53 protein-coding genes (1 of these 53 cut by a window edge) are annotated in these 55,743 nt (G+C 59.1%); 28 read left to right on the top strand and 25 right to left on the bottom strand.

Going from position 1 to position 55,743, the window contains the following annotated elements:
- The 6 genes in view from QRN33_RS11070 to QRN33_RS11045 are tightly spaced (at most 12 nt apart) and all read right to left on the bottom strand, a layout consistent with a single transcriptional unit that may run on beyond the window.
- Positions 1 to 897 carry the 5' portion of a glycosyltransferase family 4 protein gene (locus QRN33_RS11070; RefSeq protein ID WP_285408567.1) on the bottom strand. Its footprint begins 138 nt before the window's first position, so only the first 897 of its 1,035 coding nucleotides appear in the window; the start codon lies at positions 895 to 897; its stop codon lies off the left edge, out of view.
- On the bottom strand, positions 897 to 2,000 hold the full coding sequence (locus QRN33_RS11065) for a DegT/DnrJ/EryC1/StrS family aminotransferase (RefSeq protein WP_281923345.1): 1,104 nt from the start codon (positions 1,998 to 2,000) through the stop codon (positions 897 to 899). Before QRN33_RS11065 ends, QRN33_RS11070 begins: the two co-directional genes overlap by 1 nt.
- 10 nt (positions 2,001 to 2,010) lie before the next feature.
- Positions 2,011 to 2,640 carry an acetyltransferase gene (locus tag QRN33_RS11060; protein WP_285408566.1) on the bottom strand — a complete coding sequence of 210 codons (630 nt, stop codon included), beginning with the start codon at positions 2,638 to 2,640 and terminating at the stop codon, positions 2,011 to 2,013.
- Entirely contained in the window at positions 2,637 to 4,049 is a 1,413-nt protein-coding gene (locus QRN33_RS11055; RefSeq protein WP_285408565.1) for an FkbM family methyltransferase, read from the bottom strand. Before QRN33_RS11055 ends, QRN33_RS11060 begins: the two co-directional genes overlap by 4 nt.
- Before the next feature lie 5 nt (positions 4,050 to 4,054).
- Positions 4,055 to 4,798, bottom strand: coding sequence for an ABC transporter ATP-binding protein (locus tag QRN33_RS11050; protein WP_281923351.1), 744 nt, complete (start codon positions 4,796 to 4,798; stop codon positions 4,055 to 4,057).
- Positions 4,799 to 4,810: 12 nt separating this feature from the next.
- On the bottom strand, positions 4,811 to 5,635 hold the full coding sequence (locus QRN33_RS11045; protein ID WP_285408564.1) for an ABC transporter permease: 825 nt from the start codon (positions 5,633 to 5,635) through the stop codon (positions 4,811 to 4,813).
- Between the two features lie 366 nt (positions 5,636 to 6,001).
- On the opposite strand from QRN33_RS11045, the gene gmd reads away from it, so the two are divergent.
- Genes gmd through QRN33_RS11025 form a run of 4 tightly spaced genes read left to right on the top strand, consistent with a single transcriptional unit; the run spans position 6,002 to position 10,187 of the window.
- Complete coding sequence (gmd, locus tag QRN33_RS11040; RefSeq protein WP_285408563.1) at positions 6,002 to 7,033, top strand: GDP-mannose 4,6-dehydratase; 1,032 nt, start codon at positions 6,002 to 6,004, stop codon at positions 7,031 to 7,033.
- Positions 7,033 to 7,929 carry a GDP-mannose 4,6-dehydratase gene (locus QRN33_RS11035; RefSeq protein ID WP_064361513.1) on the top strand — a complete coding sequence of 299 codons (897 nt, stop codon included), beginning with the start codon at positions 7,033 to 7,035 and terminating at the stop codon, positions 7,927 to 7,929. Before gmd ends, QRN33_RS11035 begins: the two co-directional genes overlap by 1 nt.
- Complete coding sequence (locus QRN33_RS11030) at positions 7,930 to 9,075, top strand: glycosyltransferase family 4 protein (RefSeq protein WP_285408562.1); 1,146 nt, start codon at positions 7,930 to 7,932, stop codon at positions 9,073 to 9,075.
- Positions 9,072 to 10,187: a glycosyltransferase family 4 protein gene (locus QRN33_RS11025; RefSeq protein ID WP_285408561.1), complete on the top strand. Its 1,116-nt coding sequence runs from the start codon at positions 9,072 to 9,074 to the stop codon at positions 10,185 to 10,187. Before QRN33_RS11030 ends, QRN33_RS11025 begins: the two co-directional genes overlap by 4 nt.
- Positions 10,188 to 10,258: 71 nt before the next feature.
- Here the strand turns inward: QRN33_RS11025 and QRN33_RS11020 are convergent, their stop codons facing one another.
- The 6 genes from QRN33_RS11020 to QRN33_RS10995 form a co-directional block, all read right to left on the bottom strand.
- Entirely contained in the window at positions 10,259 to 12,013 is a 1,755-nt protein-coding gene (locus QRN33_RS11020; protein ID WP_285408560.1) for a glycosyltransferase family protein, read from the bottom strand.
- Between the two features lie 192 nt (positions 12,014 to 12,205).
- Positions 12,206 to 14,389, bottom strand: a complete 2,184-nt coding sequence (locus QRN33_RS11015; protein ID WP_285408558.1) for a hypothetical protein — start codon at positions 14,387 to 14,389, stop codon at positions 12,206 to 12,208.
- A gap of 10 nt (positions 14,390 to 14,399) precedes the next feature.
- Positions 14,400 to 14,810: a GtrA family protein gene (locus QRN33_RS11010; protein WP_285408557.1), complete on the bottom strand. Its 411-nt coding sequence runs from the start codon at positions 14,808 to 14,810 to the stop codon at positions 14,400 to 14,402.
- Positions 14,807 to 15,763: a WxcM-like domain-containing protein gene (locus tag QRN33_RS11005; RefSeq protein WP_285408556.1), complete on the bottom strand. Its 957-nt coding sequence runs from the start codon at positions 15,761 to 15,763 to the stop codon at positions 14,807 to 14,809. Before QRN33_RS11005 ends, QRN33_RS11010 begins: the two co-directional genes overlap by 4 nt.
- Positions 15,756 to 16,700: a glycosyltransferase family 2 protein gene (locus tag QRN33_RS11000; RefSeq protein WP_123419028.1), complete on the bottom strand. Its 945-nt coding sequence runs from the start codon at positions 16,698 to 16,700 to the stop codon at positions 15,756 to 15,758. Before QRN33_RS11000 ends, QRN33_RS11005 begins: the two co-directional genes overlap by 8 nt.
- Entirely contained in the window at positions 16,697 to 17,794 is a 1,098-nt protein-coding gene (locus QRN33_RS10995) for a DegT/DnrJ/EryC1/StrS family aminotransferase (RefSeq protein ID WP_285408553.1), read from the bottom strand. Before QRN33_RS10995 ends, QRN33_RS11000 begins: the two co-directional genes overlap by 4 nt.
- A gap of 378 nt (positions 17,795 to 18,172) precedes the next feature.
- Between QRN33_RS10995 and QRN33_RS10990 the strand changes: the two genes are divergently transcribed.
- The 5 genes from QRN33_RS10990 to fabF all read left to right on the top strand — a co-directional run bounded on the left by QRN33_RS10990 (position 18,173) and on the right by fabF (position 24,240).
- Positions 18,173 to 19,144 (top strand): UDP-glucose 4-epimerase family protein, encoded by a 972-nt coding sequence (locus QRN33_RS10990; protein WP_285408551.1) that lies wholly within the window; start codon positions 18,173 to 18,175, stop codon positions 19,142 to 19,144.
- Positions 19,141 to 20,172, top strand: coding sequence for an MraY family glycosyltransferase (locus tag QRN33_RS10985; protein ID WP_285408549.1), 1,032 nt, complete (start codon positions 19,141 to 19,143; stop codon positions 20,170 to 20,172). Before QRN33_RS10990 ends, QRN33_RS10985 begins: the two co-directional genes overlap by 4 nt.
- 96 nt (positions 20,173 to 20,268) lie before the next feature.
- Positions 20,269 to 22,263 (top strand): polysaccharide biosynthesis protein, encoded by a 1,995-nt coding sequence (locus tag QRN33_RS10980; RefSeq protein WP_123419100.1) that lies wholly within the window; start codon positions 20,269 to 20,271, stop codon positions 22,261 to 22,263.
- Positions 22,264 to 22,373: 110 nt separating this feature from the next.
- Positions 22,374 to 22,709 carry a ComEA family DNA-binding protein gene (locus QRN33_RS10975; RefSeq protein WP_285408547.1) on the top strand — a complete coding sequence of 112 codons (336 nt, stop codon included), beginning with the start codon at positions 22,374 to 22,376 and terminating at the stop codon, positions 22,707 to 22,709.
- Between the two features lie 256 nt (positions 22,710 to 22,965).
- Positions 22,966 to 24,240, top strand: coding sequence for a beta-ketoacyl-ACP synthase II (gene fabF / locus QRN33_RS10970; protein WP_285408545.1), 1,275 nt, complete (start codon positions 22,966 to 22,968; stop codon positions 24,238 to 24,240).
- On the opposite strand, the gene QRN33_RS10965 is transcribed toward fabF, so the two are convergent.
- The 3 genes from QRN33_RS10965 to eat all read right to left on the bottom strand — a co-directional run bounded on the left by QRN33_RS10965 (position 24,237) and on the right by eat (position 26,610).
- The gene (locus tag QRN33_RS10965) at positions 24,237 to 24,794 is read right to left on the bottom strand and encodes a TetR/AcrR family transcriptional regulator (protein ID WP_285408543.1); all 558 of its coding nucleotides are present in this window, start codon (positions 24,792 to 24,794) and stop codon (positions 24,237 to 24,239) included. The genes fabF and QRN33_RS10965 overlap by 4 nt on opposite strands.
- A gap of 138 nt (positions 24,795 to 24,932) precedes the next feature.
- Positions 24,933 to 25,100 (bottom strand): DUF2897 family protein, encoded by a 168-nt coding sequence (locus QRN33_RS10960; protein ID WP_016770901.1) that lies wholly within the window; start codon positions 25,098 to 25,100, stop codon positions 24,933 to 24,935.
- Between the two features lie 145 nt (positions 25,101 to 25,245).
- A complete protein-coding gene (eat, locus tag QRN33_RS10955; RefSeq protein ID WP_252880596.1) occupies positions 25,246 to 26,610 on the bottom strand; it encodes an ethanolamine permease in 1,365 nt (454 codons plus the stop codon).
- Positions 26,611 to 27,006: 396 nt separating this feature from the next.
- On the opposite strand from eat, the gene kdpF reads away from it, so the two are divergent.
- The 6 genes from kdpF to QRN33_RS10925 all read left to right on the top strand — a co-directional run bounded on the left by kdpF (position 27,007) and on the right by QRN33_RS10925 (position 35,160).
- Complete coding sequence (gene kdpF, locus QRN33_RS10950; RefSeq protein ID WP_007899818.1) at positions 27,007 to 27,096, top strand: K(+)-transporting ATPase subunit F; 90 nt, start codon at positions 27,007 to 27,009, stop codon at positions 27,094 to 27,096.
- An 8-nt stretch (positions 27,097 to 27,104) separates the two neighbouring features.
- Entirely contained in the window at positions 27,105 to 28,799 is a 1,695-nt protein-coding gene (gene kdpA, locus QRN33_RS10945) for a potassium-transporting ATPase subunit KdpA (protein WP_285408525.1), read from the top strand.
- A gap of 11 nt (positions 28,800 to 28,810) precedes the next feature.
- Complete coding sequence (kdpB, locus tag QRN33_RS10940; RefSeq protein WP_285408523.1) at positions 28,811 to 30,868, top strand: potassium-transporting ATPase subunit KdpB; 2,058 nt, start codon at positions 28,811 to 28,813, stop codon at positions 30,866 to 30,868.
- Between the two features lie 230 nt (positions 30,869 to 31,098).
- Entirely contained in the window at positions 31,099 to 31,644 is a 546-nt protein-coding gene (gene kdpC / locus QRN33_RS10935; protein WP_285408521.1) for a potassium-transporting ATPase subunit KdpC, read from the top strand.
- A 120-nt stretch (positions 31,645 to 31,764) separates the two neighbouring features.
- On the top strand, positions 31,765 to 34,416 hold the full coding sequence (locus tag QRN33_RS10930) for a DUF4118 domain-containing protein (RefSeq protein WP_285408519.1): 2,652 nt from the start codon (positions 31,765 to 31,767) through the stop codon (positions 34,414 to 34,416).
- A gap of 48 nt (positions 34,417 to 34,464) precedes the next feature.
- The gene (locus tag QRN33_RS10925) at positions 34,465 to 35,160 is read left to right on the top strand and encodes a response regulator (RefSeq protein WP_064361526.1); all 696 of its coding nucleotides are present in this window, start codon (positions 34,465 to 34,467) and stop codon (positions 35,158 to 35,160) included.
- A 109-nt stretch (positions 35,161 to 35,269) separates the two neighbouring features.
- Here QRN33_RS10925 and QRN33_RS10920 read toward each other — a convergent pair whose 3' ends face one another.
- On the bottom strand, positions 35,270 to 36,307 hold the full coding sequence (locus tag QRN33_RS10920; protein WP_042607907.1) for a patatin-like phospholipase family protein: 1,038 nt from the start codon (positions 36,305 to 36,307) through the stop codon (positions 35,270 to 35,272).
- Between the two features lie 214 nt (positions 36,308 to 36,521).
- Between QRN33_RS10920 and QRN33_RS10915 the strand changes: the two genes are divergently transcribed.
- The 3 genes from QRN33_RS10915 (at position 36,522) to QRN33_RS10905 (ending at position 38,692) form a co-directional block, all read left to right on the top strand.
- Complete coding sequence (locus tag QRN33_RS10915; RefSeq protein ID WP_042607906.1) at positions 36,522 to 36,800, top strand: lipoprotein; 279 nt, start codon at positions 36,522 to 36,524, stop codon at positions 36,798 to 36,800.
- 105 nt (positions 36,801 to 36,905) lie between these two features.
- A complete protein-coding gene (locus tag QRN33_RS10910; RefSeq protein ID WP_285408514.1) occupies positions 36,906 to 37,664 on the top strand; it encodes a CHAD domain-containing protein in 759 nt (252 codons plus the stop codon).
- Positions 37,665 to 37,897: 233 nt separating this feature from the next.
- Positions 37,898 to 38,692: an acyl-CoA thioesterase gene (locus QRN33_RS10905; protein ID WP_064361529.1), complete on the top strand. Its 795-nt coding sequence runs from the start codon at positions 37,898 to 37,900 to the stop codon at positions 38,690 to 38,692.
- Position 38,693: 1 nt separating this feature from the next.
- On the opposite strand, the gene QRN33_RS10900 is transcribed toward QRN33_RS10905, so the two are convergent.
- From QRN33_RS10900 to QRN33_RS10890, 3 genes are all read right to left on the bottom strand, one after another.
- On the bottom strand, positions 38,694 to 39,059 hold the full coding sequence (locus QRN33_RS10900) for a DUF962 domain-containing protein (protein ID WP_285408512.1): 366 nt from the start codon (positions 39,057 to 39,059) through the stop codon (positions 38,694 to 38,696).
- A gap of 224 nt (positions 39,060 to 39,283) precedes the next feature.
- Positions 39,284 to 40,765, bottom strand: coding sequence for a methyl-accepting chemotaxis protein (locus QRN33_RS10895; protein WP_285408510.1), 1,482 nt, complete (start codon positions 40,763 to 40,765; stop codon positions 39,284 to 39,286).
- A 216-nt stretch (positions 40,766 to 40,981) separates the two neighbouring features.
- The gene (locus QRN33_RS10890) at positions 40,982 to 41,788 is read right to left on the bottom strand and encodes a TatD family hydrolase (RefSeq protein ID WP_285408508.1); all 807 of its coding nucleotides are present in this window, start codon (positions 41,786 to 41,788) and stop codon (positions 40,982 to 40,984) included.
- A 235-nt stretch (positions 41,789 to 42,023) separates the two neighbouring features.
- On the opposite strand from QRN33_RS10890, the gene QRN33_RS10885 reads away from it, so the two are divergent.
- The 3 genes from QRN33_RS10885 to QRN33_RS10875 all read left to right on the top strand — a co-directional run bounded on the left by QRN33_RS10885 (position 42,024) and on the right by QRN33_RS10875 (position 44,551).
- Positions 42,024 to 43,445: an MltF family protein gene (locus tag QRN33_RS10885; protein ID WP_285408506.1), complete on the top strand. Its 1,422-nt coding sequence runs from the start codon at positions 42,024 to 42,026 to the stop codon at positions 43,443 to 43,445.
- A 113-nt stretch (positions 43,446 to 43,558) separates the two neighbouring features.
- Positions 43,559 to 43,993, top strand: coding sequence for a DoxX family protein (locus tag QRN33_RS10880; protein ID WP_016770887.1), 435 nt, complete (start codon positions 43,559 to 43,561; stop codon positions 43,991 to 43,993).
- A 249-nt stretch (positions 43,994 to 44,242) separates the two neighbouring features.
- On the top strand, positions 44,243 to 44,551 hold the full coding sequence (locus QRN33_RS10875; protein ID WP_042607899.1) for a hypothetical protein: 309 nt from the start codon (positions 44,243 to 44,245) through the stop codon (positions 44,549 to 44,551).
- Between the two features lie 6 nt (positions 44,552 to 44,557).
- Here the strand turns inward: QRN33_RS10875 and greB are convergent, their stop codons facing one another.
- Genes greB through QRN33_RS10860 form a run of 3 tightly spaced genes read right to left on the bottom strand, consistent with a single transcriptional unit; the run spans position 44,558 to position 48,277 of the window.
- On the bottom strand, positions 44,558 to 45,055 hold the full coding sequence (gene greB / locus QRN33_RS10870; RefSeq protein WP_285408504.1) for a transcription elongation factor GreB: 498 nt from the start codon (positions 45,053 to 45,055) through the stop codon (positions 44,558 to 44,560).
- Between the two features lie 34 nt (positions 45,056 to 45,089).
- The gene (locus tag QRN33_RS10865; protein WP_285408502.1) at positions 45,090 to 47,594 is read right to left on the bottom strand and encodes an ABC transporter permease; all 2,505 of its coding nucleotides are present in this window, start codon (positions 47,592 to 47,594) and stop codon (positions 45,090 to 45,092) included.
- A complete protein-coding gene (locus QRN33_RS10860; RefSeq protein ID WP_016770883.1) occupies positions 47,594 to 48,277 on the bottom strand; it encodes an ABC transporter ATP-binding protein in 684 nt (227 codons plus the stop codon). The genes QRN33_RS10865 and QRN33_RS10860 overlap by 1 nt, the downstream gene beginning before the upstream one ends.
- Before the next feature lie 10 nt (positions 48,278 to 48,287).
- Between QRN33_RS10860 and QRN33_RS10855 the strand changes: the two genes are divergently transcribed.
- The 3 genes from QRN33_RS10855 (at position 48,288) to QRN33_RS10845 (ending at position 50,427) form a co-directional block, all read left to right on the top strand.
- Positions 48,288 to 48,893, top strand: a complete 606-nt coding sequence (locus tag QRN33_RS10855) for an arylesterase (protein ID WP_042607895.1) — start codon at positions 48,288 to 48,290, stop codon at positions 48,891 to 48,893.
- Positions 48,894 to 48,950: 57 nt separating this feature from the next.
- Complete coding sequence (locus QRN33_RS10850; protein WP_016770881.1) at positions 48,951 to 49,244, top strand: hypothetical protein; 294 nt, start codon at positions 48,951 to 48,953, stop codon at positions 49,242 to 49,244.
- 211 nt (positions 49,245 to 49,455) lie between these two features.
- Positions 49,456 to 50,427: a L,D-transpeptidase family protein gene (locus QRN33_RS10845; RefSeq protein WP_042607894.1), complete on the top strand. Its 972-nt coding sequence runs from the start codon at positions 49,456 to 49,458 to the stop codon at positions 50,425 to 50,427.
- A 123-nt stretch (positions 50,428 to 50,550) separates the two neighbouring features.
- Here the strand turns inward: QRN33_RS10845 and oprI are convergent, their stop codons facing one another.
- Positions 50,551 to 50,802 carry an outer membrane lipoprotei OprI gene (gene oprI, locus QRN33_RS10840; protein WP_003183784.1) on the bottom strand — a complete coding sequence of 84 codons (252 nt, stop codon included), beginning with the start codon at positions 50,800 to 50,802 and terminating at the stop codon, positions 50,551 to 50,553.
- A gap of 638 nt (positions 50,803 to 51,440) precedes the next feature.
- Here oprI and QRN33_RS10835 point away from each other — a divergent pair.
- Entirely contained in the window at positions 51,441 to 51,722 is a 282-nt protein-coding gene (locus QRN33_RS10835; RefSeq protein ID WP_016770879.1) for a GNAT family N-acetyltransferase, read from the top strand.
- Between the two features lie 60 nt (positions 51,723 to 51,782).
- Here QRN33_RS10835 and QRN33_RS10830 read toward each other — a convergent pair whose 3' ends face one another.
- Both QRN33_RS10830 and QRN33_RS10825 read right to left on the bottom strand, forming a co-directional pair.
- Positions 51,783 to 52,859: a 3-deoxy-7-phosphoheptulonate synthase gene (locus QRN33_RS10830; RefSeq protein ID WP_016770878.1), complete on the bottom strand. Its 1,077-nt coding sequence runs from the start codon at positions 52,857 to 52,859 to the stop codon at positions 51,783 to 51,785.
- A gap of 129 nt (positions 52,860 to 52,988) precedes the next feature.
- Positions 52,989 to 53,432 carry a PilZ domain-containing protein gene (locus tag QRN33_RS10825; RefSeq protein ID WP_041478403.1) on the bottom strand — a complete coding sequence of 148 codons (444 nt, stop codon included), beginning with the start codon at positions 53,430 to 53,432 and terminating at the stop codon, positions 52,989 to 52,991.
- Between QRN33_RS10825 and QRN33_RS10820 the strand changes: the two genes are divergently transcribed.
- The 3 genes from QRN33_RS10820 to QRN33_RS10810 are packed head-to-tail and all read left to right on the top strand — an operon-like array spanning position 53,431 to position 55,698.
- Entirely contained in the window at positions 53,431 to 53,817 is a 387-nt protein-coding gene (locus QRN33_RS10820; protein ID WP_285408494.1) for a thioredoxin family protein, read from the top strand. The two genes, QRN33_RS10825 and QRN33_RS10820, sit on opposite strands and share 2 nt — an antisense overlap.
- A complete protein-coding gene (locus QRN33_RS10815) occupies positions 53,814 to 54,770 on the top strand; it encodes a putative 2-dehydropantoate 2-reductase (RefSeq protein ID WP_252874889.1) in 957 nt (318 codons plus the stop codon). The genes QRN33_RS10820 and QRN33_RS10815 overlap by 4 nt, the downstream gene beginning before the upstream one ends.
- 22 nt (positions 54,771 to 54,792) lie before the next feature.
- The gene (locus QRN33_RS10810; protein ID WP_024013777.1) at positions 54,793 to 55,698 is read left to right on the top strand and encodes a 5'-nucleotidase; all 906 of its coding nucleotides are present in this window, start codon (positions 54,793 to 54,795) and stop codon (positions 55,696 to 55,698) included.
- Positions 55,699 to 55,743 lie beyond the last annotated feature (45 nt).

Below are 55,743 nucleotides of genomic sequence, written 5' to 3'. Positions count from 1 at the left end.
TGTTGGTTCTGCGATATAGCCGTTGAAACCATCCTGAACCAGTTCAAGAACTCCACCGGAGTCTGTAGTGGTAAGAACGGATTTCTCTGCGTGACTGGCTTCCAGGCTCGGATACCCGTAGGAATCTTCATCCACCGGCAAGTACGCAGCAGCAAGACAAACTGACAGATGTGCGACTTTTTCTTCTTCGGTAATCCAGCGGTCTTCGAGAGTGACTCGATCCGATAGATTGTAGTCCTTGATTTTTTGACGAAGGTCATCCACGTAGGCAGGGCTCGCACCGGTCCCTAGAATGCGCAAGCGAACCGGGGTCGTGGTGAAGCTCAGTGCCTCGATAAGCAAGTGTTGGCGCTTATGATGCTCAACGCGGCACATGTACACGATCTCGTCATTGTATCCGGAGCAGAAGAAGCGTTCGGATTCAAACACGGGAGGGTAGAGGACTTCGCTGTCGATGTCGTTGAAGGTTTTGAGTCTTCCAGACACAACTTTCGAGTTGGTGAAAATCGCCTTTGCTTCACCCAGAGCGCGAGTGTCCGCATCGAACAGCGCTTCCCGGATTGCACGGTGTTTTGTGTCATCGGCAAAATCCCGATAAGGGCTGTCCCACATATCGTAAAACGCGCGAATGTGGTGAATGAACCACAGAATCTTGTGTGGGTGTTCAATCAGGTGTGATTGAGGTCTGAAGCAGATGACACGGTCAGCTGCCTGAAGATCCACCCAGCGCAATGCCATCATCTGCTGAAACAAAAGATCCGGTGCATCCAGCTCGGGCAGATAAACGATCTCGACCTGATGGCCGGCTTCAGTCAGGGTAGAAGCCAGCCAGTCGACGATGTTTCTTCCGCCACCTCTAATGAAGGGAACGAACGTGGAGCAAAGTGCGATTTTCATCAGGCCGTCAAGACCTCACGCAAGCTGGCTGCGACTCTGATGATGTCTTCTTGCGTCAAATCCTGGTGCGTCGGCAGGTTGATGCCGCGGCCGGACCAGAGGTCGGCTACCGGGTAATGGTTGTCTTCCTTGTACGGCGGTAAGACGTGCATCGGGTAGAACACAGGTCGGGTTTCAATGCCCATTTCGTCCATCTTCTGCATCACGGCATCACGTTTGTGTTCGTCACCGTCGGCCAGGAAAATGTTGTACATCCAGAAAACCTGTTTGGCCCAGGAGGCCTGGGTTGGCAGGACAATCTTGTCCTTGAGGTCAGCCAGCGCTTCGTTGTACCAACCGGCAATGCGCTCACGGTCGGCCAGTGCGGTCGCAATGTTTTCCATTTGCGCAAGGCCGATGGCCGCCTGGATGTTGGTCATGCGGTAGTTGTAACCAATGACCGGGAACCAGTAGCGACGGTTCGGATCCATGCCTTGGCCGCGGAACAGTCGCAGCTTGGCAGCAAGCTCGTCGTCATTGGTAGTGATCATCCCGCCTTCACCGGTTGTGACGATCTTGTTGCCGAAAAAGCTGAAGGTTGCGCAGGTGCCCATGCTACCCACTTTGCTACCTTTGACTTCGGCACCATGGGCTTCGGCGGCGTCCTCGACGACCCACAGATTATGCTTGTGGGCGATTTGGTTGACGACGTCCATCTGGGCCGGATGACCATAGAGGTGAACTGGAATAATGCCTTTGGTCTTCGCGGTGATCTTGCTTTCGATGGTCTGCGGGTCAATGTTCATGGTGTCGGCACAAACGTCCACCAGTACCGGAGTAGCTCCGCAATAACGTACGGCGTTCGCTGTCGCGATGTAAGTCACCGTCGGAATAATAACTTCGTCACCGGGTTGCAGGTCGAGAACGACCAGCGCCAAGTGCAATGCTGTTGTGCCATTGTTGGTGGCGATGGCGTGTTTGACGCCACAGAAAGCTGCGAAGCTCTCTTCGAAAGCGCCGATGTATTTGCCGTTCGATGAAATCCAATTCGTATCGAGGCAATCCATTACATAGTTGCGCTCATTGCCAGCAAGTTTCGGTTGTGCGACGGAAATACGTTTCATGTTCGTTCCTTCAAATTTTATGTAAAGCTTTGGCTGGCACACCGACAACTGTTGTTGCTGGCCCGATATTCGATATCACAACGCTTCCAGCTCCCACCATGACCGAGTCCCCAATGTGGATCCCGGGAATGATTTTGCTGCCCACGCCGACAAAGCTGAGATTACCTACTTGAACATTGCCCGCGAGTGCGCATTGCGGAGCAATGTGTACCGCTTGCCCAATCACGCAGTCATGGTCGATGGTGGCACCCGTGTTGACGATGCACAGGTCACCGATTTGTGTCTCGGCATTGACTACCGCTCCAGCCATGATGGCTATGCCGACGCCCAGCGATGCCGAGGGTGAGACAACGGCCGCAGGGCTGACTGCATTCACCAGGTGATATCCGCATTCGACGGCTTTTTTTGCGAGTTTGTTACGCACCGGATTGGAGCCGATAGCAATGAAAACCCGCTCATATCCCTCTTCGCGCAATGCAATGAGGTGGTCGTCGCTTTTAAGAACCGGAATGCCCAGGCAGGTGTCCGGGCTGTCGGGGTTTCCGACGCAGTAGGCGATGTTATCGCCCCGTGCTTGCAGCAATTCGATACAGACCTTCGCATGGCCACCAGCCCCGACGACAATGATGTCATTTTTCATGCCGCCAGCCCTCCAGCTTTCAGCGAATCGGGGGATGAAAACAACAAATTGACTGAGTCAATATTGGCTAATTGCTCAATAGACCAGGTCTCAAGTTCGCCGGTTTCCTCATTGATGACCCGATAGGTAAGTCCCAGATCGGTAAAGCGGCCCAGCCAATCTTCCAGACGGAGTGCATTCTTTTTCAGATGAGGAATGCCGAGCTCGACGATCAAGAGGATATGAGGATTGGCGGCAAGCAGATTTCTTGCGCCGCTGATGATATCTATCTCGGCACCTTCAGCATCAATTTTCAGCAGATTGACCGGCTGACCTTTGGGCAAGGCATCGTCAAGGGTGATGGTGGTGATGTCCACGGTAGTCGTGGCAACGAAAGATGGATTGTCCAGCTCATACAGCGAGTGGTGCCCGCTGGTGGCGCCAAGGTGCAGTTTTTCGCTACCAGCGTGATCCGAAAGCGCGAATTGAGACACTTCGCTCATGGCAGACAGGCCATTGAGCCACAGGTTCTTTTCCAGCAGTTCACGCGTTGGCGTAAATGGCTCGAATGCGAAGATCTTTCCCTGACCCTCCATCGCGCGTCCAGCAGCGATCGAGTGAAGACCGATGTTTGCTCCGATATCTACATAGACGTCACCAGGCTTGACCAGGCGTTGAATCAGCAGGCGCGTGCCTGTCTCCAGCTCGCCGGCTTGTAGCAGGCAAGTCAGCAACGCATGATCCGTGGATCCGCAGAGCACGTAGCCAACGGCTGTCTTGACCAATGTTTCGTCCGGGCCGCAATTGATGGCGACGCGATTGGCATCGAGAAGTGCGTATTGCTCAATCCGATCAAGTTGGGGTTTGTTGATGTTCTCCGCAACATCCAGATTTTCGAGCTTCTGCAGGTTTTCCTCCTGGGTGGATAGAAGTTTCTGCGTGAAAGATGTCTGAACTTTCGAAGCATGCATAAGCCGTTTAAGCTCCAATACGATCTGCTCGTGCTGATGGAGCCGTTGTGCATTCAATCGTGCGCTATGCTCGATTTGCTGATGTTGCTGCTCCTGAAGCTTGCTGAACTCGTGGAGTATTTCCTGCCTGATAGATGAAATGAAGTAAGTGCGCATGCGCGCGAGCACCGGGCGCGCAAACGGCCTGGTCAAACGAAAGGATGCACGGGCAAACCTGCGAAGGGTCTGCTTGGTGCGATGCTTCAATATCAGGCTCCAACTCGGACTTCCAGCCAGATCGTGCATGGGGCTGGAGTCCGGATGAGTGAGCGTTGACTCAATCAGGCTCGCTTCCGGATGCTCGATGTTCGTCTCAGGCAGGCTTTCGCTGGTAGCGGTTCGGGCATTTGAGAGCCGCTGTATGGAGGCGTTTTTAAAAGCTGCCTCTATATCCACACCATTGCGCTTAATGCTGTTCATTTGCTTCAAGCTCCGAAATACGCGGCAGTGACGGTCGTCGGGTCGCCGTCCATCTTTATCCTTCCGTGTTCCAGCCACAGCACTCGATTGCAGGTGTGCATTACCAGTTCGCGCGAATGGCTGGCGATTACCAGAATATTCGTCGATTTCACCAGTTCGTTCATGCGGATTTCAGCTTTGTGCTTGAAGCCTTCATCACCGACCGAGAGCCATTCATCCATCAACAGGATTTGAGGTTTGATGATGGTTGAAACCGCGAAAGCCAATCGAAGATGCATACCTGAGGAGTAGGTGCGAATCGGCATGTCGACGAAATCGCCCAGCTCGGAAAACTCGATGATCTCGTCAAGCTTTTCGGTTATCTCTGACTTGGTCATTCCGAGAATCCCACCACGCAGGAAAATGTTTTCCCGGCCGGTGGCCTCTGGGTCAATGCCTAGAGAAATATCGATCAGAGAGCCGATATCACCTTCGATCAGTGCAGTGCCCGAAGAAGGCTCGTAGACGCTGCTGAGCAGGCGCAAAAGGGTGCTTTTGCCAGCGCCATTGTGCCCAAGCAGGCCGACCCGATCACCATCGCGCAGAGTGAACGTCAAGTCTTCGAGAGCACGGACAACCACGCGGCCTTGCTCGTCTGAACCCAGCTGTCCGCCGGTGGCGACCTGTATCAGGCGCTTTTTCAGCGAGCGCCCATTGGCGTTGTAGATAGGGAAATCCACGCAAACATTTTTGAATTCGATCAAGGACATTAGTAATTCTTCTTAGAGCCAGTAGGCGATGCGGCGCTTGTAGCGACCATATACCACGAGCGCAACGGCCCAGCCGATGGCGGCCATGGCCAAGGAAACCCACCAGTTGGTCGCGGTTGGTAACTCGCCGATCAGAGGCGAGCGAACCACAGACATGATGTGGTAGGCCGGGTTCAGGTCGAGCAGGTACAGTCCGGCTCGCTGTGGTAGCAGGCTGGGCATCCACATGATTGGCGTGAGGTAGAACACTACTTGTAACAAGCTTGCGACAATCTGTGGAAGATCACGATAGCGCGCGCACAGGACGCCCAGCAGCAATGCAATCCACGTAAGGTTGAGCAAGGCGAGCAGGAAGCCCGGAATGCTGATCAGCGCCAGCCAGGTAAGAGGCTTGCCGACGGCCAACAACACCAGCGGGAAAATCACAATGTTGTGTCCGAGGATCAATATGTTGCGCCAGATCATTCGCATGATGTGCGCGAACAGAGGTATCGGCAGTTGTTTGATGATGCCTTCAGCTGCGATAAAACCGGTGCAGCCTTCACCGATTACCGTGGACATGAAGCTCCAGAGAATCATGCCGATGGCCAGAAACGGCAGAAACTCTTGCATGGGAGAGTTGAAAATCTGACCGAAGACCACACCGATGGTGCCGATCATGACGCCCATGCTGATGGTCAGCCAAAACGGACCCAGAGCTGACCTTCTATAGCGCTGCCGGACGTCTTGCCAGCCTAGCATCCCTACTAAAGCGTACCGTCTTGTCGCGGCGATGATATCCGACACGGCGATACCTACTGAACCATTGCGCATTAATAGCACCAGATTATTGATCAAAAAAACACGCCATTTTAGGCTGGAGGGCGGAGAGTGTCACTCTTTGTACATTATTTCTTCGCTCGATTGGGCGCACAATATCGGGTATCTATGCCTGGTCTTCAAGTTCTTGATTTTTATGATGAGGATGCAAAGCTTGCTGGGTCGTGCAGGCTGGGGTCTCAGGTATCCGGTTGCGAGTCTGATCGCGGTCAGGCCGTAAACGCGCACGTATACTGTTACGTGTTGAAAGTAGCTGGGTATCGTCGTTCAAGCCCGCAATCTGTATGATCTGCAAGAATTTGTGGCTCTGTTGAACAGAGCACAATCGCGCACACGACACAACAGGGCCTGCCAAGGCACTAAAATGGAGATTAGAGGATTCGCATGAAAGCTATCGTTACTGGCATTACTGGGCAAGACGGCGCCTACTTGGCGGAACTGCTGCTGGAAAAGGGTTACACGGTTTATGGTACCTACCGTCGAACCAGTTCTGTCAATTTCTGGCGAATTGAGGAGCTTGGTATTGAAAAGCATCCCAATCTGCATTTGGTTGAATATGACCTGACTGATCTGTCGGCCAGCATTCGTCTGCTGCAAACCACTGAGGCCACAGAGGTGTATAACCTTGCAGCCCAGAGCTTCGTGGGGGTGTCTTTCGATCAGCCACTGACCACCGGTGACATTACCGGTATGGGTTGCGTGAACCTTCTGGAAGCGATTCGCATCGTCAACCCGAAGGTGCGTTTCTATCAGGCTTCGACTTCCGAAATGTTCGGCAAGGTACAGGCCATTCCTCAGATCGAAAGCACGCCTTTCTACCCGCGCAGTCCATACGGTGTAGCCAAGCTGTACGCACACTGGATGACCATCAATTATCGCGAGTCGTACGGGATTTTTGCGACCAGTGGCATTCTGTTCAACCACGAGTCCCCGTTGCGTGGTCGTGAGTTCGTTACCCGCAAGATCACCGACTCCGTGGCGAAGATCAAGCTGGGCCTGCTCGACAAGATGGAACTCGGCAATCTGGACGCCAAGCGCGACTGGGGTTTTGCCAAAGAATACGTCGAAGGTATGTGGCGCATGCTGCAGGCCGATGAGCCGGACACCTTCGTCTTGGCAACCAACCGTACCGAAACCGTGCGTGACTTCGTTACCATGGCGTTCAAAGCGGTCGGGATCGATCTGGCCTGGAGCGGTGCGGCTGAAGACGAGAAGGGCACAGACCTGGCAACTGGCAAGGTGTTGGTCACGATCAATCCGAAATTCTACCGTCCTACCGAAGTCGAGCTGTTGATCGGCAACCCTGCCAAAGCCAAAGCGGCGCTGGGTTGGGAGCCAAAAACCACGCTTGAAGAGCTGTGCCGCATGATGGTCGAAGCGGATCTGCGTCGAAATGAGAAAGGGTTTTCGTTCTGATGAGTATTGCCGGTAAACGCGCGTTGATCACAGGTATTCAAGGTTTCACCGGGCGGTACATGGCTGCTGAGCTGAAAGCCGGTGGCTATGAAGTGATAGGGATGGGTACACAGCCGTCGGATGAACCTGGCTATTATCAGGTTGATCTGGCCGACGGTCCTGCCTTGCGCGAGTTACTGGCAACTATTCAACCCGACGTGGTAATTCATCTGGCCGCACTCGCCTTTGTGGCACATGGTGCGGCCGATACCTTTTACCGCGTCAATCTCATCGGCACCCGTCACCTGCTGGAAGCCGTCGCAGCCTGTGGCAAGGTGCCGGACTGCGTGCTGCTGGCAAGCAGTGCCAATGTCTATGGCAATGCTTCGGCGGGTTTGCTCAGTGAAACCACACCGCCAGCACCGGCCAACGATTACGCAGTCAGCAAACTGGCCATGGAATACATGGCCAGTCTTTGGCATAACCGCTTGCCGATAGTGGTGACACGTCCTTTCAATTACACCGGTGTCGGCCAGGCCGAGAGCTTTCTGCTGCCGAAGATCGTCGCTCATTTCCGCCAGCGTGCGGACAAGATCGAGCTGGGCAACCTTGATGTATCTCGCGACTTCAGTGATGTGCGTGCAGTGGTCAAGGCTTATCGCGGTTTGATCGAGGCGCGGCCTGTTGGCCAGACGGTCAATGTGAGTTCGGGCAAAAGTCATTCCCTGCGTGAAGTGATCGACATGTGTTCGGCTATCACGGGGCATCAACTTGCAGTCGAAGTGAACCCGGCGTTCGTCCGAGCCAACGAAGTCAAAATCCTGTGCGGCGACAATACACGTCTTTGCGAGCTGGTCCAGGGCTGGGACACGCCAAGGCTGGAAGAAACTCTGAGCTGGATGCTTGCGGCGGAATAAATGAAGCTAGTTCTTTCAGTTGAGCCGATCCGCTTTCCGCTGACTGGCATCGGCCGCTATACCTATGAACTTGCGCTGAGACTTCAGCAAAGTCCTGAAATTACCGACCTGCAATTTTTTGCCGGCCGACGTTTTCTGCCCGAACTTCCCACAGCTGCCAATGAGTCAGGCAGTGGTTACGGCTTGAAGCGTGCGGTGCAGAAGAACTTTCTGGCAGTAGAAGCTTATCGGCTATTGATGCCGATGTTGCGCAAGGCTGCCCTGAAAGGTCACGGGGATTTTCTCTACCACAGTCCCAATTATTATCTGCCGCCTTTTGCCGGGCGCAGCGTGGCGACGTTCCACGACCTGTCGCCCTTCACCTGGGCGCATTGTCACGCGCCGCAGTTAGTCCGTTACCTGCAAAAAGAGCTGAAAACCACACTGGTCAGGGCTGATGCCCTGATCACTGATTCGGAGTTCACGCGACAGGAACTGGCCAGCTATTTTTCCTGGCCCATCGAGCGAATCCATACTGTGCCGCTGGCCAGCTCTCCGGAGTTCTATCCTCGCGCGCCGCACGAGCTTCGCGAGGTGCTTGCACGCCATGGCTTAAAGCCCGATGGCTACACGCTTTTTGTCGGTACGATCGAGCCACGCAAGAACATCGAGACCTTACTCGCCGCCTATGGTCGATTGCCCCTTGCATTGCGAACCCGTTGGCCGTTGATCCTTACCGGGTATCACGGCTGGCGCAACGACGCGATTCACGAGAAGCTCGAAAGCGCCAGGCGAGAAGGCTGGGCGCACTATCTCGGATTCGTCCCCAGCGCAGACTTGCCCCTGCTGTTTGCCGGTGCACGTCTGTTCGCGTTTCCGTCGCTCTATGAAGGTTTCGGTCTACCGGTTCTGGAAGCCATGAGCTCCGGGGTGCCGGTGGTCTGCTCCAATAGTTCATCGCTGCCTGAGGTGGCGGGTGATGCTGCGCTGATGTGCGCCGCGCTGGACGTCGAAGCGCTGACCGGTCTTATCGAGCGCGGGCTGACCGATCAGTGTTGGCGCGATGCCGCTGTCATCAAGGGAATGAAGCACGCTCAAGGCTTTTCCTGGGAGCGTTGTGCTCGAGAAACGCTGCAGGTCTACCAAAAGGTTATCGACGCCAAATGATCAAGGTTCTGCACTTCTTCAAAACCTATTACCCGGAAACGATGGGCGGGATCGAGCAGGTCATTTTCCAGATAGCCCAAGGCGGCGCGGAACACGGGTTTTCCTCAGAAGTGCTGTACCTCAGTGAACGGGGCGCTGCTCGTAATGAAACAGTGGGTAATCACCTGACCCATCGCTCCAGGCTGGATATGCATGTTGCCTCGACGGGATTCTCTCTGTCCGCGTTCAAGGACTTTTCCGCATTGGCCCAAGAGGCTGATGTGGTGCATTTCCACTTCCCGTGGCCTTATATGGATCTGGTTCATTTTGCGACTCGCCATGGCAAGCCTTCTGTGGTCAGTTACCACTCCGATATCGTTAAGCAGAAGACGTTGCTTAAGTTGTATCAGCCGTTGATGAACTGCTTCCTTTCGAGTGTCGATTGCATCGTCGCGTCTTCACCGAACTATGTGCAAAGCAGTCCGGTGCTGTCGCGCTTCCGCGATAAAGTCGAGATCATTCCTTATGGATTGGACAGCACAACATATCCCTCAGTATCGGAAGAAAAGCTTGCTTACTGGCGCAACAGACTCGGCTCGAAATTTTTCCTCTTTGTAGGCGCGTTGCGTTATTACAAGGGGCTGGACTACCTGCTTGACGCGGCAAAAATCACCGGACTACCGGTGGTCATTCTGGGTGGCGGGCATCAGGAAGCTGAGCTCAAGGATCAGGCTCAGCGTCTAGAGCTGTCGAATGTACATTTCCTGGGGGGGCTGGGGGATGACGACAAGGCAGCGTTATTGTCGCTGTGCCATGCGTTCGTCTTTCCATCGCATCTTCGCTCCGAATCATTCGGTATCTCGCTGCTTGAGGCTGCCATGTTTGGCAAGCCGCTTATTTCCTGCGAGATCGGCTCGGGAACGACCTATATCAACATTGCCGGTGATACCGGGCTGGTAGTTCCGCCGCGTGATGCTGTCGCACTGGCTGAGGCCATGAACAGGCTGTGGAATGACACTGCGATGGTTGAACAAATGGGGCGTCGAGCCAAGCAGCGTTATGATGAAGTGTTTTCGGCTGAGAAGATGGTGACCGCCTACGCCGCACTGTATCGCAGGATCTGCGGCCAATAGAGCGAATGCGCTCGTGATTGCCACGCATCAGTCATGACAACGATCCTTGTTGTCATTGACCAGGTTTAAAATTATTGAGCGTTGGCAGGTATTCTAAACAAAACTACCGCGCCATCTGCGCGCACCAGGGCGGGCGCTCCCAAAAGTGCGGTGAAGTCTTTGATCAGCGAGCTGGCCCCGTCGACATAGCCGCGCGTATCAATGTAGATCGCGGCAAACCCCATCTTTTTGACTGCTTCAAGCTGCTCAGAAGCTGTTTTCTTCTCTAGTTCCCGATAATACAAATCTCCTTCCCGTCCCTTCATTCCGCCGAAACTCCAGCGAAGCTTCTCTGAGTTAATGAAGCCTGAGCCTGGCGTATACACCGATAACATGTGTTTCGGCGGAGATTCGGGGAAGCCGATGTAAGGGAGTTGGTAGACGGCGGACGCTACGGGGAGTGTGCTTTCTATCTGTTTGATGAATGTCGAATCGACCTGGTAAACAGCGAACGCTCCATCGATTTTTGCGCGGTAGGATGCGGGTGTCTGATCCAGAATGCCGATAACCAGGATGATCGAAGCAAGAGCCAGTGGCGCATGTCGGGCGCTATCGATCAATTGCTTGCATTTTTTATTTTCGCTGAGAACCACTGCAAGCGCCAACAGGCAGCCGAAGTTGACGAAAATCGCCATGCGATCCCAGCCTCTGATGGCAGGCGTAACGAGCATTGAGAAAATTACACTGAACCCGCCAGGGGATGCTATCAGGATAATCGCTAGCACGATGACTGCGGCGAAGCCTGCGCGAGGGTCAATGGTTCTTCCGGCGAGTGACTTCACGATCGAAAAAAGCACTGCGAGTAGACCCAGTATCCCCATGATGCCCAAGTAGGAAGTGGTGTTTGAAAGGGGGAACAACGCTTGATAATTCGCTGTAGAAGTACCGAGTGCACTAATTCTGTGTTCTGGTTGAGGCAGTAACAGGTGCATGGTTTTCAGACTGAATATTTCTGTTTCTATGGCGAGGCGTTGTGCGACTTCGGGGTTGGGTGCGGAAACGATACGATCAATGATATTGGGTGCAAGATTGGCGGCTACCCCGGTAAAAATTGCAAATGAAAACAACGCGCCTGCTATAAGCGGTTTCACCGAGGTCTCACGAATGCTGCCTTGAATAGCACAGACGACTAATATCAGCGCCCCGAAAAAAGCAAAGTACACACCGAACGAACTGAGGATCGCAATCGCAAAAAGTAGCGATGCGACACCTGCCGGGCGACGGAGGTCGAACAGCTTGACCCCGGTCGATATCTTGTGGCCGTAGTAATAAAACAGGGGAACGCTGAAGTACCACATATACAGCAGGTGGCCATAAAAGAAGCGGGTGAAATGAAAAGGGGCGAAAGTAAAGAGCAGCGCAAAGCTTATGGAGAATGAGCGTCTGATATTGAAGTATCTAAGTACGACGAACGTCGCCAGAAAGGTCGTAGGAAAACTCAGCAGAAAATAAATATTCACGGCCGGTATGGCAGAGCCCGTAAGGATTCCCAGTGCTTTGAGTATCAGAAAATTACCAGTGTCCGACCCTGGATAGTCCAGAAAATTTGATCCGAACGGGAAGCCGCTCCTCGGGTTGTCGAATATCCAGCCTTCAGTTGCTCTCTGGGCCAGCCAATCGATCGCAAGCCCATCGCCGGCGTACAGGTATGGCTGGTGTATCGAAATCGGCAGAAAATTTGGCCAGCCAAACAAGGTGAGGCAGGCGAGTGCAACTGAGGCAATGCTTCCGGCGAGCAAATATTTCCACTCGGAGCGGGCTATCAGTAACAAGCTTCGGTTATCCATTAAATTCCCTTGGTATGTAGATTTTCATTCTTGGAGTGGCAGTCGTGGTCTCGCTCAGTGGTATTGCGCTTCGACTGCCGAAGTCATTGAGGTGGCGTTTCTTCCGATGCCAGCTTTTCCACAAAGGGGAGGTGATACAACTCCTCCTTTGTGCACCGTGCGGGGCGTCGCAATCGTTTTTGTGAGGGTGGATCAATGGGGTCGTTTGGCGATCCGTACCCAGTCCAGTCTGGCCGCAAGACCATCGTGGTTGTTGTCTACAGTCGATACGAACTCTATTACGTTGCGGCCCGATCTAAGCAGTTCCGGTTTCAGGCCACCCTCGAAACTGCCGTCTGCACGCCATTGCACGGGAATAACCGTGCCATTTACCAGTACCTGCATTTCAGCTCGAATCTTTTCATTGGCAAAGTCATTGAACAGGCCGCTAATGGCGTAAGGCTCGGGGGCCGGTGTCAGATAAAAATTGAGTGATGAACGCGGGGCGATTTTCCAGGCTGTGGCGGTGTGTGTAAAACGCCTGGTTTTCCATTCGGTGTTTCTCCAGCCCGAGCCTGCAATAGGCGGGGCCATGCTCCACCATCTGCCGAAGTCCCAGTAATACTCATCCTGGCTGCGATTACGGAATCTCAAAAAGTCGAACCAGGGATGCGTCTCGGTGATGCCTCGAAGGCGGGCGCCTGTGAGCGAGGTGCTGGCATCCAGTTGCAGACGCCAGGCTTGCAGTTCAGTGTTTGCGGGTTCGGTTTTCCCATTGCCGACGGCGATGGTGATGACCTGCGCCCGGGAGAGTTTTTTGCTGGCAGGCGCAGCCGAGTCAAATGGAACGGGGTAGTTGAGTGTCCAGCCGTCCTCGGTTTCCTCGCACGTGCCCTTGCGCTGCAGCGGATCCGTCTGTTGCCATTCGTGACTGGGCATATAACAAATTTCCACGGTGTCGACCGGTTTGCCGTACACGTGAAAAAGTATGGCGCTCAAATCAGGGTTGAGGAACATCCAGTCATGATTCAGTTCATTGGAATAATCGAGGATCAGTACGGTTTTGTTGAGAGCGTTGCCGTCGAAGTTGTAGGCAATATCGTTAAGAACTGACTGCTGCCTCTTTGAAATATCAATGTAGTGCTGAAACTGGAATAGCTGGGCTCCCAGGCCCGTGAAAATCAGCAACGCCGAGAGGGCGGTGGTGGCGATTTTCGAGTATCGATGGACAATCAGGAATGACGCGAGAAGTACCAGGATGGCGCCCGGTGCGGCATACAGGAACGTTCTCTGACTGACGGCCATGTGTGCGGGGTTGAAAATAAACGGCAGGTATCCCAGGCAAATAAGGATCAGGCCTGTGACAGCCATGCGTGCAGGCAGGATCCGGTTTTGTGAACGCTCCAGCCCTGGGTTTGCATTGTGTATGGATCTTTTGTTCACAGCGGCGATGATGACCAGGAGGATTGCAGTGGCGATCGCCAGGTACCAGTAACTGCTGATTTCAAAGTAAGTGATTTTCCACGCATCGATCCAGCCGCCCAGAACGCTTCGCTGTACACCCAGGCTGAATATCTTTGAGAAGTTCTGGATGAAGGAATGGAAAGCGCTGTCACCCACCACGGCGCTTTGGTAGCTCTGTACCAGTGGTAGTGTGTGAAGGACATAGGCGACATAGGCAATCGGTGCTGCGGCCCAGATCAGGTGTTGTCCGTAGAATGCTTTGAGGTGGGGGGCAACTCCACGCAGACCGATCTGGATCAAGATCACCAACGCCGGAATCACGGCCAGCAGTAATGCCACTTCGTACATTGCACAACCTGCCCCGAGCAGCAGGCTGGCGCAAGTACTGAGTGCGAAGGATCGACACTTGTTCTTTTGCTCGAGCGCCTGCAGGAATACGGCGCTGGCTAGTAGCGTCAGACTGAACGCCCAATTGATGTGAATCGATCTGAACGACAGCTGCATGGTGTCAGCGGGAAACACGATGATCAACACGCTGGCCAGCATTCCCCACTTGAGTGCGCCGGTGATACGTGTCCCGATGATACTGATGGACAGGCCTTTCAATATCAGCGCAATGATCAGCAGAACATGCCAATAGTCAAACGAGTTTGGATCGAGGCTGTAGGCAACGGCGTGAGGGAAAATGGTGAGTGGTCGCAGTGCGTGCGCGGGCATCGCGCTGGACGCATCGGTCAGGAAAAACACTCCCACTCTGCTGAATGACCCAATGACGCCCCATTCTTCAAGCAGCCCTGTCAATGTAAATCCGAAGGGCAGCCACATGAAGAGGACGATCAATGCCGCGGGTGCGGTATGAGCAAACCAATTTAGTTTTTTGTCATGAGAAACCTGTCGCGCCGAACATGACTGGGGTTGAGTGCTGATGGTCATTTAACGCCTGTTAGTCTCGTGACAGTCTTGTTTTATGAGTGATCTTCAGGACGAATTTGTTCAAGAGGTAGCTGCACGGCAGCAAGAGCAATATGACGATTATCGGGGCAATGGCTTTATTTAAATGCAGGCGCTCGACCAGAACGTTGAGCAGGAGGGCACCGATGGCATATTGCAGAAGGTAGATGCTTGGGTAGATGGCCATGCCAATCCAGGAGCGATCCACCTTGAACACTATTTTCGAATTGAAAAAATAAGCAAAGATTATTCCTGCTGCATAAGCGATTGCGTAAGCAACCTGGTAGTTGATCCACAGGCTCAGCAGCAGGTAAAGGCAGTAAGTAAGCCCTGTATTCAAACCGCCGCCGATCAGAAAACTGATCCAGCGGCGAACTTGAGGGCTGTCTTTAAGTGCGATCACAGTGGTGCTTTTTTCGAAGTGATTTTTACAAAATCCGAATAGTCACGAATGTAGTCGTCAGCTTCGTAGTAGTCCGAAGTGAACACCAGCAGTACTGCATCGTGCGAGTACTTGTACTGAATGCCCCACGTCAGTGGCGGCAAGTAGATGCCCTTGTTCGGAGCATCGAGCATCACTTCTGCTCGGTTGGTACCGTCGTCGACTACCACTGCGCAGCTGCCCTTCACGCAGATCAAAAACTGGTGGCACTTGTGGTGGGCATGCTCGCCGCGGGTCTTCTGGCTCGGGACATTGAACACGAGAAAATAACGCTTGGGGGTAAACGGGATTTCCTTGTGGAACTCACCCACGGAGAGGTCGCCGCGCATGTCCGCAATGTATTTGAAGCGGTGGGTGGTGACATCGCCGACGCCGATACGCACTACCGCATCATCCTGCTCCTGGGTTTTGACGGCAGGAGTCTTGGTTGCATCACTGGATGCGGAGTTTTCCACGTAACCTGTTATACGGGCCGGAGAGCCGGTCACGATGGCGTACGGAGGTACGGATTTGGTAACGACCGCACCTGCGCCCACCATTGCGCCGGTACCGATGGTGACGCCAGGCAGAATGACCGCGCCGCCACCAATCGAGGCGCCGTCCTGAATGACCGTCTGCGAAAACGACTCCGGGTACACCTTGGAGCGTGGGAACTTGTCGTTGGTGAACGTGGCGTTCGGGCCGATGAATACGTCGGAGCCGATCCGCAAGCCGTCCCACACGTAGACACCGGACTTGATGGTGGTGCGATCACCGATGACCACGTCATTTTCAATCAGTGAATGCGAGCAGACGTTGACGTCGTCACCAATCACCGCGTCCGGGAAGACCACAACGTATTGCCAGATGCGTGTGTTCTTGCCGATCTTCGAACTCTTTACATCGGCGCTGGCGTGGATGAATGGCTCAGTCATTGGAATGTTCCTTGTTGTCGAGTTTCATGCAGACGATGGCAAGCGGTCGCTGCTTGCTGTTTTCGTAGGCGCGCCAGGCATAGGTGCCCACGAGTCCCAGGCCGAGAAGATTGAGTGTGCCCAACAAGAGCACCACCAGCATTGTGGCGGCATATCCTGGCACCTCGATAGCTCCAGACAACTTCGCAACGATCACCATGAAACCGATGAACAGCGAAATGAGCGAACCCATGGCGCCCATGCGTGTGAGCAGTCTGATCGGGTAATCGGTAAACGCGAACACACTGTCCATCATGTACTCGAGCTTCTTCTTGAAGGTCCATGCCGATTTGCCTTCCAGGCGTGTCTGCCGTTCGTATTCGATGAACTTGCGCCGAAAGCCGAGCCAGAAAATAAGCGCAATCAGCGACGAGCGCGACTCGTTCAACTGCAGCAGCTGCTCGCGAAACGCTTTGTTGCAGCCGAAGATGTCGACCCCTCCTGCTGGCATGTCGTGCACCACCAGGCGGCGATACAGGCCCCAGAAAATCGATGACGCCATCCGACTGGAAAACGGATCCTGGCGGGCGTTGCGCGTACCGATGGCGACGTCGCATTCATCGTTGGCCAGCGACCTGAAAAAGTTGATCAGGAGTTCTGGCGGCTCTTGCAGATCAGCGGCCATCACACCGAAATAATCACCCTTGGCAGCCATCAGGCCGGTGCGTATGGCGGGGAACGAACCGAAGTTGCGCGAGTGGGCCAGCAATTGTGCGGAAAAGCTCATTGCGCCCAAAGCCTGTTTGAGCAGCAGAAACGAATCGTCAGGGCTGCCGTCCACGACGAATACCACCTCGAGCTGGTTCTCGAGGGTGGTGTTCATGTCCGTCAGCGCCTGGATCAGCCGGGGGATGGAATCCGCGTTTTTATAGACCGGGACGATGACCGAATATCTCATGCAGCCCATCCATTGACCGCAGCAATGACGCTGCCGACTTCTTCATCGCTCATTTCCGGGTAGCAGGGCAGCGTCAGGATCAGCGATGCCAGTTGTTCGGTATTGGCCAGGCTCAGGCCGGCAAACTGCTCACCGAACACCGGTTGTTTGTAGTCGGGAATCGGATAGTGCACGTCGGAGGCGATCTGCGCCTGACGCAAGTGCTGCTGCAGGGCGTCGCGCTTCGAGGACTTGATCACATACAAATGGGCGACCGAGGCCAGGCCTGCATCCTGCGCATGGCTGACCTCTGTGTGCTGGATCTGGGTGCGGTAGCGTTGGGCAATTTCGCGACGGCGGGCATTGCCCTCATCGAGGTGCGGCAGGAACTCGGACAGGATGGCTGCCTGCATTTCATCCAGGCGGCTATTGCGGGCGCCCGCGAGCTCCACGCAGTACTTGGAGGACCAGCCGTACTGACGCAATTGCGCCACACGCTGGGCTATCGCAGCCGAATTGGTCACGACAGCGCCGCCGTCGCCCAGGGCGCCGAGATTCTTCGTAGGATAGAAGCTGAAACTGGAAGCGTCCCCGAAGGTACCCACCCGCTGACCATCGCGCTCGGCGCCATGAGCCTGGGCGCAATCTTCCAGCAGAGCAACCTTGTGCGCCGCGCAGTACGCGGCGATGGCCTTGATGTCCGGCACTGCCAGCCCGTACAGATGGGTGACGACTACGGCCTTGGCCCCGGCTTCGATCGCTTGTTGGACGCTCGCCAATGTGACCACATGAGTGTCCAGGTCAACATCCATGAACAGCGGAGTGGCGCCGATGGCCAGTACCGATGTGGTGGTGTACATGCCGGCATTGGCCACTGTAGCGACCTGATCGCCTTCAGCGACACCGAGTGCCTTGAGCGCCAGCTCGATGGCGTCGGTTCCATTGGCGACGCTGACGCAATGGCCAGCCTGCAGATACTCTGCGAATGCCGTTTCAAAGCGTTTGACTTCCGGTCCTAAAACCACCCACCCGCTGTCGACCACGCGCTGCACCGAAGCATTAATCTGCGACTTGAACTTGTCGATCTTCGCTGCGAGGTTGTTGATCTGTTGCATGGGTGCTCTCCATTTCGAAGCAAAAGGCGTCTGCTATCTTGATTTTGGCCGGTGTTAGCCGAGATTTGGCGTGATGACGGATCTGAAAATCCAGTAGCGGCGAGCGCTCCGATCACTTTTCCGCACGGATTCTATCCGTACCCTGAGTCCGCTCCAACAGCAAAGTGCAATTAGCGCCAGTGCCGGGCTTTGCGGGGGATGCAGCGTGCAGCATTGCTATCGCCACAGAAGTGGCTATGACGTCGACGATTCAATAAACTGCCCGCCTCGTGTAGATAGCCGATCGGATTTCCTGGGGTCGTGCCACAAGCGCGGTTCCGCCATCGCAACAGCGTCGCTGCAGTGTGTTTGCAGTATTCATTCCTTCAAGGGTCGCCCATGAGCACCAAGACATTTCTGGTAACGGGTGGCAACGGTTTCGTGGGCCGGGCATTGATCGGGCAATTGCTCGCGTCAGCCGACTGCCGTGTCGTGGCCCCTCTGCGCCGCGCCGAAACGGCCGTCGACCCTCGCATGCGTCCGATCCAGTGGTCCGGTCTTGGCAGCGGGCAGGATCTGTCGGAAGCGTTGCAGGGCGTCGATTGCGTCATTCATGCGGCGGCCCGGGTGCACGTCATGAACGAGGTGGCTGCTGATCCGCTGGCAGCGTTTCGTCAGGTCAATGTCCAAGGCACGCTGGATCTTGCCCGGCAAGCTGCGGCGGCCGGAGTGCGGCGTTTCATCTTCGTCAGTTCGATCAAGGTCAATGGCGAAGGTACTCCGCCGGGCCGGCCGTATTGCGCCGACGATGTACCTGCTCCAGTCGATCCGTACGGTATCTCGAAATACGAGGCGGAGCAGGTGTTGCAGGCGCTGGCGAAGGAGACTGGCATGGAAGTCGTGATCATTCGACCGGTGTTGGTTTACGGGCCTGGGGTCAAAGCCAATTTCCTCGGCATGATGCGCTGGCTCGTTCGAGGCGTGCCGCTGCCATTCGGTACTGTCGACAACCGACGCAGCCTGCTGGGGCTGGACAATCTGATCGACCTTTTGCTGACGTGCGTCGAGCACCCGGCCGCTGCAAACCAGGTATTCCTGGCCGGTGATGGTGAAGATGTGTCGACCACTCAACTGTTGCGCAGGCTTGGCATTGCGCTCGGCAGACCGGCCCGGTTGGTGCCGGTCCCTGTCGGCTTGATGAGCGGTGTGGCCAGGTTGCTGGGGCGTGAAGCCCTGTCGCAGAGAATCTTCGGTTCTCTGCAGGTCGACATCAGCAAGAACCGCCAACTATTGAACTGGGTGCCTCCTGTGCCCCTTGATCGCGCCTTGAGCCTGACGGCGCAGCATTTTCTGGATACTCGCGAAATATGAATTACGGATGGTTCATCGCGATCATCGCGCTTTTCTCCCTCACGCTGACCTGGGCTTTGCGCCATTACGCACTGTCACGCAGTCTGATGGATATTCCCAACGCGCGAAGCTCGCATTCGGTGCCAACCCCGCGCGGGGGCGGGGTGGCGATTGTTCTGACATTCATAGTGGCGCTGGTTTATCTGCTGTGGCGGGATCTGATCACGTTTGCGCCATTTCTGGCCATCGCCGGGGCGGGCACGCTGGTCGCCGTGGTTGGTTTCATGGACGACCATGGACACATCGCCGCACGCTGGCGCTTGTTGGGGCATTTTGCCGCGGCGATCTGGTTGCTCTGGTGGATGGGCGGACTGCCTGCCTTGCGGATTTGGGGCGTACTGGTCGACCTGGGCATTATCGGTGATGTGCTGGCGGTCTTTTATCTGGTCTGGCTGCTCAACCTCTACAACTTCATGGATGGCATCGATGGTATCGCCAGTGTCGAAGCCATTTGCGTGTGCCTCGGCGCCTGTCTTCTTGGCTGGCTGGGTGGCTGGCCGCAGCTGATATGGGCCCCGCTGTTGCTCGCAGTTTGCGTCGGCGGTTTCCTGTTCTGGAATTTCCCGCCCGCGAGGATCTTCATGGGCGATGCCGGCAGCGGGTTTCTCGGTATCGTGCTGGGAGGCTTGTCGCTCCAGGCGGCAGGACAGAATGGCGAACTGCTGTGGGGCTGGTTGATTCTGCTCGGCGTATTCATTGTCGACGCGACGTTCACGCTGTTTCGGCGCCTGCTGCGCGGCGATAAAGTTTATGAGGCGCACCGCAGTCATGCCTATCAATATGCCTCTCGTCGGTTTGGCAGTCATCTGCCCGTCACTATTGCCGTTGCCGTGATCAATATGTTTTGGCTGTTGCCGATTGCCGTGGCCGTCATCCATTTCGGTCTGGACGGGAGCGTGGGCATTATTGTCGCCTATGCTCCTTTGCTGTGGCTGGCGATCAGGTATCGCGCCGGCGAACTGGAAAAGAGCTCGGAGATCCGCGGGTAACAGTTCTGTCATTTGGGTTTACAGTGCAGGGCATGCCAGCAGTTTCGCAGAGAGATACAGCAGTTGAAGGGAGAAAACTGAGTGTTTGAAGAGTTGATGGACAAGGTTCGGGAACGGCTCGTCGCATTGCCAAGGCGACGCAAGCGCCTGATTCAGGTGGCAACGGACATCGTCCTGGTCTGGGCAGCCCTGTGGCTGGCGTTCATCGTGCGCCTGGGCATCGATGACATGTATAACCCGTTCAGAGTGCATGTCTGGCTGTTTGTCTGCGCACCCGTTGTCGCCATTCCCTTGTTCATCCGCTTCGGTATGTACCGGGCGGTCATGCGCTATTTCGGCAATGATGCCCTGATTGCCATCATCAAGGCCGTCAGTCTCTCTTCGCTGATCCTGGCCGTTGTCGTGTACTGGTACAGCAACCATGAGGCTGTGGTCCCACGTTCGATCATCTTCAATTACTGGTGGTTGAGCCTGGTCATCATCGGCGGACTGCGCCTGTGCATGCGCCAGTACTTCATGGGCGACTGGTTTACTGCAGCACAGCACGTGCCCTTCACCAATCGTGACAACGGCCTGACCAAGGTCGCCATTTACGGCGCCGGCGTCGCCGGCAATCAGCTGGTTGCCGCGTTGCGCATGGGCAAGGTCATGCGCCCCGTGGCTTTCATCGACGATGATGCCAGTATCGCTGACCGTTCGATCTCGGGTCTGCATGTCTATAAACCCAAGCACATTCAGGAAATGATCGACGTCACCGGTGCGCAGGAAATCCTGCTGGCCCTGCCATCCTCCACCCGGGCCAGGCGGCGGGAAATCCTCAATCTGCTCGAGGGTTTTCCTCTGCATATCCGCAGCGTGCCGAATTTCACCGATCTGGCCAGTGGCAGGGTGAGAGTCGAGGATATTCAGGAAGTCGACATTGCTGACCTGTTGGGGCGCGATGCGGTGCCGGCGCAACCGGACCTGCTCCAGCGCTGCATCAAGGGCAAAGTGGTCATGGTGACCGGTGCCGGTGGGTCGATCGGGTCCGAGCTGTGCCGGCAGATTTTTTCCTTGGGACCGACCACGCTACTGTTGTTCGATCACAGTGAATTCAATCTCTACAGCATTCTGTCCGAACTCGAGCAGCGCAGTTGCAGGGAGGCGGGAAAGGTCAGACTGCTGCCCATCCTCGGCTCCGTGCGCCATCCGCACAAGCTGCTGGACGTGATGAAAACCTGGCACGTCGACACTGTTTATCACGCCGCCGCTTATAAACATGTACCCATGGTCGAGCACAATATTGCCGAAGGTGTGCTGAACAACGTGATCGGCACCTTGAACACTGCGCAGGCCGCCCTGCAATCGGGTGTTGCCAATTTCGTGCTGATCTCGACCGACAAGGCTGTACGCCCGACCAATGTGATGGGCAGTACCAAACGCCTGGCCGAACTGGTGCTGCAGGCGCTCAGTCACGAGATTGCTCCGGTACTGTTTGGCGACAAGTCCAACGTTTCAAGGGTCAACAAAACCCGCTTCACCATGGTTCGGTTCGGCAATGTATTGGGGTCGTCCGGCTCGGTGATCCCGTTGTTCCACAGCCAAATCAAATCCGGCGGGCCGCTGACGGTTACCCATCCGAAAATCACCCGCTACTTCATGACCATCCCCGAGGCTGCGCAGTTGGTGATTCAGGCCGGCTCCATGGGGCAAGGTGGCGATGTGTTCGTGCTGGACATGGGCGAGCCGGTGAGGATCGTCGAGCTCGCCGAGAAAATGATCCATCTCTCCGGTCTGAGTGTGCGCTCGGACCGCAATCCGCAAGGCGATATTTCCATCGAGTTCACCGGGCTGCGTCCCGGCGAAAAGCTCTACGAAGAGTTGTTGATCGGCGATAACGTCGCCGCCACCCCGCATCCGATGATCATGAGCGCCCATGAAGACCATCTGCCATGGGAGGTACTGAAAGCTCGGCTAAGCGAACTGCTGTCAGCCGTTGATAGCGACAACTACACCCACGTCCGGCAGCTCCTGCGCGAAACCGTCAGCGGCTATACACCCGACGGCGACATCGTCGACTGGATTTACCAGCAACGCCGCCTCGAGCCTTGATTGTTTCACATTCTGTAACGCACGCATTTTTGACATCGCTCCAGCATGACCTACGTTTGGAGAGCAGCTTCGGAAAAGCTGCTTTCTAAAACGATGATGGAGCGTCACTTATGCGTACCGGTTATTTCTACTCGCTGATCTTTGCTTTCCTCACCAGCGCCTCGATCGCTGCCATTGCTGCCCCTGTAGCCCCGACCGAGACAACAAAGGCGCCTTTGCTGATGGCGGCGGCTGCGCCCTCGGCAAGCGCGAAGGTCGATCTCAACAGCGCGGATGCGGCGACACTGCAAAAGGAGTTGTCGGGTGTGGGAGAGGCGAAGGCGCAAGCGATTGTTGCGTATCGTGATACAAACGGGCCGTTCGCATCGGTGGATGAGTTGCTGGAAGTGAAGGGGATCGGCAAGGCGATTTTGGATCGCAACCGTGAAAAGCTGGAAGTGAACTAAGCTGACAGCTCAACGCCGAGAGGCCGGTCATTGACCGGCCTTTTTATTGGCTGCCGACCTGTGGAAGCTTGCAAGCTGAAAATTACGGTTATCATATTGCGCCTTGATTATGCCTATAATAAATTCCGCTTGGGCTCATTCAGCAGCCGAAACGGCAGCGGCCGAGCTGCTCGGCATTTCGTCGCTGACGCAGTAGCCGAATCGCAGCACGCCGCGATACGTCGAATATTTGAATTGATAAAGGGGTCACCACGGTATGAACCAACGTCGAGTCGTCGTCACGGGCATGGGCCTGGTTTCACCCTTGGGCAGTGATGTTGAAATCGTCTGGCAGCGTTTGCTCGCCGGGCGTTCCGGGTTGCGCAATTTGCCTGACGCGGTCGTGGCTGATCTGCCGACCCGGGTGGGCGGCAGTGTGCCGACGGTCGAGGAGGACGCCGAGGCCGGGTTCGACCCGGATCGCGCGACGCCACCCAAAGAACAGAAGAAGATGGATCGCTTCATCCTGTTTGCCATGGAAGCGGCGCGGCAGGCTTTGGAGCAGGCCGGCTGGCATCCGGCGGACTCTGAAAGCCAGGAGCGCACGGCGACGATCATCGGCTCGGGCGTCGGCGGTTTCGGGGCCATTGCCGACGCCGTGCGTACCACCGACAGCCGTGGTCCTCGGCGTTTGTCACCGTTCACCATTCCATCGTTTCTGGTCAATCTCGCGGCCGGTCATGTCTCGATCCAGCATGGTCTCAAAGGGCCGTTGGGCGCACCGGTGACCGCATGTGCCGCCGGGGTTCAGGCGATCGGCGACGCGGCGCGGTTGATTCGCTCGGGAGAGGCGGACATCGCCGTATGTGGCGGCGCGGAGGCGTCGATCGATCGCGTCAGTCTGGCCGGTTTCGCCGCCGCGCGGGCGTTGTCCAGCGGTTACAACGACACCCCTGAGAAAGCTTCCCGTCCCTTCGACAGCGGGCGCGATGGCTTCGTGATGGGTGAGGGGGCCGGCCTGCTGGTCATCGAGTCGCTGGAGCATGCTCTGGCGCGGGGGGCAAAACCGTTGGCCGAACTGGTGGGCTACGGCACCACCGCCGATGCCTATCATCTGACCGCCGGGCCGGAAGACGGCAGCGGCGCGCGGCGGGCGATGCAACTGGCTTTGGCCCAGGGTGGCGTGACGCCGGCGCAGGTGCAACATCTCAACGCTCACGCCACTTCGACGCCGGTTGGCGACCTGGGCGAGTTGGCCGCGATCAAGGCGGTGTTCGGTGCGCAGAACAAAATCGCCGTAACGTCGACCAAATCCGCCACCGGTCATTTGCTCGGCGCGGCGGGTGGGCTGGAAGCGATTTTCACCCTGCTGGCGATCCGTGATCAGGTGGTGCCGCCGACGCTCAACTTCGAAAACCCGGATCCAGCGAGCGAAGGGGTGGACATTGTCCATGGCGAGGCGCGGTCGATGCCGATCGAGTTTGCGTTGTCCAATGGCTTCGGTTTTGGCGGGGTCAATGCGAGTGTGTTGTTCAAGCGCTGGGAAGGTTAATCGGTCGATTGCTTGAGATGCTCGCGGGTGACGTCGAGGATGCGCTGAGCGAAGTCGGCATCGGCGACGCTGCGCGACAGCAGCAGTGCACCCGCCAGGGTCGCCATGATGACAATGCTGCGATCGGCAATATTGTCGCCTGCGAGTGTGCCTTGAATCTGGCTGAGCCGAGCATTGAGGACTTCGTCGCTGGTTGGGCTCGGCTGGCCGCGCAGGCCCAGCTCTGAGGAAATGGTCAGCAGCGGGCAGCCTTCGTGGGGCGAGGTCTGATGCCACTCTGACAGGTAGGTATCGATAAAGACCTGCAGAGGGTTCTCCTGCGCGAAGATGTCTTCACACAGGCCCGCGACCTGCTCGCCGGCCGCTTGCAGGGCTTTTTCGACCAGTTCTTCCTTTGATTTGAAGTGCGAGTAGAAACCGCCATGGGTCAAGCCGAGGGCTTTCATCAAAGGTTGCAGGCCGGTCGCGCCGATGCCGTCCTTGCGAAAGCGCGCCGAGGCTTCCTTGATGATGCGCTGATGGGTCTGGGCTTTGTGATCTTGCGAGTAACGCATGTGGAGCTCTCCGCGACGATGCTGCCATCTTAACCACGGAAGATTAAATGGTGACTGTACTTCTAAAATCTAAAAAGCCTGCCAGTAAGTCCGATTGCATTGGAAAAACCAACCCCGCCATTGCGGCGGGGTCTGGTGTCAGCGGTCCTGTGCGTCCTTGGCGTCCGCTTCGGCATTGCGCTGTGCGACGCGCTTGCGTTCTTCATCGGTCAGTTCGACCTTGTTGGCGGTGTCGCGCAACATCATCAATCCGCCAACAATCGAGCCGATCGCAACGACCAGAATCAACCAGGCATACCAGGGCATAACGGCTCTCCTTAATGGCAGCTCGACGGGCGAGGATTTCGCCGTGCGATGCTGCATACCACTTTTGAGCGAAGTGAACTCGCAGTGGTTCCCTTCCAGGCCGCTTGCCCCCGGTGGATCCCAAATTTTTGTAGGGGACGGGGCGTTACAGGCCTGTGAGCATCGCATCCGCCGGCGCATCGGCGCGCAGCTGCCCGGTCAGCAGGAAGTAACAGAACCCAACCGCCATGAAGCCGAGGAAAATCAGCCCGATCAGCGTGTTGAACCACGCCATCGCCACCAGGCAAACCACGGCCAGTATCAGCGCAATCAACGGCACCATCGGGTAACACGGCGCCCTGAAGGTGCGCTCCAGATTCGGTTCCGTTTTACGCAGTTTGAACAGGCTGAGCATGCTCATGATGTACATCACAATTGCGCCGAACACGGCCATGGTGATCATCGCAGCTGTCAGTGTCATGCCGCCGAGGTTGATCAGGCCATCGCTGTAGATCGCGGCAATGCCGATGAGCCCGCCGGCGATGATCGCGCGGTGTGGTGTCTGGAAGCGCGAGAGCTTAGCCAGCGAAGCAGGCAGATAGCCGGCGCGGGCGAGGGCGAAGAACTGTCGGGAGTAGCCGAGGATGATCCCGTGAAAACTGGCGACCAGGCCGAACAGGCCGATCCACACCAGCATGTGCAGCCAGCCGGAGTTGTCACCGACCACGGTTTTCATCGCCTGTGGCAACGGATCGTTGATGTTGGCCAGGGTGCGCCAGTCGCCGACGCCGCCGGCGAAGAACATCACGCCCATGGCCAGCAGCACCAGGGTCAGAATGCCGCTGATGTAGGCTTTCGGGATCGTGCGCTTGGGGTCCTTGGCTTCTTCGGCGGCCATCGCTGCGCCTTCGATGGCGAGGAAGAACCAGATGGCAAACGGAATCGCCGCGAACATCCCGGCAATCGCCGGCGCGCCGAAGACGTCGGAACCGGCCCAGCCATTCAGGGCGAAGTTGCTGAAGCTGAACGCCGGAGCGACTACGCCCATGAAAACAAGCAACTCAGCCACCGCCAGCACGCAGACGATCAGCTCGAACGTCGCCGCCAGTTTCACCCCGAGAATGTTCAGGCTCATGAACACGATGTACGCGCCAACCGCTGCGTGTTTCGGGTCGAGGGCCGGAAATTGCACATTCAGATAAGCACCGATCGCCAAGGCAATCGCCGGCGGGGCGAAGACGAATTCGATCAGTGTGGCCAGCCCGGCGATCAATCCGCCTTTCTCGCCGAACGCACGGCGGCTGTAGGCAAATGGCCCGCCGGCATGGGGAATTGCGGTGGTCAGTTCGGTGAAACTGAAGATGAAACAGGTGTACATGGTCGCGACCATGAATGAAGTCACCAGAAAGCCCAGCGTGCCCGCCACGCCCCAGCCGTAACTCCAGCCGAAATATTCCCCGGAAATCACCAGCCCCACGGCAATGCCCCACAGGTGCAACGTGCCCAGCGTCGGTTTGAGTTGTGTGTTCATGCGCTTGCTCCCGCAATGGTTGGAAAGCTCCGGGGAGGGCGCGTGCAGTGGGCGTGCCATTGCGCTGAAACAAGTCGTAATGAGTTCAAAGCTGTCGCAGCGGGGATGATTGGCGCTGGATGTGTGGGTTTTGTGCGCCAGTTGGGTGCGATGTTGCCGGTAATGCCGCCATCGCGAGCAGGCTCACTCCTACAGGGCGACGCATTCCAAATGTAGGAGTGAGCCTGCTCGCGATGGGGCCTGTACAAACACCAGAAATCTCCCTGTAAAGCCCGCATAAACCCACTCTTTACGCTTTCTTTATGTCCCGCGCCGCGCCTCGCTCTCGTTCCTTTACAGCGACCTTCCCGACAATCAGCGCACACACGGCAATACGCCGTAACACGGAGATCTTCCATGAGCGTTCTGGACGGGGTGTCACTGCTGTTGGCAGTGGGGCTGTTCATTTATCTGTTGGTTGCGCTGTTGCGCGCGGACCGGAACTAGGAGCGGCTATGCACAGTTATGACTATTGGCTGATCCTCGGGTTTTTTGCGCTGGTCCTGCTGCCGGCGCCGTTCCTTGGGCGCTTCTATTACAAGGTCATGGAGGGCCAGCGCACCTGGCTGACGCCGATTCTCGGCCCGGTCGAGCGCGGTTGCTATCGTCTCGCCGGGGTCGATGCGCAGGCGGAGCAGAGCTGGCAGAAGTACACGCTGGCGCTGCTGGCCTTCAACCTCGCCGGTTTCCTGCTGCTGTTTGCGATTCTGCTGTTCCAGGATCATCTGCCGCTGAACCCGCAAAACCTGCCGGGCCAGGAATGGACGCAGGCATTCAACACCGCGGTCAGTTTCATGACCAACACCAACTGGCAGTCCTACAGCGGCGAAGCGACCCTCAGCTACCTGAGCCAGATGGTCGGCCTCACCGTGCAGAACTTCGTCAGCGCCGCCACTGGCCTCGCCGTACTGGTCGCGCTGTGCCGTGGCATCGGCCGTAAATCGACGAAAACCCTCGGCAACTTCTGGGTCGACATGACCCGCGCCACACTCTATGGCCTGCTGCCGCTGTGCCTGCTGCTGGCGCTGTATCTGGTCTGGCAGGGCGTGCCGCAAACCTTCGCCCAGTATGTGAATGCCGTGACCCTGCAGGGCGTCGATCAGGTGATCCCGCTCGGCCCGGCCGCCAGCCAGATCGCGATCAAGCAACTGGGCACCAACGGTGGCGGTTTCTTCGGCGTCAACTCGGCGCATCCGTTCGAAAACCCTACCGCGTGGAGCAACCTGTTCGAAGTCGCTTCGATCATCCTGATTCCGGTGGCGCTGGTGTTCACCTTCGGCCACTACGTCAAGGATCTGCGTCAGAGCCGCGCGATTATCGCCTGCATGCTGGCGCTGTTCCTGATCGGCGGCGCGACCTCGCTGTGGGCCGAGTATCAGCCGAATCCGACCCTGAACAACACCGCCGTCGAGCAGACCGCGCCGCTGGAAGGCAAAGAAGCGCGCTTTGGCACCACTGCCACGGTGCTGTGGTCGGTGACGACGACGGCGGCTTCGAACGGTTCGGTCAACGCCATGCATGACAGCCTCAACCCGCTCAGCGGCATGGTCGCGCTGGTCAACATGATGGTCGGCGAGGTGATCTTCGGCGGTGTCGGCGCCGGGCTGTACGGCATGTTGCTCAACGTGCTGATCGCGGTGTTCCTCGCCGGTCTGATGATCGGCCGCACCCCGGAATACCTCGGCAAGAAACTTCAGGCCCGCGAAGTGCAGTTGCTGGTGGTGACGCTGCTGGTGATGCCGGTCGGCGTGCTGGTGCTCGGCGCCATTGCTGCGGTGCTACCCGGCCCGGCGGCGACCATCAGCAACCCCGGCCCCCACGGTTTCAGTCAGTTGCTCTACGCCTACACCTCGGCCAGCGCCAACAACGGCTCGGCATTCGGTGGCCTGAGCGCGAACACCCCGTTCCATAACCTGATGCTCGGCCTGGGCATGTTGATCGGTCGATTCGGCTACATCCTGCCGGTGCTGGCATTGGCCGGCAGCCTGGCGATGAAGAAAAGTGCACCGGTCGGCCAGAACAGCTTCCCGACTCACGGCCCGCTGTTCGTGACCCTGTTGACCGTGACCATTTTGCTGGTGGGCGGCCTGACGTTCTTGCCGACGCTGGCGCTCGGTCCTGTCGCCGAACATTTAAGTATGGGCTTCTAAGGAATCCATCCATGAATATGCCTGCAATCAAACCCGCCGCTGTCAAGGCGCCGGAACAAGCAAAAACCGCGATCTCGGCCCTGTGGCGGCCGGCGCTGGTGCAAGCCTTCGTCAAGCTCGACCCACGGCAACTGGCGCGTTCGCCAGTGATGCTGGTGGTCGAACTGACGGCGATTTTCACCACCGTGCTGTGCTTCATCCCGGATGCCAACGTGCCGACCTTCGTCGCCGCACAAATCGCCCTGTGGCTGTGGTTCACCGTGCTGTTCGCCAACTTCGCCGAGGCCTTGGCCGAAGGTCGCGGCAAGGCCCGCGCCGACAGCCTCAAGGCCGGCAGCGAAGGCCTCAGTGCGCGCTGCCGCCAGGCCGATGGCAGTTTCAAGATCGTGCCGGCTGCCAATCTGCGCAAGGGCGACGTGGTGCGTGTCGAGGCCGGGGAGATGATCCCCGGTGACGGCGAAGTCATCGAAGGCATCGCGGCGGTCAACGAAGCGGCGATTACCGGCGAATCGGCGCCGGTGATCCGCGAATCCGGTGGCGACCGCTCCGCCGTCACCGGCAACACGCGGCTGGTGTCCGACTGGCTGCTGGTGAAGATCACCGCCAACCCCGGTGAATCGACGCTCGACCGCATGATCGCGCTGGTCGAAGGCGCCAAACGCCAGAAGACCCCGAACGAAGTCGCGCTGGACATTCTGCTGATCGGCCTGACCCTGATCTTTCTACTGGTGGTCGTCACCCTGCAACCGTTCGCCCACTTCGCCAATGGCAGTCTGCCGCTGGTGTTCCTTGTGGCGTTATTGGTCACGCTGATTCCGACCACCATCGGCGGTCTGCTGTCGGCCATCGGTATCGCCGGGATGGATCGTCTGGTGCGCCTCAACGTGATCGCCAAGTCCGGTCGCGCAGTAGAAGCGGCGGGTGACGTGCATGTGCTGTTGCTCGACAAGACCGGCACCATCACCTTCGGTAACCGTCGTTGCAGCGCGGTGTATGCCGCGCCGGGTGTGACCGGCCGTGAGCTGTCCGAAGGTGCGTTGTTTGCGTCGCTTGCCGATGAAACCGCTGAAGGCAAATCGATCGTCGAGTTCCTCCGTGGTCTGCATCCACAACCGGAGCCTGCCCCGGAAACCCTGACTGCCGTACCGTTCAGCGCGGAAACCCGCTTGTCCGGCGTGGATTATCAGGGCCGTGTGTATCGCAAAGGCGCGGTGGATTCGCTGCTGGCGTTTCTCGGTCAGCAGCGCACCGATCTGGCCCCGGCGCTGGCGCGGGAAATCGACAGGATCGCCCAGAGCGGCGGCACGCCGTTGCTGGTCTGCGCTGACGGCAAATTGCTTGGCGCGATCCATCTGAAGGACGTGGTCAAGCCAGGCATCCGCGAGCGTTTTGCCGAGTTGCGCAAACTGGGTATTCGCACGGTGATGGTCACCGGCGACAACCCGCTGACCGCTGCGGCCATCGCCGCTGAAGCGGGCGTCGATGACGTGCTTGCCGAAGCCACGCCGGAGAAAAAACTCGCGCGCATTCGTCACGAGCAGAACGACGGTCGTCTGGTTGCCATGTGCGGCGACGGTGCCAACGACGCCCCGGCGCTGGCTCAGGCCGACGTGGGTATGGCGATGAACGACGGCACCCAGGCTGCGCGTGAAGCAGCGAACATGGTCGATCTCGACAGCGACCCGACCAAGCTGCTCGACGTGGTGCAGATCGGCAAGGAATTGCTGGTGACCCGTGGCGCGCTGACGACCTTTTCCATCGCCAACGACATCGCCAAATACTTCGCGATTCTGCCGGCGCTGTTCGCCTCGATTTATCCGCAGCTGGGCGTGCTGAACATCATGCACCTGAGCAGTCCGCAGAGCGCGATTCTCTCGGCCATCGTCTTTAACGCGTTGATCATCGTCGTGCTGATTCCGCTGGCGTTGCGCGGCGTGCGCGTGCAGGCGGCAAGTGCGGCGGCGTTGTTGCGGCGCAATCTGCTGATCTATGGCGTGGGCGGGATTGTCGTGCCGTTCGTGGGGATCAAGGCGATCGACATGCTGCTTACGGCGTTGCATCTGGTGTGAGGCTGAAAAAAGCCCCTCACCCTAGCCCTCTCCCAGAGGGAGAGGGGACTGACCGAGGTGACGACGGGAGCTGTATCGACCTGAAATACCGAGGTGTGCTCAGGTTTTGAACTGCACATAGATCGGCTCCCTTTCCCCCTCGCCCCCTTGGGGGAGAGGGCTGGGGTGAGGGGGAAAAGATCTCCCTGACACCCCGCGAAAGTTTGCCCAACGAATTCGAGGATCTTGAAATGTCCACAATGATACGCCCGGCCCTGACCCTGTTGGCACTGATGACCCTGGTCACCGGCGTCGCCTATCCACTCGCGGTCACCGGCATTGCCCAGGTCGCTTTTCCGGATCAGGCCAACGGCAGCCTGATCCACGACGCCGACGGCAAGGTTCGCGGCTCGTCGCTGATCGCCCAGGATTTCAGCGGCGACAACTGGTTTCACCCACGCCCGTCCGCCGGGGCTTTTGCCACAGTGGCCAGCAGCGCCAGCAACCTCGCGCCGAGCAATCCGGCACTCGCCACCCGCGTGATCGACGACGCCAATAAACTTCAGGTTCCGGGGCAAGGCCCGGTGCCGCTGGCGTTATTGACCACCTCCGCCAGCGGCCTCGATCCGCACTTGCCACCGGCAGCAATTGCCTATCAACTGGCGCGTGTCGCGGCGGCGCGTAACATGCCGGTGTCGACCTTGCAGCAACTGCTCGATAAGCACATCGAACAGCCGCTGGTGGGGCCGCCGGTGGTGAATGTGCTGGAGCTGAACCTGGCACTGCAAAACCTGTAGATCAAAAGATCGCAGTCTTCGGCAGCTCCTACATGAATCGCATTACCCTGTAGGAGCTGCCGAAGGCTGCGATCTCTTGACGCTTCACACCAATCTCAAACCGAACAAGGCAATCCCAGCATGAGCGACTCCGGCCGCGCCGACGCGCTGTTAGCAGACCTGCCCCGCGATGGCCGTGGCCGGCTCAAGGTTTTTCTCGGCGCCGCCCCCGGTGTCGGCAAGACCTACGCCATGCTTCAGGCCGCCCACACGCAACTGCGCCAGGGCGTGAAAGTTCTCGCCGGGGTGGTCGAAACCCACGGCCGGGCCGAAACCGAAGCCTTGCTTGGTGGCCTGCCGCAGCAACCGCTGGTGCGCAGCGAATACCGTGGCGTGCTGCTTGAAGAAATGGACCTCGACGGCATTCTCGCTGCCAGACCCAAGCTGGTACTGGTCGATGAACTGGCCCACAGCAACGCCCCCGGCAGTCGTCATGCCAAGCGCTGGCAAGACATTCAGGAACTGCTCGCCGCCGGCATCGACGTATTCACCACGGTCAACGTCCAGCACCTGGAAAGCCTCAACGATCAGGTGCGCGGCATCACCGGCGTGCAAGTGCGCGAGACGCTCCCGGACTGGGTCTTGCAGGAGGCTTATGAGCTGCTGCTGATCGACCTGCCGCCGCGTGAATTGCTCGAGCGTCTGCGCGAAGGCAAGGTCTACGTGCCGGAGCAGGCGCGCGCCGCTATCGACGCGTTCTTCACCCAGACCAACCTCACCGCCCTGCGTGAACTGGCGATGCAGACCGCCGCTGCGCAGGTCGATAACGATCTCGCCCAAGGCTATCGTCAGCTCGGGCAGGCGGCGCCGGCGGTGCGCGGGCGTTTGCTGGTTGGTGTCGATGGCGATGCGCAGGCCGAGCGTCTGGTGCGTCATGCCAGCCGCGTCGCCCAGCGCCGGCATCTGCCGTGGAGTCTGGTGCATGTCGACAACGGCAGCGCCCGCGACGAGCAATCGCGGTTGCGTCTGCAAAGCGCCCAGCAGCTGGCCGAACGCCTCGGCGGCGAAGTGGTGCTGTTGCGCGCTGGTGAAGTGGCGAAAACCCTGATTCAACACGCCGCCGAGCGCCGCGCCAGTCTGTTGCTGGTCGGCCAGTCGCGGCCGCGATTGCGCCGTCGATTGTTCGGCGGCGGCCTGGCGGCGCGGCTGCTGCGTCAGGCTCATGGGCTGGAAATCAACGTCCTCGACAGTGATCACGAACAGCACCCACCACGCCCGCGCAATCCGCTCACGCTGGTGTGGTTCGACTATGCGCTGGCGCTGGTCGCGACGTTGTTAGCCAGTGCCCTGGCCTGGGCGGTGTCGAGCGTGTTGCCGCTGCCGAACATCTCGCTGGTGTTTCTCGCAGCGGTGTTGCTGGTGGCGGTGCGCAGCAGCCTTGGCCCGGCGCTGGCCTGTGCGGCGCTGTCGTTTCTGACCTACGATTTCCTGTTCATTCCGCCGAATTTCTCGCTCAGCATCCAGCGCGAAGAAGACGTGCTGACGCTGCTGTTTTTCCTGCTGATGGCGGCGCTCACCGGCAACCTCGCGGCACGTCAGCGGCGGCAATTGCAGGCCCTGCGCGATACCCAGGAAGAGACCAGCGAATTGCTCGACCTGTCGCGCAAACTCACCGCCGCGACTGATCGCCAGGCCGTGGTCAGCGCCGCCGCACAACACCTCGAAGGCTGGAGCGACCTGCAACTGTGCCTGCTCAACCGCGACGGGCAGGGCGGCTGGAAAGTCGAAACCGGCGGGCCGCTGCAATTCACCGAGGCCGAACGCGCCGCCGCCGATTGGGCGTGGCAACACGATCAACCAGCGGGCAAGGGCACCGGCACCTTGCCGCTTGGGCGTTGGTGGTGGTGGCCGCTGTCGGTCGAGGACGGGCCGCTGGCATTGCTCGGTGTTTGCGCCAGGCAAGGCCAGACCTTGAGCGGTCAGCGCCGACGCTTGCTCACTGCGCTGAGCCAGCCGCTGGCACAAGCCCTGGCCCGCGCGCAGTTGGCCGATGACCTCGAAGCGGCGCGGCTGCATGGCGAAACCGAGCAACTGCGCAGCGCCTTGCTGGCCTCGGTGTCCCACGATTTGCGCACGCCACTGACCGCCATGCGCGGCAGCATCGACAGCCTGTTGGCCCTCGGCGAAGCGATCCCGCTGGAGGATCGCCGCGAGTTGCTCGAAGGCACCCGCGATGAAGCAGAACGCCTCGACCGCTACATCCAGAACCTGCTCGACATGACCCGCCTCGGCCATGGCGCCTTGAAGCTGGCGCGGGACTGGGTGTCACCGGCCGATATCGTCGGCAGTGCGCTCAATCGCCTGCGCGCGGTGCTGGCGCCTTTGCAGGTCAGCACCGAGGTGCCGGCCGAGTTGCCACTGCTGTACGTGCACGCGGCGTTGATCGAGCAAGCGCTGGTCAACGTGCTGGAAAACGCCGCGCGCTTTTCGCCGAGCCACGGTCGCTTGCAACTGCGCGCCGGCGCCGAGGAGCAAGAGATTTTCTTTTCGGTCAGCGATGAAGGCCCGGGCATCCCCGAAGAGGACCGCGCGAAGATTTTCGACATGTTCTACACCGCCGCGCGCGGTGATCGCGGCGGCCAGGGCACCGGATTGGGACTGGCGATCTGTCAGGGCATGGTCGGCGCTCACGGTGGGCGCATCGCCGTAGCTGACGGCATCGACGGGCGGGGCACCTGCATCACCTTGCACCTGCCGTTGCAGGCGCAACCCGGGATGGACAATGAAGCCTGAGGCCGACTGCGCTACTCTCTTGCCACTCTTTTGTGTTGATGTGAATTCATGAGCCAGACCGCGACCATTTTGGTCATCGACGACGAACCGCAGATCCGCAAATTCCTGCGCATCAGCCTCGCTTCACAAGGCTATAAAGTGCTCGAAGCGGGTACCGGTGCCGAAGGCCTGGCGCAAGCCGCGCTGAGCAAACCGGACCTGGTGGTGCTCGACCTCGGCCTGCCGGACATGGACGGTCAGCAAGTGCTGCGCGAGTTGCGCGAATGGGCGAGCACGCCAGTGCTGGTGCTGTCGGTGCGCGCCAGTGAAGGGCAGAAGGTCGAAGCGCTGGATGGCGGCGCGAATGACTACGTGACCAAACCCTTCGGCATCCAGGAATTTCTCGCCCGGGTTCGCGCGCTATTGCGCCAGGCCCCGGCGGGCGAGGCGCAGCCGGCGGCGCTGAACGTCGGCCCGTTGACCGTGGATCTGGCCTATCGGCGGGTGCTGCTCGACGGCGCCGAAGTCGCCCTGACCCGCAAGGAATACGCGGTGCTCGCGCAACTGGCGCGGCATCCGGGGCGAGTGATCACCCAGCAGCAATTGCTCAAGGATATCTGGGGACCGACGCACACCGAAGACAGTCATTACCTGCGGATCGTGGTCGGGCATCTGCGGCAGAAACTGGCGGATGACCCGACCCGACCGCGGTTTATTGTGACGGAGGCGGGGGTCGGGTATCGGTTGTTGAGTGAAGTTGGCTGATCTGACGCCTTCGCGAGCAGGCTCGCTCCCACAGGGGAATGCATTCTTAATGTGGGAGCGAGCCTGCTCGCGAAGAGGCCTTCAATTACTCTGAAAAATCCGGATCAGTTCAACCCTGCTCCTGCTCATACCGATCCAGCGTATCACTGGCAATCTGTCTGCCCAGCGCAATCAATTCCGGCGCCTTGTAGAACTCGAAAAACCGGCACACCCGCTTCGGCACGTTGATCAGGATATCCGGCGGATAGCCGGCGATCTTGTACTGCGCCAGTGAGGTCTGCATCACCTCGAAACTCTGGTTGATCAGATCCAGCAGCGACGCCGGTCCGACGTTATCGATGATGAACGAACCGGTGGCGGATTTCGGCGCGCCTTCGCGTTCCGGGGCGGCGGCCGGTTGCTGGCTTTCCGGTTCGACGCCTTCGAGCCACGGATTGATTTCCGCCGCTTCGGCGCGCAGGGCTTCCTGTTCCAGTTTCAACAACTGCTCGGCCTGTTTGCGCCGGAATGGCAACTTCGAACCCATGGATTTGATCAGACTGTCGAAGCGCGAACGGAACGCGGCGGGCCGCTCGATCACCGGTAATTTGTAATGACGCTGATTGGTGGCGTTGAGGTTGACCGCGATAATCAGATCGCAGTGACTGGACACCACCGGAACGATCGGCAACGGATTGAGAATGCCGCCGTCGACCAGCATGCGGTTGCCCTGCATCACCGGCGTAAACAGACTGGGAATCGCCGCCGAGGCGCGCATGGCTTGATGCAGGCAGCCTTCCTGAAACCAGATTTCCTGCTGATTGGTCAGGTCGGCGGCGACAGCGGTGTAGGGGATGCGCAGGTCTTCGATGTTGATCTCGCCGACGATCTTGCGAATCTGCCCGAAGACCTTTTCACCGCGAATCGCGCCGAGGCGGAAACTGACGTCGACCAGACGCAGCACGTCGAGGTAATCGAGGCTTTCGATCCAGCGCCGGTAGTCATCCAGTTTGCCGGCGGCATAGATCCCGCCGACCACCGCGCCCATCGAACAACCGGCAATGCAGGCGATGTCGTAGCCGCGTCTTTCAATCTCTTCGATAACGCCGATATGGGCATAGCCCCGGGCACCACCGGAGCCCAGCACCAGTGCGACACGCTTTTTCATCAAACTTCCTCCGGACAAGCCTGCACAATGCACGCATCGGCCAAGCGGCTCAATCGCCAAGGTCGTTGCGCGAGGCAGTGACGTCGTTTTTCGCTCGCGCCGCACGCTTGCGCGCTATGCTCTGCGCCACACGGTTTGGCCGGCGGGCGAGGCACTTTTTCGCCGCTCGACCGTCTTACCTGCACGACTGTTGACCTACCTTGAGGTGTGAGTGATGAAAGCCTGGATCTGTGTACCGTTGATGGCCCTGGTTCTGGCCGGTTGCGCCGGCAAAACCGCGTACCGCGACAGCTGCGGCAGCCAACTCGATACGGCCTGGCACGAACTGGACCTGGCCAAGGCTGAAGGCTTCGCCGGCACCGTCAGCTATTCCAAAGCGCTGTCGCTGCTGACCGCCGCCAAGACCCAGCAACAATTCGAAGGCTTCGAAGGCTGCAGCAAGAAAGCCGAAAAAGCCCGCTTCTACATTCGCGAATCCCGAGCAGGACGTTAAAAAAGCAGCTGCAAGCTTCTAGCTGCAAGCGGCAAGCTTAAAGCGACCGCGTTCAGCTTGCAGCTTGTAGCTTGCAACTTGAAGCTGTCTACGGAGTAGACCCCCATGATCGATCGTTTGGTGGCTCATGTGTTGAGCCTGGATGTGCGGCTGCTGGCGTGTCAGGCAAGGTTGAATGCGCGCACCGATCCCGACGCGTTGCATGATTTGCGCACTACGGTGCGGCGCTTGCGCAGTCTGTTGCGGCCGTTGCGCGGATTGCCGGGTGTCGAGCAACTGGAGGCGGCAGCTTCGGCGGTGGGCGATCTGACCACACCGTGGCGTGATCGCGAGGTGCTGGCGGCGTATCTGCTCGAGCATGATCAGCCCGAGGCTGCGCAGCGGCGTCTGGCGCAAATGGCCGAAGCGTATCCGGCGCTGGCGGCGAGTGCGGAATTGGCTTCGTTGCTGATGATTCTTGACGCCTTTCCACGGTTCTTGCGCGCGTCCGAGCGTCAGGGGCTGCTCAAGGATCTGGATAAGCGCATTGAAAAACGTCTGGGCAAACAATGGCAGAAGCTCGACGCGGCGCTGCACGATCCCGCCCACGACCGTCATCGTCTGCGCCTGCTGATCAAACGCGTGCGCTACGGCATCGAAGCTTATCCGCAACTGGATCGCTTGCCGAAACCGGCTTACAAACAACTGAAATCCGCGCAAGGCGCATTGGGCGATTGGCACGATTGCTGGCAATGGCTGGCCCGCGCAGAGCAGGAGGCTGATCTGCAACCGTGTGTGGCAACGTGGCAGGCGGGGTTGATCAAGGCAGAGCTGAAGGCCGATAAAGTGCTGGAAAAACTCAGCGTCACTTGTTTCAAACCCTGAAATCCACACGGTCCCTTGTAGGAGTGAGCCTGCTCGCGATAGCGATTCATCAGTCGACACTTCGCTGCCAGATAGACCGCTATCGCGAGCAGGCTCACTCCTACAGGAGAGTTCGGTGTGACGGATAAAGGTGCAAGGCCTATCTGTCAGCCCATTTGACCGGAATAGACGCTGCGCCGCCGCCCTGGGCTGGTTAAGATCCCCGCATTCCTTTTTCGCTTTCCGAGGTTGCCATGCGCTTTTGCGATCTGCTCGATGCTGTCCGCCAACAACCTGAAGTGACCATCCCCGCCGAATGGGGGCAGGGCCGAGCCAGTTTTGGCGGGCTGGTGGCCGCGCTGCAATTTGAAGTCATGCGCGCCAGGGTGCCGTCGGAACGTCCGGTGCGTTCGCTGGCGATCACCTTTGTTGGCCCGGTCGAGCCGGACGTGCCGGTGAGTTTCGAAGTCGACGTGCTGCGCGAAGGCAAAGCGGTCAGCCAGGTGTTGGGCCGAGCCATGCAAAACGGCCAGGTGGTGACGATCATTCAGGGCAGCTTTGGTGCCTCGCGGCCCTCGGAAGTCGCCGTCGAAGCCTACCCGGCGCCAACCATGAAACACTGGGACGAATGTCAGGAGCTGCCGTATATCAAAGGCGTGACCCCGGAATTCATGCGCCACCTGGCCATGCGCTGGAGCGTCGGTGGCATTCCGTTCTCCGGCACGCCATCGCGCTTGATGGGCGGTTGGGTGCGCTTGCGTGGGGATGTCAAAGAGGAGCCGGTCAACGAGGCGCATCTGTTGGCGCTGGTGGATGCCTGGCCACCGGCGCTGTTGCCGTATCTGAAGAAACCTGCACCGGGCAGCACGCTGACCTGGACCATTGAATTCGTTCAGCCGTTACACGACTTCAGTACGCTGGACTGGTGCCAATACCTGGCCGATATCGAATACGCGGCCGACGGCTACGGCCATGTCGCCGCCAAGCTGTGGAGCGCGAAGGGAGAGTTGATAGCCATGAGTCGCCAGACCGTGACGATCTTTGCCTGACTCAATGCCGACGGTGGCGCTCACGCCAGGCGCGCCACCAGCCACCGCTGAGAAAGAACCGCGGAAAGGTCAGAAACTGCTCGACCAGCAAACGTGAGACGGCATCCTGGCGATCACTGAACGGCTCGGAGGCTTGCGCCTCCAGGCTGTGACCGTGACGCTGCAGACCCAGCGCCGCGACGATACCGATCACGCCGATGGCGACGCTGGCCAGGCTCAGGCCGAACACCCCCGACACGATCAGCAGAAACGCCACGATGAACAGCGGCACGGCAATCAGGTGCAGGACCAGATTGGTCGGATGCTGATGATTGCCCGGGTAGGCGCGCCATTGCCACGCGGGAAGATTGGGGTGACGTTTGCCCATGTTTACTACTCCTCGATCCATGTTGAACTTCATGGTTGAAGAATAGGCCCGGGCGCGGAGGGCGGCGAATCAAGGTTGGCTATTGAGTTGATAGCGGCAATGGCCGTATTTGATGATGCCCGATCTGGCCCCATCGCGAGCAGGCTCACTCCTACATTTGAAATGCGTTCCCCCCGTAGGAGCTGCCGAAGGCTGCGATCTTTTGATCTTTTGATCTTCTGATGTTAAAGCTTCAACTGCCCAATCGCCTTGTTCAACTCTCCCGCCAATGTCGCCAACTCATCACTGGTCGTCGCCGAATCCACCGTCTGCTGCACGGTGTTCTCGGTCACATCACGAATACTCACCACCGCCCGGTTCATCTCCTCGGCAACCTGACTCTGTTGCTCCGCCGCCACGGCGATCTGCGTGTTGCTCTCGCGCATCTGCGCCACCGCGCCGGTGATCTCTGCCAAGGCTGCGCCGGCCTCCTGCGCCTGCTGCACACAATCGTCAGCCTTGTACGAGCTCTCCTGCATGAAATCCACCGCATCGCGGGTGCCGGCCTGCAACGCCGCGATCATCCCGGTGATCTCGTCGGTGGACGCCTGCACGCGCTTGGCAAGGTTACGCACTTCATCGGCGACCACGGCAAAGCCGCGACCCATTTCCCCGGCGCGGGCAGCTTCGATCGCCGCGTTGAGCGCCAGCAGATTGGTCTGTTCGGCGATGCTGTGAATCACGCTGACCACGCCGCTGATCTTCTGACTGTCTTCGGCCAGGCGTTGAATCATTTGCGCCGTCTGCTTCACGCCACTGGATAGCCCGGCAATCGACTGCTGCACCCGGGCGACCACTTGCTGACCGCTGCCGGCGAGGCCGTCGGCGGTCTTCGACAGATCGCGAGTGGCGCCGGCGTGTTGAGCGATGTGGTAAACGGTGGCGGTCATTTCGTTGATCGCGGTGGCGGCCTGATCGGTTTCGCTCTGCTGCCCGAGCATGCCGTGCCGCACATCGTTCATGCTCGCCGCCAGCCGCGCGGCACCGACATCCAGTTGCCGTGCGGTGTTGGCCACTGTCGTCACGACGCGTTGATATCCGGCCTGCATGGCGTTGAAGGCATTGGCCATCTGCCCGACTTCATCCCTGCCCACCAGCGGCACCCGAGCTGAAAGGTCGCCGGTTTTTTCAACGTGCAGCATCACGTCTTTCAACGTGTTGAGCTGGCTGAGCAGAAAGCGGATCAACAGTTGCGAAGCGCCTAGCATTGCCAGCATCAGGACGAAGACTGCCAGCGCGTAGTTGGCGAAGCGCTCGCTGAACACTTGGCTCAGGCTCGGGCCATAGGCGATGACTGCCACTTGTTCGCCGTTGGCACGACTGAACACCTCGGCGCCGATCAACGGATTTTCGCCAAACAGCGGCAGATGATTGATGGCGTTCCAACCGACGCTGCCGCTGATTTCCAGCAGCGGTTGATCATTGAGACGCGGCGCTTCACCGCGCTTGAAGGTCAGCACCTGAGCGGATCTGGGCAGCGCCTGCCCGGGCGGCCAGGCCTTGAGCAATTGCGCCTGCGCCTGCGCGGATGCCTGAGCGGCGTCGCTACGGGCCTGCTGTTCGAGATGTACGGCGTACAGCACCAGCAGCAGCGTTGTGACAAAGGCGACCGCATTGACCGCCCAGAATTTGTATTTCAGCGAGATGTTGCTAAGCCAGGCACCCATGGAGGTCTTCTCTGATAGCGGAAACAGTTTTGGCAAGGTGCCATTATTGTGCCGCTATGCAGATAAGGGAGTTTTGATATGAATCAACAGATGCCGCTGGCCTGCTTTTCTGTAGGAGTGAGCCTGCTCGCGATAGCGGTGGGTCAGTCGCTTACATCATTGACTGACACACCGCTATCGCGAGCAGGCTCACTCCTACAATGAGATTTGGGTGTGTCAGGAAATGATCGGTAAACCGAAGAATGCCCGGGCACACGCGGTGGTGTGCGCGGCCAGTGCTTCTTCGGTCTCGCCGCGATGCAACGCCACCTCGCGCAACACCTCGGTCAGATAGGCCGGCTCATTGCGCCCGTTTTTCGGCTTCGGCCGCAGCGTGCGAGGCAGCAGATACGGCGCATCGCTTTCCAGCATCAGCCGTCCCGGCTTGATCTCCTTGACCAGCGGATGCAGATGCGTGCCGCGGCGCTCGTCGCAGATCCAACCGGTAATGCCGATGTGCAGATCCAGATCGAGGTAGCTGAACAGGGCTTTCTGTTCGCCAGTGAAGCAATGCACCACCGCCGCCGGCAGTTGATCGCGGAAGTCCTTGAGGATTTCCAGCAGGCGCTGGCTGGCATCACGCTCATGCAGGAACACCGGCAGTTGCAGCTCGGCGGCCAGCGCCAGATGTTCTTCGAGGACCTTTTCCTGCTGCGCACGCGGGGAGAAGTCGCGGTTGAAATCCAGACCGCATTCACCTACCGCGACGACATTGGATTCGTTCAACAGGCTGCGCAAACGACGCGCGCTGTCAGCGTTCCAGTCGCTGGCCGAATGTGGGTGAACACCGGCAGTGGCGAACAGTCGTTGGCCGCTTTCGTCCAGTTGCTGGCACAGCTCCAGCGCCTGCTCGCTGCCCTCGACGCTGGTGCCGGTGAGCACCAGTTGGCAGACCCCGGTGGCGTAGGCGCGGTCGAGCACCGTCTGGTGTTTGTCGGCGAAACTGGGGTTGGTCAGGTTGACGCCGATATCGATGAGTTGCATGGTGCTACCTCGGGCCGAAGGCCGGAAAGCATATCAGAGCTGTAGATTTATAAGAAAAGGCAAGAACTACAACGACTTATGGCTGTCTGTTGGGGCCGCGGGGGACTCCGGGGTGGCGGCAATGCCATCACTGTGCCAGTCTCTCGCACTTTACCAGCGCACAAAGCGCTCTGTTTTCGTCGGTGATCTCGCCGCTTTCATGGTGAAGTCGCCCCGTATTCTTTTCGGAGAGTGGATGCATCGTCCCTCGGTTCTGCTGCTGTTGTGCGCTGCGTTGCTGCTGCCGATGACGGCGGTCGCGCGCCTGCCCGGGCCGCTGCAAGCCGTGCCGGCGACCAAGGTTCGCGACCTCTCGGACATTCGCAGCAGCCGCGTGTTGCGCGTGCTGGTCAATCAGAGCCGCAACAGCTCCGGCGAAGTCCAGGGCCAGGCCATTGGTGTCGAATACCACCGCCTGCGCGCCTTCGAGCAATACCTCAACGGCCATGCCCGTGACGGCCAGCAAGTCACCCTCAAAATCATTCCCAAAGCCAAGGATCAATTGCTCGGCGCCTTGCAGCGCGGCGAAGGTGACATGGTCGCGCCGGGCGAGTTGCTCGATCTGCCTTCGGGCTATGCGGTCGCCAGCAGTGAGCCGATCGCCAGCAACGTGCCGCTGGTGCTGGTCGGCATCAAGGGCCAGCGCCGCTACACCAGGGTCGAGCAACTCTCTGGCAAAACCCTGGCCCTGCCCACTGGCAGTGCGGCGGGGGAGGTGGTCAGCCAGCTCAACCAGAAACTGGCGCTGCACAAACTGGCACCGATCAATATCGAATGGGTCGATCCAACGCTGGCCGTGGAGGATGTGCTGGAAATGGTCCAGGGCGGGATTTTCCACCTGACCATCGTCGAGCAGCCGATTGCCGAGCGCTGGGGCAAGATCCTGCCGAAGCTGCGCCTCGACCGGCAACTGAGCCTCGGCGAGCCGGGCGAGGAACATTGGTTCGTGCGCCGCGACGCGTCGATGTTGCGCGCGAGCATCGATCGCTTTCTCACCGGTTACAAGAAACCCTCTGACGAAGACGCCGCATTTCTGCGCATCTATCGGCGCTTGTACCAGGTGCACAATCCGCTGGCCAAGGGGGATCGCCAGCGTCTGGAAAAACTCCGCCCGACCCTGCAAAAGCACGCCGACGCGCAGAACATGGACTGGCTCAATCTTGCGGCGCTGGCGTTCAAGGAATCGCGTCTGCAGCCCAACGCCCGCAGCGGCAGCGGCCCGACCGGGCTGATGCAGATCACTCCGTCCGCCGCGCAACGGGTCGGGGTGAGCAATATCCACAATCTCGATGCGAATGTGCAGGCCGGCGCCAAGTACCTGGCGATGATCCGCCGCAAATTTTTCAGCAGCCCCAAACTCAACGAGCGTGAGCGCATGGCATTCACCCTCGCTGCGTACAACATCGGCCCTGAGCGCGTGCAGGGCATGCGTGCCGAAGCGCGCCGCCGTGGCCTGAATCCCAACCAGTGGTTTTTCCAGGTCGAGCGTATCGCCATGGAGCAAGTGGGAATGGGCGCCGTCAGCTATGTTAATAGCGTGAACAAGTACTACCTGGCATTCGACCGGGAGCGTGAGTCGCTCGAGCCCCGCCAGCAGAAAGTGGTCACACGGAAATAATCTAAAAACTCGATTGTTATGGCGAAATATTTGCGCTTTTAACATGAAATAAACTGATTAATATAGCGACCAACCCAAACACACAAACACTTCTGCACAACAAGGAATGCACCATGAGCTCTCTGATCAACAAGGTTCTGTTCACCCGCGCCGGTTACGGCCTGACTGTCCTGCGCATTGCTGTTGGCGTGATCTTCGCCGCCCACGGTTCGCAGAAACTCTTCGGTCTGTTCGGTGGCTACGGCCTGGCCGGCACCGCGCAATGGATGGAAAGCATCGGCCTGACCCCGGGCTACCTGATGGCTTCGCTGGCTGGTGGTACGGAGTTCTTCGCCGGTCTGGCCCTGATCATCGGCCTGCTGGCACGCCCGGCGGCACTCGGTCTGGCGTTCCTCTCGCTGGTGGCAATCTTCTCGGTGCACATCGGCAACGGTTTGTTCATGGCCAACAACGGTTATGAGTTCGCCCTGGCTCTGCTGGCCGGTAGCATCGCGGTACTGATCGAAGGTGCCGGCAAGCTTTCGGCGGATCGCGCCATCGCCGGTTGAAGGCTCTGGCTCAAGGCAAAGGCCCGCATTGCGCGGGCCTTTTTTTGTTGCGGGCGATTCTTGACACTGGTCGGTCACGTTCTCTAGGATGTTGCTCATGCGCCGATTTAAACAGCTACTTGCGGGGCGCCAGGTGACTTCTACAGTTACCGTCAGAAGCCGGAACAGGGCTTCGAAATACCGCTAAAGCGCTGGTTCGGTGTTGCCTCTCACCTGCCATGCAGACTTTTGAGGCAGAGACACGACACGATGAATGCACTACGCCCTCCAGCACGTCCCGCGCCGATCACGGCCCATGTCACCCAGCGCAACCCGAAAATTCTTCTTGGCGGCAAACACCAGCCGACGCTGTTGCGTTATCTCGATGGCTGGCCCCGTCGCAGCGGCGGTCCTGCCGCGTTCCTGATCCAGTTTGTCGATGACGGCGAGTCGCTGGCGCGTTTCGCCACTGACAGCTTTGATCTGGCGGTGATTCAGGCGCCGAGTGCAGAAGAGGCGCCGGAAATGATCAAGCAACTGACCCGCGTTGCGCGGCAGGGCTTGATCACCCGGCGCTGATTGCTCTTACAGATATTCAATCGCCACGATGTAAACGAACTGCTCGCCGGTCGGCGTCTGCACCCGCACTTCGGCGTCGAGTGCCTTGCCGATGAGCGCGCGGGCCAGCGGTGAGTCGATGCTGATCAAACCGAGTTTGAGGTCCAGTTCATCGGGGCCGACGATGCGGTAGCGCGACTGCTTGCCGTCTTCGTCTTCGATAGTGACCCAGGCACCGAAATAGACCTTGTTCGGGTCACTGGGTTTTTCGCTGACTACCTTGAGCGCTTCCAGACGCTTGGTGAGAAAACGCACGCGACTGTCGATTTCGCGCAGCATTTTTTTGCCGTAGGTGTACTCGGCGTTTTCCGAACGATCACCCTGCGCCGCCGCTTCACTCACCGCCTGGGTGACCTGCGGGCGACGCACATGCCACAACTCATGGAATTCGGCACGCATCCGCGCTTCACCTTCGGGGGTGATCAGCGCGGTGCCGGCGGTGCGGGGAGGGCGATAACGGCTCATGGCAACTTCTTGTGATTAAGACCGCCTGAGTCTATCAACCCTCGCGCAACACTGTCAGTGGGCTGGCGTTCAGTGCGCGACGCGTGCCGAACACTCCGGCTCCCCCAATCAATGCGGCGCCAATCAACGGCAGCACCAGCAGCCAGGGATGCGGATGCCATGGCAGGTCGAAGGCGAAGCGGTACAGCACCAGGCTGACCACCTCCGAACCGATCGCCGCGAGCAAGCCGCTGACCGCGCCCAGCAAACCGAACTCGATACGTCGCGCCTTGATCAGCAACTGTCGCTCGGCACCCAGCGCACGCAACAGCGCACCTTGGCGGATGCGTTCATCCAGCGTCGCCTGCAGGCCGGAGAACAGCACCGCCATCCCCGCAGCAAGAACAAACAACAACACATATTCCACTGCCAGGGTGACTTGGGCGAGGATGCTGCGCAGCTGTTCGAGCAAGGCTTCGACCTGCAGGATGGTCACCGCCGGGAATGTCCGCGACAGCTCGACGATCTGCTGATCGTGCCCCGGCGCCAGATAGAAACTGGTCAGGTAGGTCGCCGGGAGATCCTTCAAGGTGCCCGGCTGGAAGATCATGAAGAAGTTCGGCTGGAAGTTGTCCCAGTTGATCTCGCGCAGGCTGGTGACCTTCGCTTCGCGATTGACCCCGCCGACACTGAACACCATGTGATCGCCGAGTTTGAGTTTCAGGCTCTCGGCCACTTTGCCTTCCACCGAAACGCCCGGCACATCGTCTGACGGCTGGCCACTCCACCATGAGCCAGCGGTGAGCTTGTTGCCGGCCGGCAGATCCGCCGCCCAGGTCAGGCTCAGATCACGCTGAATGGCGCGGTCTCCGGCGGAATCCTTGCTGACGATTTGCTGCACCGCCTCGCCATTGATGCTGATCAGCCGCCCCGGCACCACTGGATACAGCGGCGCCGCTTGCGCGGACACCTTGATCAGGTGATCGGCGAAAGCCTGCTTGTCAGCCGGGAGGATGTTCAGCGCGAAGTAGTTCGGCGCATTTTTCGGTAGCTGGTTCTGCCAGGTGTCCAGCAACTCACCGCGCAGCAGCGCGATCAGTGCCATCGACAACAGGATCAGGCCGAAGGCCAGGGATTGTCCGGCCGCGGCCAACGGATGCCGCAACAACTGGCCAAGACCCAGGCGCCACGGCAACGAGGCGCGGGCGAGCATGCGGCGCAGGCTTTGCAGCAACAACAGCAGCAGGCCGCCGAGCACCAGCGCGGCGACCACGCCACCGCCGAGCAGGGCGAAAGTCAGCAGCAGGTCGAGGCTCAGACGCCACATGATCAGGCCCAGCGCACCCAGCGCCGCGCCATAGACCATCCACGTACTCGACGGGATCGGCAGCATGTCGCGACGCAATACCCGCAGCGGTGGCACGCGACCGAGGGCGGCCAGCGGCGGCAGGGCGAAACCGGCCAATGCCACCAGCCCGGTGCCGATCCCGGCAATGGCTGGAAACAGGCCACCCGGCGGCACATCGCTCGGCAGCAAATCATGCAGCAGTGCGAACAGGCCCAGTTGCGCCAGCCAGCCGAGCAGGGCGCCACTGATCGCCGCAATCAGACCCAGCACGGTGAGCTGCAGACTGAACAGCACCATGGTTTCCCGCCGCGATAATCCGAGGCAGCGCAGCAAGGCACTGGCGTCGAACCGCCGGCTGGCGAAACGGTTGGCCGACAACGCCACCGCCACCCCGGCCAGCAACACCGCGACCAGACTGGCCATGTTCAGATAGCGCTCGGCTTTGCCCAGCGCACCGCCAATCTGCCGGTTACCATCACGGGCATCCTGGATTCGCTGGTTTGCAGCCAGGCCCGGTTTGATCAGTTCGCGATAGGTTTCCAGCGCCTGCGGTTCGCCGCGCCACAGTTCGCGGTAGCTCACCCGGCTGCCCGGTTGCACCACGCCGGTGGCGGCGAGGTCATCGAGGTTGAGCAGCACCCGGGGCGTCAGGCTGTAGAAGTTGCCGGCGCGATCCGGCTCGTAGGTCAGCACACGCGTCAGCTTCAAAGTCTTCATGCCGACATCGATGCTGTCGCCGATCTTCAGATCCAGCGCGGTCAACAGACGCGCCTCGACCCAGGCTTCACCGGGTTGCGGTTCGCCGCCGACTTCTTCCTGGGCAAATGGCGCGGGCGCGCTTTTCAGCTCGCCACGCAGTGGATAGGCTCGGTCGACAGCTTTGATGCTCGACAGCTGAATGCCGTTGTCGGTGGCAATGACGCTGGAGAACTCCACCACTTGCGCATGATTCAGGCGCAGTTCGGTGCCGCTGCGGATTTGCTCCTCGCGGGCCGGCGAGCTGCCTTCCAGAACCAGATCGGCACCGAGAAACTCGGTGGCACGCAGCATCATCGCGCCATTGAGGCGAGCGCCGAAATAGCCAATCGCGGTGCTCGCCGCGACGGCTACCACCAGCGCAAAGAACAACACGCGCAACTCACCAGCGCGGGCATCGCGCATGAGCTGGCGCAGGGCGAGGCTGAACAGACGCAACAGCGGCAGACGTGCCATCAAGGCTCCAGAGGGGCGACCAGCAGCCCGGCTTCAAGACGGATCAGGCGCCGGCAGCGATGGGCCAGGCGTTCGTCGTGGGTCACCAGCACCAGGGTGGTGCCGCGTTCCTTGTTCAACTCGAACAGCAAGTCGCTGATGCGCTCGCCAGTGTGGCTGTCGAGATTGCCGGTGGGTTCGTCGGCAAACAGCACGTCCGGTTCGGCGGCGAAGGCGCGGGCGATGGCCACACGTTGCTGTTCGCCACCGGAGAGCTGGCGCGGCGAGTGGGTCAGGCGCTGGCCGAGGCCGACGCGCTGAAGCAGTTGCGTGGCGCGCTCGCGGGCATCTTTGCGGCCATCGAGCTCGAGCGGCAGCATGACGTTTTCCAGCGCATTGAGGCTGTCGAGCAACTGGAACGACTGGAAGACAAAACCGACGTGCTCGGCGCGGATTCGCGCGCGCTGGTCTTCGTCGAGATTGCTCAGGCCCTGGCCGGCGAGGGTGACTTCGCCGCTGCTCGGCAGGTCGAGGCCGGCGAGCAGGCCGAGGAGGGTGGATTTGCCGGAACCGGACGCGCCGACGATGGCCAGGCTGTCGCCCTTGTTCAGTTCCAGGCTGAGTTCGTGCAGGATAGTCAGTTCACCTTCCGCGCTAGGGACCACTTTGCTGAGGTTCTTCGCGGTGAGAATGCTTGCGCCCATGGAGAATCCGATGCGTGTATGGTTTTTGAGTGCTGGCCTGGCCTTGATGTGCATGGCCCAGAACGCAGCGGCGGGTACTGTCCTGATCGTTGGCGATAGTATCAGCGCCGGTTTCGGCCTGGATACCCGTCTGGGGTGGGTGTCGCTGCTTGAGCAGCGGCTCGAACAAGAGGGTTTCGACGATAAAGTGGTCAACGCCTCGATCAGTGGCGACACCAGCGCCGGAGGCCAGGCGCGGCTGCCGGCGCTGCTTGCAGAGCATAAGCCTGAGTTGGTGATCCTCGAACTGGGTGGCAACGATGGCCTGCGCGGGATGCCGCCAACGCAATTGCAACAAAATCTTGCCTCGATGATCGACAGCTCGCGCCAGAGCGGCGCCAAAGTGCTGTTGCTCGGCATGCAACTGCCACCCAACTATGGCAAGCGTTACACCGATTCGTTCGCCGAGGTTTACGGCAAGCTCGCTGACGAGAAAAAGGTCCCGCTGGTGCCGTTTTTTCTGGAAGGCGTCGGCGGTCATCCGGACCTGATGCAGGCCGACGGTCTGCACCCGGCCGCCGGGGCTCAGGGCAAGTTGCTGGAAAATGTCTGGCCGACGCTAAAACCGCTGTTATGAGGCTTTTCTACAGGCAGGCTTTCGGCTAATGTGGCGCCCCCTAATTTGGAGCCCCCGATGCCGCGTCCTGCCTGGTCCCTGTTTGCCTACCAACTGATCGAGCCTGACGAGCAGCTGGACCTGTTCGCCTGCCAGGAAGTGCGGGTACATCTGGTGACGCGTCAGCTGGAACTCGGAGGCTCGGCTGACCGCACGCTCTGTGGCACGCTGCTGCCGGCGCAACCGCGCTGGTCGAATGTTGATCGCCGGGTGTTTCAGGATCAGCGCCTGTGCTCGCTGTGCCGGGCGATTCTCGAATCGCAGAAGCGCGGTACCTCGCCGATCTGGCCCGAGCTGCGTTTCGAGCTCTGAGTGTTCAAGATCAAAAATGTGGGAGCGAGCCTGCTCGCGAAGGTCTTTTCAATCGACATTCATGCTGGCTGACACACTGCTTTCGCGAGCAGGCTCGCTCCCACCCTGAACGCACCCTGTCGCCTATGGCCGCGCTACCTCCCCGAATCCCCAAGCCGCGGTGTACAATCGCGCCCTTATACCCTTGATGATCATGCGAAGGATTTTCCGGATGTTGCCGCGCTTTCCTGCCGTCACCCGCTGCCTGTCACTTGCCGCCCTGTGTGTGGCCGGTCCCGTTGCTGCATTGGAGCTTCCCCTGCCACCACCCGGCGAGGACATCGTCGGCCAGGTGCAGGTGATCAAAGCCAAGTACGAAGACACCTTCGCCGACCTGGGCACCACCTACGATCTGGGCTATTCGGAAATGGTTGCGGCCAACCCGGGCATCGATGCCTGGCTGCCGGGCGCCGGCACCGAGATCGTCCTGCCGACCCGGTTCATCCTGCCGCCGGGCCCGCGTGAAGGCATCGTCATCAACCTCGCCGAATACCGCCTCTATTACTACCCGAAAGGCCGCGACGTGGTGTACACCTTCCCGCTGGGCATCGGCCGCGAAGGCTGGGGCTCGCCGATCGCGCATACCTCGATCATCGCCAAGACGCCGAACCCGACGTGGACTCCTCCGGCCTCGATCAAGGCTGAGCACGCCGCAGACGGTGATCCGCTGCCCAACGTGGTACCAGCCGGACCTGACAATCCGCTGGGCCCGTTCAAGTTCACTCTCGGCACGCCGGGTTACCTGATCCACGGTTCGAACAAGAAGTTCGGCATCGGCATGCGCACCAGTCACGGTTGCTTCCGCATGTTCAACAACAACGTGCTGGAGATGGCCGGCATGGTCCCGGTCGGCACCTCGGTGCGCATCATCAACGACCCGTACAAGTTCGGACGCAGCGGCGGCAAGGTCTATCTGGAAGCGCACACGCCGCTCGACGACAACGGCAACCCGTCTGTAGTCGACAAGCACACGGCGGTGATCAACGCGATGCTCAAGCGTGAAGACATCACCAGTAACCTGCGCATGAACTGGGACGTGGTGCGTGATGTGGTCGCGGCCGAAGATGGCCTGCCGGTCGAGATCGCCGTGCCGAACGCTTCGGCGCCGATGGTGAGCAGTGCACCGATCGATCTGCAGCAATAAGCGCTGATCGAAACCCGCCGATGCGAGAGCGTCGGCGGGTTTTTTAGTGCCCGGAGGAAAGTTCCGGGCACAAAAAAGCCGACCCGGAAACCGGATCGGCTCGATAACAATCCCGAGGGATTATTACTTGCGGCTAGCTTTTTCCAGCATGCGCAGAGCACGCTCGTTAGCTTCGTCAGCAGTCTGTTGTGCTTTTTGAGCAGCAGCCAGAGCTTCATCAGCTTTACGGTAAGCTTCGTCTGCACGAGCCTGGGAGCGAGCAGCTGCGTCTTCAGTAGCGGTCAGACGTGCTTCGGTTTCTTTCGATGCGCTGCTGCAACCGGTAGCCAGAACTGCGGCCAGAGCCAGAGCAGAGAATTTCAGAACGTTGTTCATCGTGTTCCCCTTCAAGGACTTTCAAATTAAGTGGCTGTCTCCTCACGATTGAGGAAATAGCCGGCGTACATACTACCCATTACTTGTAGTAAGTAAACTGACGTAGCGCAAGAAGCAAAAAAAATTGTAGGCGTTGATTCTTTTTCGAGCAACTTTTAACTGCGCTGTATAAAAAATATCCAGCTGCAAGCCCCGGTGTGAGCGACTCAAACGGAAAAAGTTCCCACCCTCGCATGCTCTTTTTGCGAGTTCGGCGAGAGTCTTTCTAAATGAATTCGTCCACACTTTTGTTCTGCTTCTGCGAACCGCTTCGCGTATCTTTGTTGATGTTCAGGTGACTTTAAAAAAGGTCGCACGTCTTAAGTCTCAACATTCCGGCAATGTTCAGGCAAACGGCACGCGAAGAGCGTCTTGCGGCCATCCTGCGAGCATCGAAGCCTTTGCCCACCGACTGTGCGATGACGAGCGTACCTTGAGCATTTTTGCCAATGGTGCCTACTATTCAACAGGTGTCAGGTTGCGCGAGATCGGTGTGGCTCTTCTCGGTGTCCATCAGGCACGGGGTGGCGTAGATGTTCCTTCGCCGGGAAAACATCGGTAAGGTAGGGGTCACAATTCAAGACCCGCGAGGAGTAGTGATGAGCGAGGCGTTGTCCATCCACCATGACCAGGCTGGTCATCAATTCGAGACCACCGTGGACGGTCATCGTGCTTACCTGACCTACATGGATCTGGGCAAGCAGACCCTGGATATCTATCGCACCTTCGTGCCCAATGCCCTGCGCGGTCGTGGCATCGCCGCAGCGCTGACTGAACGCGCGCTGCAATACGCCGAAGAAATGGGCTACACGGTGATCCCGTCCTGCTCCTACGTCGAGCGCTACATGGAACGTCATCAGCGCCGCGCTGCAAAAATCTGAATCGCACACGCAAAAACGCCGGGCATTACCCGGCGTTTTTTTATGTCCGCGAAACCATGCTTACGTGCGCTGGCGTTTCGGCAATACGTCCTTGAGCTTGGCGTGCATGCTGCGCAAGGTGTTTTCAGTGGCGGACCAATCGATGCAGGCATCGGTGATCGACACGCCGTATTGCAGGTCGGCGAGGTCTTTCGGGATCGCCTGGCAGCCCCAATTCAGGTGGCTTTCAACCATCAGGCCGATGATCGACTGGTTGCCTTCGAGGATCTGGTTTGCGACGTTTTCCATCACCAGCGGTTGCAGGGCCGGGTCCTTGTTGGAGTTGGCGTGGCTGCAATCGACCATGATGTTCGGCTTGATCTTCGCTTTGTTCAGCGCCTGCTCGCACAGGGCCACGCTGACCGAGTCATAGTTCGGCTTGCCGTTACCGCCGCGCAGCACCACGTGACCGTAGGCGTTGCCTTTGGTGGTGACGATCGATACGCCACCTTCCTGGTTGATGCCGAGGAAACGATGCGGGCTGGACACCGACTGCAAGGCGTTGATCGCCACGGTCAGGCCGCCATCGGTGCCGTTCTTGAAGCCGACCGCCGAGGACAGGCCGGAAGCCATCTCGCGGTGAGTCTGCGATTCGGTGGTACGCGCGCCGATGGCCGACCAGCTGATCAGATCCTGCAGATATTGCGGGGAGATCGGGTCGAGGGCTTCGGTCGCGGTCGGCAGGCCTTTTTCGGCCAGGTCCAGCAGCAACTGACGACCGATGTGCAGGCCATCCTGGATCTTGAACGAGTCATCCAGGTACGGATCGTTGATCAGACCTTTCCAGCCGACGGTGGTACGCGGCTTCTCGAAATACACGCGCATGACCAGGTACAGGGTGTCGGAGACTTCCTCGGCCAGCACCTTGAGGCGATCGGCGTATTCGTGGGCAGCCTTGATGTCATGAATCGAGCACGGGCCGATCACGACGAACAGACGGTGGTCGGTGCCATCGAGAATGTTGCGAATGACTTCGCGGCCCTTGGTGACGGTGCGCAGGGCGGCGTCGCTCAGGGGGATATCACGCTTGAGCTGATCGGGAGTGATCAGGGTCTCGTTAGAGGCGACGTTTAGGTCGTTGATCGGTAAATCAGCCATCGTTTACTCGTCAGGTCACGGGTGCCGGCCGCCAGCGATCCCCGCGCGGCGGAGCACAGCAGATTTAGCGCGTCGGGGGAGCCGAACCTTAGCGCGTCAGACGCGGCTCGACAATGGGCAAACCGTGCTTTAGTCCAGCGCTGGCTGCGCAAAAGCCTTGCGCAGGTTGTCGTGGGAGAACTCTTCGGCATGCTCCTCGACCCATTGCAGGGCCAGCGCCTGAATATCCTGCAGGTCATCGTGGCTGTCCTGCATGCGCGAATAGCGTTCGATCTGACACACCTGCTCACCCATTCGCGCGCTGAACAGGGTCTGTTCGTCAGTGAAGGCGATGCCCACCAGATAGCCTTTTTTGCGGCGCAGACACCAGGCCACGTAGCCCGGACAACAGAAGTCGGCATTCAGCGTCGGCATGCGCACTTGCAACGCGGTGCCATGGCGCCAGGCGCGGTGGTAATTGCAAGCGATGCCGCCGAGGCTGATAGTGTGCAGCTGTTGTCTGGAAATGCATTCAGGCTTGAGTAACGTCAATTCAACCGGCACTTCGTCCGGATGAGGAATGAAACGTCCCATGAGCACAGACTCCCTGTGTCGGCCATCTGACATTGTTTCTCCCAGTATAGTGGCCGAATCCGAGCTGACCGACTTTGACGCCGACCAGCGGCTGCTGGCGATGAAAGGGGTTTGCCTGGTGATTTTCACCAGCGTCGGCTGCGCCAGTTGTCGCTATGCCCGCGAGGTGTTGCCGGGCATGCCGCTGGCGATCGATCGGCTGTGCTGGATCGACGCCGGCAACAACGGCGGCCTGGTCGAGCGTTATCAGGTGTTTCATTTGCCGGCGCTGTTTGTGGTGCGCGACGGCGAGTTCTTTGGCGCAGTGCACAGCCGCCTGACGGTTGCTGAACTCAACCAGGCCGTGGCGCAGGCGCTGGGTCGAATTGCAGAGGAGTTGCCATGAGCGAGACAGTCAGCAAACCGGTGGTGGGGATTATCGGCACCGGTGCAATCGGCGGTTTTTACGGGGTGATGCTGGCGCGTGCCGGTTTCGACGTGCACTTCTTGTTGCGCAGCGAATTTTCCGCAGTGGCGGAGCGTGGTTTGCAGATCAACAGTGCGGTGCACGGTGCGTTGACGCTGAATCCGGCGAATGCCTATTGCGCTGCCGAAGACATGCCGCCCTGCGACTGGCTGCTGGTCGGCACCAAGACCACCAGCAACGCAGGTCTCGCGCCGGCGATCATTCAAGCGGCCAAACCTGACGCAAAAGTGCTGTTGCTGCAAAACGGTCTGGATGTCGAAGACAGCCTGCGGCCGCTGCTGCCGGATTCGCTGCATCTGCTTGGCGGCCTGTGTCTGATCTGCGTAAATCGCGAAGGCCCCGGGCAGATTACCCACCAGGCCCTTGGCGCGGTGAACGTTGGTTACCACAGCGGTCCGGCCATCGATGAAGTGGCGCGCATGGCGATTGTCGAAGAAGGCGCCGGGTTGTTCCGCGCCGCTGGCATCGACTCTCAAGCGATGGCCAACGTGCATCAGGCGCGCTGGCAGAAACTGGTGTGGAATATTCCCTACAACGGACTTTCGGTGTTGCTCGGCGCGGGCACTGAAGCGCTGATGGCCGATGCCGACAGCCGCGTGTCGATTCAGGCGCTGATGGCCGAGGTGGTGCAGGGCGCGAGGGCTTGCGGATACGAGATCCCGCCGGGCTATGGCGAGTACCTGTTTACCATGACGGAAAAAATGCCCGATTACTGGCCGAGCATGTACCACGATTTTTCACACAAACGCCCGCTGGAGCTGGAGGCGATCTACGCCCGGCCACTGGCGGCGGCGAAAGCGGCGGGCTGCGAGTTGCCGCGCATCGAGGCGTTGTATCGCCATTTGGGTTTCATCGACCGACGCAATACTTGAGTCGGTTGTTCTGGGGGAAGGCATGGCCAATAACATCGATGACAAACTGGTGCTGGCGATTTCCTCGCGCGCCTTGTTCGACCTGAGCGAAAGCCACAAGGTCTACCTGTCGAGCGGCGTCGAAGCCTATCGGCAATATCAGATCGAGCACGAAGACGAAATTCTCGCGCCGGGCGATGCGTTCCCGCTGGTGGAAAAACTCCTGAGCCTGAACAGTCGCCTCGGCCGCGCGCGGGTCGAGGTGATTCTGGTCTCGCGCAACAGCGCCGACACCGGGCTGCGCGTGTTCAATTCGATTCACCATTACGGGCTGGCGATTTCCCGCGCGGCGTTCGTTGGTGGGCGCAGTCCGTATCCGTACCTGAAAGCGTTTGGTTGTGACCTGTTTCTCTCGACGCACGCTGAAGACGTGCGCGCGGCGCTGGATGCAGGATTTGCCGCGGCAACGATCCTGTCCGGTGGCGCCAGCCGCGCGGCCAGCGATGAATTGCGCATTGCCTTCGACGGTGACGCGGTGATTTTTTCCGACGAGTCCGAGCGCGTCTATCAGTCTGGTGGTCTGGAAGCGTTTCAGGCCAAGGAACGCGAGTCGGCCCGCGAGCCGTTACGTGGAGGGCCGTTCAAAGGCTTCCTGGCTGCGCTGAATCTGTTGCAGCGCGAGTTTCCCGACGACGACTGCCCGATCCGCACGGCGCTGGTGACCGCGCGTTCGGCGCCGGCCCATGAGCGGGTGATTCGCACCTTGCGGGAATGGGATATCCGTCTCGATGAATCGCTGTTTCTCGGTGGCCTGACCAAATCGGCGTTCCTCGAAGCCTTCGCCGCTGACGTGTTCTTCGATGACCAGACCGGGCATTGCGAGCTGGCCCGTGAAGTGGTCGCCACCGGCCATGTACCCCATGGCATCAGCAACGAACCGCCGATCTAGAGCCTTTTCATTCAGGACGTTGCGTCGCACGTCGCACTCGCCAAG

This window comes from Pseudomonas sp. FR229a, assembly GCF_030209115.1.
GTDB lineage: Bacteria > Pseudomonadota > Gammaproteobacteria > Pseudomonadales > Pseudomonadaceae > Aquipseudomonas > Aquipseudomonas moraviensis_A.
This window is presented reverse-complemented; position numbering and strand designations above follow the sequence as displayed.

Excerpts from the sequence above, each read along its gene's own strand:
- QRN33_RS11065 (WP_281923345.1), bottom strand. The coding sequence starts at position 2,000 with ATGAAACGTATTTCCGTCGCACAACCGAAACTTGCTGGCAATGAGCGC.
- QRN33_RS11060 (WP_285408566.1), bottom strand. The coding sequence starts at position 2,640 with ATGAAAAATGACATCATTGTCGTCGGGGCTGGTGGCCATGCGAAGGTC.
- QRN33_RS11055 (WP_285408565.1), bottom strand. The coding sequence starts at position 4,049 with ATGAACAGCATTAAGCGCAATGGTGTGGATATAGAGGCAGCTTTTAAA.
- QRN33_RS11050 (WP_281923351.1), bottom strand. The coding sequence starts at position 4,798 with ATGTCCTTGATCGAATTCAAAAATGTTTGCGTGGATTTCCCTATCTAC.
- gmd (WP_285408563.1), top strand. The coding sequence starts at position 6,002 with ATGAAAGCTATCGTTACTGGCATTACTGGGCAAGACGGCGCCTACTTG.
- QRN33_RS11035 (WP_064361513.1), top strand. The coding sequence starts at position 7,033 with ATGAGTATTGCCGGTAAACGCGCGTTGATCACAGGTATTCAAGGTTTC.
- QRN33_RS11030 (WP_285408562.1), top strand. The coding sequence starts at position 7,930 with ATGAAGCTAGTTCTTTCAGTTGAGCCGATCCGCTTTCCGCTGACTGGC.
- QRN33_RS11025 (WP_285408561.1), top strand. The coding sequence starts at position 9,072 with ATGATCAAGGTTCTGCACTTCTTCAAAACCTATTACCCGGAAACGATG.
- QRN33_RS11020 (WP_285408560.1), bottom strand. The coding sequence starts at position 12,013 with ATGGATAACCGAAGCTTGTTACTGATAGCCCGCTCCGAGTGGAAATAT.
- QRN33_RS11015 (WP_285408558.1), bottom strand. The coding sequence starts at position 14,389 with ATGACCATCAGCACTCAACCCCAGTCATGTTCGGCGCGACAGGTTTCT.
- QRN33_RS11005 (WP_285408556.1), bottom strand. The coding sequence starts at position 15,763 with ATGACTGAGCCATTCATCCACGCCAGCGCCGATGTAAAGAGTTCGAAG.
- QRN33_RS11000 (WP_123419028.1), bottom strand. The coding sequence starts at position 16,700 with ATGAGATATTCGGTCATCGTCCCGGTCTATAAAAACGCGGATTCCATC.
- QRN33_RS10995 (WP_285408553.1), bottom strand. The coding sequence starts at position 17,794 with ATGCAACAGATCAACAACCTCGCAGCGAAGATCGACAAGTTCAAGTCG.
- QRN33_RS10990 (WP_285408551.1), top strand. The coding sequence starts at position 18,173 with ATGAGCACCAAGACATTTCTGGTAACGGGTGGCAACGGTTTCGTGGGC.
- QRN33_RS10985 (WP_285408549.1), top strand. The coding sequence starts at position 19,141 with ATGAATTACGGATGGTTCATCGCGATCATCGCGCTTTTCTCCCTCACG.
- QRN33_RS10980 (WP_123419100.1), top strand. The coding sequence starts at position 20,269 with ATGGACAAGGTTCGGGAACGGCTCGTCGCATTGCCAAGGCGACGCAAG.
- QRN33_RS10975 (WP_285408547.1), top strand. The coding sequence starts at position 22,374 with ATGCGTACCGGTTATTTCTACTCGCTGATCTTTGCTTTCCTCACCAGC.
- fabF (WP_285408545.1), top strand. The coding sequence starts at position 22,966 with ATGAACCAACGTCGAGTCGTCGTCACGGGCATGGGCCTGGTTTCACCC.
- QRN33_RS10965 (WP_285408543.1), bottom strand. The coding sequence starts at position 24,794 with ATGCGTTACTCGCAAGATCACAAAGCCCAGACCCATCAGCGCATCATC.
- QRN33_RS10960 (WP_016770901.1), bottom strand. The coding sequence starts at position 25,100 with ATGCCCTGGTATGCCTGGTTGATTCTGGTCGTTGCGATCGGCTCGATT.
- eat (WP_252880596.1), bottom strand. The coding sequence starts at position 26,610 with ATGAACACACAACTCAAACCGACGCTGGGCACGTTGCACCTGTGGGGC.
- kdpF (WP_007899818.1), top strand. The coding sequence starts at position 27,007 with ATGAGCGTTCTGGACGGGGTGTCACTGCTGTTGGCAGTGGGGCTGTTC.
- kdpA (WP_285408525.1), top strand. The coding sequence starts at position 27,105 with ATGCACAGTTATGACTATTGGCTGATCCTCGGGTTTTTTGCGCTGGTC.
- kdpB (WP_285408523.1), top strand. The coding sequence starts at position 28,811 with ATGAATATGCCTGCAATCAAACCCGCCGCTGTCAAGGCGCCGGAACAA.
- kdpC (WP_285408521.1), top strand. The coding sequence starts at position 31,099 with ATGTCCACAATGATACGCCCGGCCCTGACCCTGTTGGCACTGATGACC.
- QRN33_RS10930 (WP_285408519.1), top strand. The coding sequence starts at position 31,765 with ATGAGCGACTCCGGCCGCGCCGACGCGCTGTTAGCAGACCTGCCCCGC.
- QRN33_RS10925 (WP_064361526.1), top strand. The coding sequence starts at position 34,465 with ATGAGCCAGACCGCGACCATTTTGGTCATCGACGACGAACCGCAGATC.
- QRN33_RS10920 (WP_042607907.1), bottom strand. The coding sequence starts at position 36,307 with ATGAAAAAGCGTGTCGCACTGGTGCTGGGCTCCGGTGGTGCCCGGGGC.
- QRN33_RS10915 (WP_042607906.1), top strand. The coding sequence starts at position 36,522 with ATGAAAGCCTGGATCTGTGTACCGTTGATGGCCCTGGTTCTGGCCGGT.
- QRN33_RS10910 (WP_285408514.1), top strand. The coding sequence starts at position 36,906 with ATGATCGATCGTTTGGTGGCTCATGTGTTGAGCCTGGATGTGCGGCTG.
- QRN33_RS10905 (WP_064361529.1), top strand. The coding sequence starts at position 37,898 with ATGCGCTTTTGCGATCTGCTCGATGCTGTCCGCCAACAACCTGAAGTG.
- QRN33_RS10900 (WP_285408512.1), bottom strand. The coding sequence starts at position 39,059 with ATGGGCAAACGTCACCCCAATCTTCCCGCGTGGCAATGGCGCGCCTAC.
- QRN33_RS10895 (WP_285408510.1), bottom strand. The coding sequence starts at position 40,765 with ATGGGTGCCTGGCTTAGCAACATCTCGCTGAAATACAAATTCTGGGCG.
- QRN33_RS10890 (WP_285408508.1), bottom strand. The coding sequence starts at position 41,788 with ATGCAACTCATCGATATCGGCGTCAACCTGACCAACCCCAGTTTCGCC.
- QRN33_RS10885 (WP_285408506.1), top strand. The coding sequence starts at position 42,024 with ATGCATCGTCCCTCGGTTCTGCTGCTGTTGTGCGCTGCGTTGCTGCTG.
- QRN33_RS10880 (WP_016770887.1), top strand. The coding sequence starts at position 43,559 with ATGAGCTCTCTGATCAACAAGGTTCTGTTCACCCGCGCCGGTTACGGC.
- QRN33_RS10875 (WP_042607899.1), top strand. The coding sequence starts at position 44,243 with ATGAATGCACTACGCCCTCCAGCACGTCCCGCGCCGATCACGGCCCAT.
- greB (WP_285408504.1), bottom strand. The coding sequence starts at position 45,055 with ATGAGCCGTTATCGCCCTCCCCGCACCGCCGGCACCGCGCTGATCACC.
- QRN33_RS10865 (WP_285408502.1), bottom strand. The coding sequence starts at position 47,594 with ATGGCACGTCTGCCGCTGTTGCGTCTGTTCAGCCTCGCCCTGCGCCAG.
- QRN33_RS10860 (WP_016770883.1), bottom strand. The coding sequence starts at position 48,277 with ATGGGCGCAAGCATTCTCACCGCGAAGAACCTCAGCAAAGTGGTCCCT.
- QRN33_RS10855 (WP_042607895.1), top strand. The coding sequence starts at position 48,288 with ATGCGTGTATGGTTTTTGAGTGCTGGCCTGGCCTTGATGTGCATGGCC.
- QRN33_RS10850 (WP_016770881.1), top strand. The coding sequence starts at position 48,951 with ATGCCGCGTCCTGCCTGGTCCCTGTTTGCCTACCAACTGATCGAGCCT.
- QRN33_RS10845 (WP_042607894.1), top strand. The coding sequence starts at position 49,456 with ATGTTGCCGCGCTTTCCTGCCGTCACCCGCTGCCTGTCACTTGCCGCC.
- oprI (WP_003183784.1), bottom strand. The coding sequence starts at position 50,802 with ATGAACAACGTTCTGAAATTCTCTGCTCTGGCTCTGGCCGCAGTTCTG.
- QRN33_RS10835 (WP_016770879.1), top strand. The coding sequence starts at position 51,441 with ATGAGCGAGGCGTTGTCCATCCACCATGACCAGGCTGGTCATCAATTC.
- QRN33_RS10830 (WP_016770878.1), bottom strand. The coding sequence starts at position 52,859 with ATGGCTGATTTACCGATCAACGACCTAAACGTCGCCTCTAACGAGACC.
- QRN33_RS10820 (WP_285408494.1), top strand. The coding sequence starts at position 53,431 with ATGAGCACAGACTCCCTGTGTCGGCCATCTGACATTGTTTCTCCCAGT.
- QRN33_RS10825 (WP_041478403.1), bottom strand. The coding sequence starts at position 53,432 with ATGGGACGTTTCATTCCTCATCCGGACGAAGTGCCGGTTGAATTGACG.
- QRN33_RS10815 (WP_252874889.1), top strand. The coding sequence starts at position 53,814 with ATGAGCGAGACAGTCAGCAAACCGGTGGTGGGGATTATCGGCACCGGT.
- QRN33_RS10810 (WP_024013777.1), top strand. The coding sequence starts at position 54,793 with ATGGCCAATAACATCGATGACAAACTGGTGCTGGCGATTTCCTCGCGC.